We start from the raw sequence: 57671 nt of genomic DNA on the forward strand, positions 1-57671 counted from the left end.
GGATGCCGTAGGCTTTTCGACCAGGATCTCCGTAGCCGCATCGAGTATGGCACGAAGCCTGAGTTCCCTTGTTGCCGATCTGGCCGTCGCCATAATCTCTGCCTCACTTTCGATGAAATCGATAGATTCATCTATCATTTGATTCCATTATAAACCAGTACATACATAAATTCAAATAAAAAAAGCCGTGCTCCTCACGGCTGAAATCATGCTCCAGATATGGGATTTGTCCGCCTCCGCTCAGAACCGGCCTTTTTTTCAGGAGTAACAAACTAGTGAAATCGCCGCCGGGTCATGCTATGATATGAAAATGCATTATTACTAAACCATTTTGATGGACAGCGAGGTCCCGATGAATCCGTACTCCCTCTATTATGAATTCGATCGTCAGGCGTGGTCCGGACTGCCCGCTACCGCGCCGCTTCGCATTACGATGGAAGAGTTCGAGCAGCTCAAAGGCCTGAACGACAAAGTTCCGTTTCAAGAGGTCGAAGAAATTTATCTTCCCTTGACGCGGTTTCTCGATCTACTGGTGGAGAACGCCAGGACGCTTCACCGCACGTCCGCTTCGTTCCTGCAGAACGGCGCCGAACCGGTTCCGTTCATTATCGGCATCGCCGGGAGCGTGGCCGTGGGCAAAAGCACGACGGCGAGGCTGCTGCAGCTGCTGCTCTCGCGATGTTCGGAGCACCGGAACGTGGAGCTGATTACGACGGACGGCTTCTTGTTCCCGAACCGTGTGCTTGAGGAACGAGGGCTCATGAAGCGCAAAGGCTTCCCGGAAAGCTACGACATCAAGAAGCTCCTGCGGTTTATCCGCGATATTAAGGCAGGCAAGCCCGTCGTTCATGCGCCGGTCTACTCGCACTTGTCATACGATATCGTGCCGGACGAAGTGGAGACAATCCGCCAGCCCGATATTTTGATCGTGGAAGGCATCAACGTCCTGCAAGTCGGGAAACTATCCCAAGTGTTCGTCAGCGACTTTTTCGATTATTCGATTTATGTCGACGCGAAGGAAGAAGACATCGAGCAGTGGTACGTCGAACGGTTCCGGATGCTCCGCGAAACGGCGTTTCTCAATCCGAAGTCGTACTTCCACCGTTTTGCCGAGCTGCATGGCGAAGAACTCGTCGCAACCGCTTCCGGTATCTGGCGGGACATCAACGCGGTTAACCTGCATGAGAACATTTTGCCGACCAAAGGACGCGCGAAGATGATTTTGGAAAAAGGGGCGAGCCACGCCGTACAGCGGGTATTCGTGCGGAAGTGACACGCCAAAAAGCCGCTCCTTCCCTGCAGCGTCGTCGGGCTTCAATGCCGAAGCGGCATTGGCGCGGCTGCCAAGGAAACAGACGGCTGTGCGGCTTATAGGTCCGCTGCGGTTAAAACTCGCTCGCGTTTGCGAGATGTCCGCCATCCACCGTGATCGTGGAACCGGTTACGTAGCTGGCCTCGTCGGACGCGAGAAACAGGAAGACGTTCGCCACTTCGTCGATCGTGGCCGACCTTCGCATCGGTGTCCGCGCGGAAAAGGCCGGCAGCCCTTCGCGGATACGCAGCTCGCGGTCGAGCGGCGTCTCCACGAAGCCCGGCGCGACGACGTTCACGCGGATGCCGTACGGCGCCAGCTCGACGGCCATCGATTGCGACAACAGGATGACCCCCGCCTTGGAAGCGTTGTAATGCGCCAGCATCGAGCTGCCCGCGAGGCCGTTCTTGGAGCTCATGTTGACGATGCTTCCGCCCGTCCCCTGCCGGATCATCCGTTCGGCGGCCAACTGGCCCAGCCGGAACACGGCGCGCACGTTGATGTCCATCACCGCGTCCCAATGGGCCAGCGGGATGTCCAGAAACGGCTCCCGGTACGCAATCCCCGCATTGTTGATCACAATGTCGATCCCCTGCCACCGGTCGAACGCCTCCCCCGCCGCCTGCTCAAGCTGCCCCATGTCGCGCAGGTCGCACACCGTCAAAGCAAGCCTCTCCGCATGCCCGGCGAACTCCTCCCGCAATGCCTCCAGCTCGGTTTCGTTCCGGTCCAGCGCGATCACGTTGGCCCCCTCCGCCAAAAAGCGTCCGACGATGCCCTTGCCGATGCCCCGGGCGCCGCCGGTGACAAGCGCGCGCTTGCCGCCAAGCCTCATGGTGCCTCTCCTCCTTTGCTCCGGCGTCTGGTTACAGCACGCCGTATTTGTCGTACACTTCCCGCAGCGTGCGGCCCGCCTTCAGCTCGTCGCGGGTATGGTTTTCGCGGGTCACTTTGTCCGTAGCGAGCCGGACCACCTCTTCGACGACCGCGGCGGGAATGACGACAACGCCGTCCCGGTCGCCGAACACGACATCGCCTGGATGGACCAGCACGTCGCCGCACAGTACCGGCACGTCATATTCGATGACCAAGCCGCGCCCGCGGGAATCGACCGGTTTCGTGCCCGTCGCGAAGACTGGAAAATCCAGCTCCAAAATTTTTTTCGAATCGCGGATGAGGCCGTCCACGACCGCGCCGCGCGCACCGCGAGCTTGGGATGCGGTCGAGAGCAGCTCGCCCCACAGCCCGTTCTGGCGGGAACGGTTCGTGCAGCCGATCACAATCTCGCCCGGCCGGATGCTGTCCACGGCGGCAATTTCCTGCGCGTACGGATCGTCCGGCAAATGATGCACGTCGACGGACAGCATCGTTTTTGCCCGTCCCGCAATGACCCAATCGGCGGATAACGGCGTCAGGTCCTCTCTCATCACCTGATGGCGGTACCCCAATTCGTCTAACGTATCGGAAATGACCGCAGAATACAAGTTTTCGCACATGGAATCAAATAATGGCTTATCGTTGTCGTACATCGAGCTTGCTCCCCCATTCGTCCTAAAAATTTGTACAAGGTCGTTCGTGACTCCTACTCCCGCAGCTCCTTCGGGACGAGGAAGTCGAAGTCGCACCCTTTGTCCGCCTGCATGACGCGCTCAATATACAGCAGCCCGTAGCCCCGGTCGTAATGCGGCTCGGGCGCGGTCCACCGCTCCCGTCGGCGCTCCAGCTCTGCGGCATTCACCTCGAGATGCAGCCGCCGAGCGGCGATATCCAGCTCGATCATATCCCCGTCTTGCACAAGCGCCAGCGGACCGCCGACCGCCGCTTCCGGGGCCGCGTGCACGATCAGCGCACCGTAAGACGTGCCGCTGATCCGGGCGTCGGAGATGCGGACCATGTCGCGGACGCCACGCAGCAGCAGCTTTTTCGGAATCGGGATTTGCCCGATTTCCGGCATCGCCGGAGCGCCTTTGGGCCCGGCGTTCTTCAGCACCAGGACGCTGCTTTCGTCCACGTCCAGCTCAGGGTCGTCGATGCGCCGCTCAAGATCGGCCGGCGATTCGAACACGACCGCCCGACCCCGGTGCTTCTTCAGATGCGGCGAGACCGCCGTCTGCTTGATCAGCGCACCGTCCGGCGCCAGATTGCCGCGGAGCACGGCGATGCCGCCTTGCGGATCGAGCGGCTGGTCCAGCGGATAGATCACGCTGCGGTCCAGCACCTCCACGCTGCGGAGATTTTCGCTGACGGTACGTCCCGTCACGGTCAGGCAATCGCCGTGCAGTAGCCCTTCCAGCTCCTTCATCAGCGCCGGAACGCCGCCGGCCTCGAAGTATTCCTCCATCTGGTACTGGCCGGAAGGCCGCAGATTGAGCAGGAACGGTGTCGCTGCGGCTAGCTCGTCGAACTTCTCCAGCGGGAGCCGGATGCCGAGGCGGCCGGCAATCGCCACCAGATGGATGATCGCATTCGTCGATCCGCCGCTCGCCATCGTCACGCGGATCGCATTTTCCAGCGCCGCTTCCGTCATGATCTCCCGCGGCCGGATGTCCGCTTTCACGAGATTGACGATCTGCCTGCCGGTGCGCTCCGCCATATGCCGCCTGCGGCTGTCCGGCGCGGGAATGGCCGCGCAGCCCGGCAGCGCCATGCCGAGCGCTTCGGCGATGGAAGCCATCGTGCTGGCCGTCCCCATCACCATGCAGTGGCCGTCGCTGCGGCAGATCGCGTTCTCCGCCGTCGCCAGCTGCTCGTCGTTGAGATTGCCCGCCTTATGCTCCAGCGTAAATTGGTAGCAGTCCGTGCACGCGCCCAGACTGCGGCCGTTCAACCGCCCGTTCAGCATCGGCCCTCCCGTCAGCACGATGGCCGGAATGTTGGCGCTGGCGGCGGCCATCAGCTGGGCCGGTACCGTTTTGTCGCAGCCGCCGATCAGCACGACGCCGTCGATCGGGTGCGCCTTCAGCATTTCCTCCGTATCCATCGCCATCAGGTTGCGAAGCAGCATCGTCGTCGGCTTGACGTAAGGCTCACCGATGGAGATCGTCGGAAACTCCATCGGGAGTCCCCCGGCCTGCCAGACGCCCCGCTTCACGTAATCGACCAGCTCGTTGAAGTGGGAATGGCATTTGTTCAGCTCGCTGAACGTGTTGCAGATGCCGATGACCGGCTTAGCGAGATCCTCCTCTGTATATCCCATCGATTTGGTAAACGAGCGGTGGATGAACCCCCACAGCCCTTCGTCGGCAAAATAAGCTTCGCCCCTGCGTTTTCCGTTGTCCGATTGTTCCGCCATTGCGCTTCCGTCTCCTTCTGGCGTGCCCCGCACGCGTTTCGTCCTTCGTCTGACCCGCCGCAGTTTCTACGCAAGTCCCAGCAGCTCCGGCGTATTCCGATGCAAAATATCTTCAATCACCTGTTCCGGCACCCGCGGCAGCGAGGTGCCTTCGGTGAACCGGTTGATGTTCCGCAGCGCGTCGATCATCTGCTGCGTCGTGAAGAACGGGTAATCCGATCCGAACAAGATTTTATGCGTGACGCCGTACTCGCAGGCCGACACCAGCGCGTTGTAAAATTGCCACGGACGGGAGCCCAGTGCCGACAGATCCATGTACAGGTTCGGGTTTTTGCGGACGACAGCGATGCATTCGTCCACCCAAGGATGCCCCATGTGGGCGATGACCATCTTTAAATTAGGGAACGCCCGGGCGATCGGATCGAGCGCCGCCGGTCGGGAGGCGTCGAGGTATCCCTCCGGCACGAACGACGTGCCCTGGTGCCACAGAATCGGCACGCCCAGCTCGTCCGCCTTCGCATAGAGGGGAAAATGCTCCTTCGCCTCCGGATAAAAGTTTTGGTAGATCGTGCCGAGCTTCAAGCCCTGCAGCCCAAGCTCCTTTACCGCCGATTCCAGCAGGCTGGCCGCATTCAACCGGTTCGGGTCGACGCTGGCGAAGCCGAACAGCTTGCCGGGATGCTTGGCTACGTAGTCCGCGACGTACTCGTTCGGCACGTTGAGCCCGGTGGCCGGGGCGTCAAAGGCCAGCACGATCGCACCGGCGATATCCTTGAACTGCTCCCAGTGTCCTTCCGGCGTCACAAGCATTTCCTGCCCTTCTCCCCAGGCCCGTTTGGCCGCAGCCAGCGTAGCTCCGCCGAACTGTCCCGGACCGAAGACGTGCGTATGGCAATCGAAGATCATTTCTCGTCCTTCCTCCCCGCGTCGTTTTGTCCGTATGATAACCCGCTCGTTCATTTACACGCTTCACAGCCTCCTCACAGCTCGCCTTCGCCGCGCAGCTCCTTCAGCACATTTCCCTCATTCCTTGAATATTGTTTAATATGCAAAACATTATTTAATTAAAAAGTAAACGCTTCCCGTTCGTTTGTCAATACGATATTTTAAAGGTGAACCAGCCTGCTCCTTTAAGAAATTTAGCGACATAAACCGCATATTCACTATGCGTATTCGCCACAATCCCGGCACTTGCCCATGGATAATAGCAGCGCTTGACGCAAGGAACCGCCTTTTTGTATCATAAATATTGTTTAAACTAAATCAAGTAAGGCGGAACGATCATGGCTACCGATAAAAAATATAACGTCCCCGCATTGGAGAAGGCAATTGCCATCATCGAAACGCTGTCCCAGCGCGAGGAGCCTGTCGGCGTCAGCGACTTGTGCAAGCTCGTGGACATCCCGAAAACGAGCGTTTTCTTCATTCTCAATACGCTGGAGCAGCATCAATATATCATCAAGAGCCCCGACGGCAAGTACAGCCTCGGCTCCAAATTCATCAACATCGGCCTGTCCACGCTGAACCGGATCGATATCCGCACCGCAGCCCGGGTGTCCATGGAGCGGCTGCTCGGCGAAACGGGCTTCACCGTGCACCTCGCGGTACTCGACAACCTTGAGCCGATGTACGTCGAGAAGGTCGAGAGCCAGGCGTTTGTCAAGTTCGCCACCTATATCGGGCAGCGGCAGCCGCTTCACGCCTCGGGCGTCGGCAAAGCGCTGGCCGCCTTCATACCGCAGGACCTGCTGGAGCAGGCGATCCGCGAGAAAGGACTGCCGGAGAAAACGGAGAAGACGATCACGAACGTCCACGATTTCATGGCGGAAATTGAGGCGATTCGCAGGCAGGGATATGCCGTGGAGGACGAGGAAGGCGAGGCCGGAGTCCGCTGCATCGGGGCCCCGGTCTTCGATCATAACGGGCAGCTCAAGGCGGCGGTCAGCATCACCGCTTTGCGGACGGAGCTTCCGATCCACGACATCCCTGCCGTCGGGGAGAAGGTCAAGCGTGCTGCGCTGGAGATTTCGAGGCAGCTCGGGTACGTCCAGACGCCGGAGCCGGAGCCGAAATAAGCGGCAGCCGCCTCAGCTATCCGAGTCACGTTTCCCTTGCGCATAGTGAAATCCTCGGCATCCCGTGCTATGATATGGAAAGCCATGACAACGACGTGGGAACATGACCTTGAGGTGAATCCAGTGCGCCCTCCGGCCAAATCCAAATTCATAAAATTAACCCCGCCGCGCGTGCTGGCGGGGGGCTTTGCTCTCATTATTATAATCGGCTCTCTTCTGCTAACCCTGCCAGCCGCCTCTGCGGACGGGCAGTCCATGAAGTATATCGACGCTTTGTTTACGGCCACGTCGGCCACCTGCGTCACCGGGCTGATTATTGTCGATACCGGCGTTCATTTTTCATTGTTCGGGCAGATCGTTCTGCTGCTGATGGTGCAGCTGGGCGGACTCGGCTTCATGACGATGGCCACCTGGTTCACGCTGGCGTTGAAGCGCCGGGTCTCGCTGCGCGACCGTCTTTTATTGAAGGAGTCGATGAACCATGCCAACATTGACGACATCGTCCGGCTGATCATCCGGGTATTCCTGTATTCGATAACGATCGAAGGGATCGCGGCGCTCTATTTCATGCTGCGCTGGTGGCAGGAGATGCCGCTCGGGAAGGCCGCCTATTTCGGCCTGTTCCATTCCGTGTCGATCTTCAACAATGCGGGCTTCGAATTGTTCGGCGGATTCCGCAGCTTAACGCCGTATGTCAACGATCTGGGCATCAATCTCGTTTCGATGATGCTCATCTTTTTCGGCGGCATCGGGTTTGTCGTCATCTCGGAGCTGATCGAATTTCCCAAGACCCGCAAGCTGTCCTTGCACAGCAAGGTCGTCTTGTCGACGAACGGCATTCTGGTGCTGGCGGGCGCCGTGCTCATCCTGATCTTCGAATTCACCAATGCGAAGACACTGGGGGGCATGCCCTGGGAGACGAAAATCGTCGCCTCCTTCTTCCAGTCGATGACGCTGCGCTCCGCCGGCGTCAACACGCTCGACATCGCCGAGCTTCGGACCGCCACGCAGTTTCTGATGATCGTCATGATGTTCATCGGCGCGGCTCCCGGCTCTACCGGCGGAGGCATCCGCCTGACGACGTTCGCCATCCTGGTCGGGGCTTTCGTGGCGATGCTGCGCGGCAAGGAAGACGTCGTGCTGTTCCGACACCGTCTGCCCGCGAAGGACATCTACAAAGCCGTCACATTCACGCTGACCGCCGTTTTTTTCCTCGCGTTTGCGACGATGCTGCTGTCCACCCTTCAGGACCAGGATTTTCTGAAAATCCTGTTCGAGACGACCTCGGCCTTCGGTACGGTGGGTCTCAGCATGGGGCTGACCGCCGACCTGACGTTTGCCGGCAAAATTGTGATGATATGCGTCATGTTTATCGGGAGAGTGGGACTCGTGACGCTGGCATTCGCCTTGCAGCCGAATCCGAAAAAAGAGCTGTACCGGTACCCGGAAGGAAAAATTATCATCGGATAAAGACGGACGGCGCCTTTCGCTATTTTTTCAGCAGCTCGATGGCTCTCGCCAGCACCGGGTCTTTCCCGGCTTGAATATCTTCATTGCGGATCAGCACTTCTTCGTCCGGCTTCAATCCGACCCGTTCGTAAACTTTGCCGTCGGCGGCTTTATATTGCTCGGCGGAGAGCATGACGATCCATTCGTTAGGCAAAATGTTCATCAAGACATCGGAGTGAATGCCTCTCGTCGTTTCGCCGATCACCGTCACCCGGTCGATCTCCTTCAGAGACATCGTTGCAATCTCAGCGGCGCTGGCGGTGACCTCGCTGGTCAAAACGACGATCTTATCGGCCGGGATGTTCTCCCCCTGAGGCTTGATATAAATCGGCGTCGGCGCGAAAAATTGCTCATAACCGCCGCTTCTCGCCTGCTTCGAGAACGCGAGCTTCTTTTTATCGGCGAATCGGTTCGCAAAAGCCACCGCAAAGGCGTCCGACCCGCCGCCGTTAAAGCGCAAATCGATCACGATCCCGCGATTCCCGGCAAGCTCCTTGGCCGCATCAGCCAGCGCCCCGTCAATCTTCTTCATGTCGAACTCGCCGAATCCGTTCATGTCGATATAACCGATACCGTCCTTCGTTTTGCCGTAGCGAAGCAGGTCGTTCAACCGGCTTTGCAGCGGTCCGCCGAGGTAACCGAGGATATTCTTCCGCATGGTCTCTTCGTGATCGTTATAAAGCTTCTCCCGCTCGCCCTCCTCCCGGGAAGGCGTGATGGTTGTGCCCGAAAGAATCATCGTATGTCCGTCGTTCAGCTTTCCGATCATTTCCTTGAATAAAAGACGTAGCTCCTCCTCCGTCGTCTGCTGCGTTACTTTAGGCCGATACTCCTCGTACACCTTCTTCCAATCCACGTTGGTCAGTTTGAACAAACTGAAGCGTTCGTCGAAAATTTGCCAGAGCGTTTCGAAGTTTTGGACCGGATCTTTCGTAAACGCGTTGATTTTTACTTTCGGCAGCTCGTCGATTTTCTTATACTGTTTCACCGCCCCGGTTTCTTCCGTTAAAATCCCGTTCTGAAAATGACCCAACGGCGCCCTTTTCCAGAGCGTGGTATTCAACAGCGGATTACCATGAAACTTATCAACATAGATGATGCCATCCTTCTCGATTTGCCCGTAGGCAAAGGGGAGCAAGCTATCCTTCGTAAAGTTATAAACGATGACATTCTTATCATCCATTTCGAGAATGTAATTGTATCCTTCCGATTGCCACAGCTCGCGCTTCGACGCATCGATGTGCGGAGGCGTGCCCGTTTTGGCCTTCAAATAGACAAGCGCGCCTCCAACACATAGAACGACAAGGACACCCACCGAAACCGCAATTTTCTTCCACATGGTTTCTCCTCCTTTTTCTCAATCCCCAAATCCATGGAAATTGTACCATAATATTATATTTTTCCGACAACTATACCTTACCATCATTTCGCTCCGGCAAAACAAAAACTCCCAGGAACGAATCTCGATTCTCCGGGAGAGGAGATGGCAGATCTATCGGTGCAGCATTACGTCCAGCACAAGCATCGCAAAGAACAGCCGAACGTTTATCTTACAATATTCCATGACATGCAAAACTGCTACGCGCACGAACAGCGTCCCTGCGGCGTTGACGCCCATTTTTCCCAAGGCCGGCGTTACGGCGCTTGCGATAGAACGTCCAGGATGAGCAGCAGCTTCATGTACACCGCGCTTTTTGGAAACCGCAAGTTTTTTTGTTAAGATCAACGTACAGGCAACCGGTCTGCGGAGAGCACGCAATGACAGGATCGGCCAGTCATTCCATGATACGATAAGGCATGAAGGAGGCGGTTGCGGTTGGATTGGCTGATCCGGATGAAAGAAGCTCTTGATCTTATGGAAAAGCGGTTGGACGGAAGGCTGGATATCGAGGAAATTGCCGGAGCCGCTTATGTGTCCCCGTTCCATTTTCAACGCATGTTTCACATGCTGACCGGGATGACCGTGGCCGAGTATATGCGGAAGCGCAAATTGACCTTGGCCGCGCAAGAGCTGGCTACGACTTCCGCCAAAGTGCTGGACGTCGCGCTGAAATACGGCTATGACTCCCCCGAATCGTTCGCCAAGGCGTTCCGCAAAATCCACGGCATATCGCCGTCGGAAGCCCGCAATCCGGGCGTCAGCCTTAAAGCGTTTCCCCGCATCTCCTTCCATCTATCACTGAAGGGAGACAAAGATATGGATTACCGCATTGTGGAAAAAGAAGCTTTTACGGTTGTCGGCAAATCCATTCAAGCGACGTGTCAGAACGGGGAGCAATCGCATTTCATCCATCAACTGTGGCAGGAAAGTCATCGTGACGGCACGATAGCCAAGCTTGCTTCCCTGGGAGCGGACGAGAATTTGCTGGGCGTCGTCGAGATGCAGTTGGACAACGAGACCATGACGTATACGATTGCAAGCATAGCCGGCCCCGAAGCCGTGACGGAAGGGTTCTCCGTGAAAACGATCCCCGCTTCCACCTGGGCGATCTTCACCTCGGTCGGGCCGCTCCCCGGAGCGATCCAGAACGTATTTGGCCGCATTTTTCAAGAATGGTTTCCGGCGACGGGCTATGAAATTTCAGGCGCACCGGAGCTGGAAGTCTATCCGCCGGGCGATACGTCGGCAGAGGACTACCGATGCGAGGTTTGGGTACCGATTGTGAAGAATTAGTTATCGAAGAGCTTGCCAACCGGCAGGCTCTCTTTTTTTTTGGTAAAAGTAATCAAATGTATATGGAAAGTAATAAGTTGTCTATTTGAATCGAAAAACCGGCCTCTTAATATAAAAGATGAAGTTGTCTCATCAGGCTGCACATGATTAGAAGCTTCCCAAAAACGCACAAGGAGGAGAACATGAAAAGGAAAACGCTTTCTAGCTTATTGTCACTGGTGCTTCTCTCCACACTTTTCCCCGCAGGCCTGCCGCAAGCGGCCGCTGCATCGGGGCGGACAGACGACGTTTCTCCGACGCTTCCCGTTACCCGGTCCGTTTATGAAACCGTTTACGGCGGCAGAGCCATGCCCGCGAATGTTGCCAATACACCGGTCGGCGTTAATTTGGCGGTACATCAAGCGGTGTACGCTTCGGGGAACGAAGTGGACTGGCTTGGGCCGGCCAATGCCGTTGACGGCAACGGCAGCACGCGCTGGTCATCCGCCCTGCAAGACGATCAGTGGTTTTACGTAGACCTCAGCGAAGAGTTCACCATAAACCGGGTGACCATCAAATGGCAAACCCCTGCCAGCAAGTACAAGCTGTTGGTTTCCAATGATGCGCAGCATTGGACGAACGTGCTCGGCAATGACGGCGAAATTACATGCAGAGGCGGGACGGAAACGACCGATTTTGACGATATAAAAGCAAGGTACGTGAAATTTCAAGGGGTGCAGCGGGCACCGGTGGAAGGCACCTTTTACGGATATTCCTTCTACGAATTCGAGGTGTACAACGCCGGCGAATTGCCCAAAATCGTGAAGGGCATTACCCAAATCCCGCCTATTGCCAAGGGACAGACGGAGATCGTTCTGCCTAGCGTACCCGAAGGCTACAAGGTTTCCGTATACGGCAGCGACAGACTGCCCGTGATCGATCAAGCGGGGAAAATTCACACGCCCCTCGTGGACACGAAAGTGAATCTTCTGTTTCAAGTCGAACACACGAGTACCGGTCAGAAGGCCATCACCGGGAACGTCCTTGCTTCGGTACCGGGGCAGTATACGCAAACGGACGATTTGAACAAGGAGCCGAAGGTCATCCCGTCGCTGCGCGAATGGCATGGCCGGACCGGAAATTTCACCCTGAAGCCGACCTCGCGAATCGTGGTCAATCCGGCGCATAAAACGGCTTTGCAAAAGGCCGCGGAGCAAACGAAGGAAGATCTGCGGGATATTACCGGCATCAACGCGAACATCATTTACGGCGTTCCGCAAGCGGGCGACCTTTATTTGTCTATCGACGATTCCTTAGCCTGGCTCGGAAAAGAAGGTTACCTCTTCGACGTCAACGATTACGTCGCGATTACATCCGCCGAAACGACGGGCGTCTTTTTCGGGACGAGATCGGCGCTGCAAATTTTGAAGCAGGATGAAGCTCATGCCCATATCCCCAAAGGGACGGCAAGGGATTATCCGAAATATGAAACGCGCGGCCTCATGATCGACGTTGCCAGAAAGTTTTATACGATTGAGTTCCTAAGAGACTACGTCAAGCTGTTGTCCTGGTACAAAATGAACCAATTTCAGATTCATTTGAACGACGATGTAGGGACGCCGTTCCAAGACGGCACGACTGCGGCATATCGTCTGCAGAGCACGAAGTACCCCGGGCTGGCGAGCAAAAACGGCTTTTACACCAAAGAGGAGTTTCGCGATCTTCAGCGGCTTGGCATGGATTATGGCGTGAATGTCATCCCGGAGATTGATACGCCGGGTCATTCCAGAGCGTTTACCAGCTTCGATCCTTCTCTGGGAACCGGACCTCATCTAGACATTACGAAGCCGCAAACGGTCGATTTCGTCAAAAGTCTGTTCGACGAATATATCGATGGCGACAACCCAACCTTTATCGGCCCCGACGTCCATGTCGGGACGGACGAATATTGGGGCAACACCGAGGTTTTTCGCGGGTACATGGATACGCTCATCAAGCATATCCAAAGTAAAGGCAAGCATCCCCATATTTGGGGCGGCATGAGGGAATACAACGGGGTGACCCCGGTAAGCAACGAGGCTACGATGGATGTTTGGCACGTGCCTTACGGAGATGCCCGGCAAGCGATCGATCTTGGATACGATATCCTCAACACCGAAAACAGCTACATGTATCTCGTGCCAAGATTGTATAAAGACCGGATCGACCCTAAATATATGTATAAGATGTGGGAACCGAACGTATTTACTGATACGACTCTGCCCTACGGCCATCCGAAGCTGAAAGGTGCCATGCTGGCGCTGTGGAACGACATTTCGGATTCCGTCGGACTATCGATGGACGATTCTCATGACCGAATGTTTCCTGGCGTACAGGTGCTATCCGAAAAAATGTGGACGGGAAACCGAGACGACGCCGACTACAACGCTTATGCAGCCGCAGCGGAACGGATCGGCGAAGCGCCGAACGCCAACATCTCCCACAAGCTGCAAGTCCCAAATAAAGACGGCAACGTCATCAAGTATTTGTTCGAAAACGGCTTCGCCGACGCTTCCGGCAACGGCTACAATGGCATCGGCAAAAATGTAGCGGCAGCGGACGGCAAATACGGCAAAGGCGTACGGTTCGGCGGAGGCGAAAGCTACATCAAGACGCCGCTGCAGGCGTTAGGGTTCGGATGGACCGTTTCCATGTGGATCAAGCCCGATGCCGACAACCCGGACGATGCGGTGCTGCTGGAATCGCCTGTCGGCCAAGTGAAGCTCAAGGAAGGAAAGACCGGGCTGCTGGGCTTTTCCAAAGAACATTATCACAGCACGTTCCAATACAAGGTTCCGGCGGGTCAATGGACGCACTTGCTGCTGACCGGAGACAACAAAGGCGTATCCCTGTATGTCAACGGCAATGAGTACGTCGAAAAATTATGGGTAACGAACGGCGCATCGCCCCGGATCGATACCTTGGTGCTGCCGCTTGAGAAAATCGGAAGCTCCACCAATTCCTTTAAAGGCGTCATCGACAATCTGATCGTTTACAATAAGGCGGTCAGCTTCGACGGGATGAACCTGGCGTTAAACAAGCATGCGGAAGCATCGACCAGCGAGGCTCCTCATTTGTCGCCGGATCAGGCTGTCGACGGGAATACGGGCACAAGATGGTCGAGTACATTTTCAGACGATAACTGGTTCAGCGTAGATCTCGGCGAACAACAGGATATCGACAGCGTCGTGATCAAATGGGAGGGCGCTTATGCCAAGAAGTACAAAATACTTGTTTCCGGCGATGGCCAGCATTGGCAAAATGTAAAAGCAGGCGATGCGGTGATCGACGGCAAAGGCGGAGTCGAGGCGATCAAATTTGACACCACCGTCAAGGCGAGATATGTCAAGCTTCAAGGCATCGAAAGAGCTACAATATACGGTTATTCCATTCTTGAATTTGAAGTGTACGGACCGGGGGTGCTGAACCGCTATTTGGAACTGGTGAAGCAAGCGGAAGGCTTGCTGGCCTTGGGCAAAGGAGACAGCGGGCTGAGAAGCCAACTGCAGGAGATGCTCAATCATTTCCCATATGATTACGAAAGCTCGATAAGCCCGCTTCAGGAGCTGATTACCCGGTTGAAGGAATCGATCGAATGGGAAAACGATAAAACGCCGCCGGTGACGACGGCGAGCGTCTCCCCTTCCCGGCCGGACGGGCAGCATGGATGGTTTGTCCATCCGGTAACCGTAACCTTGTCCGCACAAGACGAACAGTCCGGCGTCGCCAGAACGGAATACAGCTTGGATTTAGGTAAAAATTGGAATTTTTATGTGGACCCGATCCAACTCAGCACGGACGGAACGTACGGGCTGCGGTACCGTTCTACAGACAAAGCTGGCAATGTGGAAAAGGCGAAGCCCCTCCTCCTGAAAGTCGATACAACGGCTCCGACCCTGGCTGTAACGGCGAACGGCGTCCCCTTGGCGGACGGGACCGAATTTACGGACAGCGAGACGCTTGTGCTGGATGTGCAGGCCTCTGATCCTGTGTCGGGCATTGCCGGGACAACGATCACGGTAGACGGCAAGCCGTATGCCCCCGGCACGCCGCTGCGTTTGGCCGGCCAATTGGGAACCCACGCGGTCCAAATCACGGCGACGGATCGGGCGGGCAACGTATCGCAGGTGGCGATTTCGATTGTCGTTAAAACCAATATCGCTTCCATGCAGCGGCTGCTGGAATCTTATCATGCTGCCGGAGAGTTAAGCGGACCGCTCAAGAATAAGCTATCTGCAAGCTTGAAGACCACCCAGAAGCATGAAACGAAAGGCAAGCTGAAACAAGCCGCCAAAGCGATGAACGATTTTAAGAAGAAAATCAGCAAAACGAGTGGGAAAGATGTTATTTCCGAAGCGGCAAAAGCGGCGCTGATCGGCGATGCCAACGCGCTAATCCAAGCCTGGACCGGGAGCACCTACGATCTGGAGTCAACGGATAGCACCGACGATCAGCTCGAAATCGGCGACGATTCTCCGGACAGTGAGGACGCGGCGGCGTAAGAAAAGCCTAAGCGTCGAGAAAATATTTTTCCCGCTACTAAGCTGCTTCAAATAAAAATTTCCTGCAGACCCGGAGGCCCCGCAAGAAAAAAAATAACTCCTGAACCCTAGAGCTCAGGAGTTATTTTCGTTTATTCGCCCACACCATAATAAATAAAGAGCTGCTTAGAACTGATGTAATAATCGACTGTATTGAGGTTGTTGATACTTTCTTTAAAGCGTAAGAATAATTCGTCAACATTCAGATTTTTTTGGTTCGCTGCTTGGATCGCAGACAGCATAACCGGGAGGGTACGAGGGGGTACTCCTCCAAATATTCCACTAAAGCGGATAGTACATCTATATTCCCGTTTCGAGTTCTAGTAAAAGCATATTTGCTTTTGCAATGGCCTTAAACTTATCGACCTCCTTTTCCCGTCATCGTCCAGAAACTTGAACCATCCGAGATTGGTGTTGCGTCGCATCGAATTTGCGAAAAAATCTCATCTTTATTTAAAAAAACAAAAGAGCCCCTGACCACTGGCCGGGACTCTTATTATTTTATTAGCCGCCCCATCCATGATCGTCGAGAGCTGCCATATTTGTCGGCTGTTCCGGTTGTGTTGGTTGAGTAGGAATAATACCACTTAATAAAATCAACCCCATCATTAAGGATAAAAATACCTTTTTCATAAGTCGAACACTCCTTCTACGATATGTTTGTACCCCAACTTTTGTTGTTCCGTCGCGTAATCACCATGTTTTCGGAACAAAGTTGTACACTTTTCGAAACCCAAGTAATACTTCATCACTTGCGCGAGATATAATGCATATAGAAGTTCGTCGATCCCAACAATAATTCGATTTTTTTTGAAGCTGTGTAATGCTTTCTCATACCAAAATTGAAATAATTGCGTACCGTCCAAGTAACTTACATCAGAATTTACAGGAGGGAGTTTTTTTACAAGTGTTTCCAAAAAGTCGTCAACTTCAAAATCGAACCGATTTGCTGCCTCAATGATGGTCTTGGCACCACCCAAAAATTCAGCAGGATGATTTTGCAGAAAATCGACATACTCACGGACTACTTTTCCGTTTCCAGTTTTCAGTTCAAGAGCGTACATGTTACCCTGGCTCCAAACTCGAAATTTTTCAACCTCCTTTTTCCCCGTTTCGTCAAGGAACTCGAACCATCCAAGGTCTGAATACGCTGCCACGTATTTTTTTGCTTCTTCGTATCGCCCTTGCATAGTGAGTACGAAGCCCTTGATACGTAATCCATGACCTAAATATACCACTAAATGCCGCTCAGTATGTAGCTTTTTAACAAATTTTTCTTTTTTTAATTTATCATACACATTTTGGGCTAAGGCATAGAGTTCATCCCCATAACGTTCTACTCTTTTCCAATCGCCTAATGAGTAAGAAACATTCGCTGTCAGTAACAAAGCATCAAGCTGAATATCCTCCGGTAAGCGATAATAAAACGGCTCAAACCGTTCTAACGCTTCCCTGTTATTTTCTGAACTCACACCGACCAAGCATTGAAATAACCGAAATTGACAGAAGATGAAAGTTTGATCGCTACGCTCTGTTTCCCGATCAATGATATAGCGGTACAAGGGTGCCGCCTCTGCTTTTTTCTCCTCCTTGAAAAGATGCTCCGCTGCATAAAAGAAATGATCTTTGATTTCTGCCCCAAGCCCTCCGCCTACATTTGCCATTTGTCCCAAACACTCCCTTCGATTAATACCATAATATTACATCTAGGTTTGTTAGGTAGCAATATAGAACATTTGGAGGATTTAAGCGATTATCAGCAAAAAAATAGTAAAAAACGAGAGTAAGACAACGTAACTTGACATCAATCTACAAATATTTACATATTTTTTCATAAATTTTTGATTACTCCTTAGTAACATATCTCGATATAGTACTACTAATTACTCAGAAAAAAGTAGTTTTGTCCCATATAAAATATATTGGAATTCATGGTATTTTTTAGGTGAACGATATGTCGGCCGACCATTGTTCAAAATTACTCAATTTTTGGAGGGATCAATTTGGCAGTAAATATCAAGAAAAGCATTTTGTCCATCTCCCTAGCTTTTTCAGTTCTGATTTCAGGATTTGGAGGTTCAGCGTTTGCAGAAGCTCCTCAAATGAATGGACAAAACGACTCGAATCTGACAAGTAGCGTAGACTTGTTGGCCTCGAAAACACTAGTCAAGAGAACTGTAACTCCGACGGCAGAAGGGGATATCATTAGGGAAGTTCATGAGGTCCCCGTAACTCTCTTAGCTCCATCAATGGCTTCAAACAGGGTTAAAATCACGGTGCTTTCCACTTACCAGTTCGATTTCTCAAAAAATATGTACAAATATAGCTTCAATCTTGACTCTCCGTCTTGGATCAATCCATCAGTCGATGCAGTATTTCGCGTCGAACGATCTGATCAACAGTACGGATACTATAACGAAGTTGCAAGTCTTGCTGTCAATGATGCTAGTTACATTTGGGATCATGTTGTTTATGTAGGGCCAAACACAGGCCATTACAGAACTCGCGTCGACCTTAAAGCCAGAAAATTAGATGAGATTATTGAAGACCCGACTATTTATAGTCAAAGTGATTTAATTAACAGGACAGGTAGGGTGTGGGTGTTCAACTTTGTTGATTACACTTCTCAAAAAGTACTAAATAAACCACCTGCAAACTGGGCCAGAGAAACCCGTCACTCCCGTCCTTGGGATTTGCGTGGAGACTACAAAAAATGGTATGATAATGCTTTCAATACAACTTTAAATTTGGATGGTTATGACGTTCATCATATTCGGCCGCTCTTTCTTGGCGGCGACAATGGAATGGACAACCTCATTCACTTACCAGTCTCGACTCATTCAGGAGTTACAGGGTGGTTTAGTGGGTACTAAAGCTACCGACAAGAGGTGATCTTAAATGGAGGATATGGGAGGAGAATACTTTAAGCCTTTAACAATGGAAAGATTAGTTGAAGGTTTAAAGGTGATAAGCCAAAAGGAAACAGAAGCATATCACTTAGGATCAATAGTAACTTACTCCATGCGCTTAAATCCGCCCGCAACCCCGATTGCTATTTCTCTAATGGAAGAAGAATTGAATATCAAATTTCCAAAAGACTATTCTCATTTTCTATCTTTGGTTAATGGGATGGAATTTGGCAATCAGGACACCCGTGTATGCTCTTTGGAAAGGATTCGAGATTTTCACGTCAACTTTGATGCGTATTACGACAACATGATTGTCATTGCAACCGCGTTAGGTGCTTCCGTACATATCGTCATGGAAGTCAAGGATGATGGAAGCTACCGACTGTATGTCACAGACGCTCTTGGAGAAGCTGAAATGTGGTACCTCGGGGATAACCTTTTGAAGTTTTTGGACGCTCTTGTTTCCTCGTATGGCTATCCATTTTGGGAATGGAACAAAAAATCCTCGGAATATCTAATCAAACAATACTATTAAATTCGAGGTAAGAAGGGGCAGCTATTCCTGCCCCTTCTGTATTTTACCCGGATTGCCTATTTAACGTTATGTGATCGGCTGCCCCGATAGCCTTTCGAAATTTATTCGCCAACCAGTGAATACGATCAGCGATGTGAAATGGGCGACCAGAATTCCGCTCCCGCATCCCAACAAAAAAGCGCCTCCGGCTTTGCGGAATGGGCAGTTCATCCTCATTCCGGGACCGGAGGCGCTCTTCTTTATGCAATTAGGCTCGATTCCCGCTGCCGAACAGGCGGATTTTGGCTTTGACCGCCTCTTTAATCGTTTCGCGGGCAGGCACCAAATAATTTCGCGGATCGTACGCTTCGGGGTGGTCGTTCAGGAAGCTTCGAATCGTGGCCGTGAAGGCCATTTGATTGTCCGTATTCACATTGATTTTGGCCGTGCCGAGCGAGATCGCCCTCCGAATCTCGTCCTCGGGCAGGCCGCTTCCTCCATGCAGAACCAGAGGCAGCCCGGTCAGCTGCTGAATTTCCGCCATGCGGTCAAACCCAAGCTGCGGCTGGCCGCGATACGGACCGTGCACAGAGCCGAGCGCCGGCGCCAGACAGTCGATGCCGGTTTCTCGGACCAACCGCAAGCATTCTTCGGGCACGGCATACATCGCTTCTGCCTCGTCGACCACCAGATCGTCCTCCCGCCCCGTAATCCGGCCCAGCTCGGCTTCCACGCTGACGCCGAGAGCATGTGCGGCATGCGTCACGCTGCGGGTGATCTCGATGTTGTGCTCCAGCGAATGATGCGACGCATCGATCATGACGGAAGTAAACCCGGCGTGCATCGCCCGAATGCACACCTCATAGGTGGAGCCGTGATCCAAATGCAGCGCGACCGGCACCGTAATGCCGTATTCCGCGACGAGCGCTTTGACCATCCCCGCGATGAACGGCAGTCCACCCATATAAGGGATATACGCTTCGCTCACGCCTAGAATGACCGGCGACCGCTCCTCTTGCGCCGCCTGCAGAATCGCCTGCGTGAACTCCAGATTGTTTAAATTAAATTGTCCGACTGCATACCGTCCGTCGAGCGCCCGTTCCAGCATGTGTTTCATGGAAACAATCGTCATTTCTAGCGGCTCCTTTGTTCCTCACTTATTCCGGTATTCGCCAGGCCGGGACACGGAAGAACGGATAACCAACTCGGGCAGCATCACGATGCGCTGCTTGGTGGAATTTTTATCGTTGATGATGCGGATAATCAGATCGACGACCGTTTGCCCCATTTCTTGAATGGGCTGCGCAACCGTCGTTAACGGAGGATCGATGATCGTCGCCAGCAGCGTGTTGTCGAATCCGACGACGGATAAATCGCCGGGGACGGACAAGCCTCTTTCGCGCACGGCTTGAATCACACCGGTAGCCAGCAGATCGTTGCAAGCAAAGATAGCCGTCGGCGGCTGAGAGGAGTCCAGCATTTCCCCTGCGACCTGCTTCGCGTCCGTTACTTTAAAATCACTGATCCGCACCAGCTCCGGATTATAGGCAATGCCCGCTTCCTCCAGCGCGAACCGGTACCCCCTTATCCGTTCCTTGCTGCTCATCACCAACGTGTCCTCGGCGATGACAGCAATTTGCCGGTGCCCCTGCTCAATAAGATGCGAGGCCGCCATATGCCCGCCGATGAAGTCGTCCACCAGCACGGTATCGATCGCCAGGGAAGGCATATCGCGGGCAATGAGCGCGACCGGAAAGTTTTGTTTTTTCAAGTCCTTCAATATCGCATCGTTGCGTACGCCGGTGGCGATGATAATGCCGTCCACGCTTTTTTGCTTCAGCAACGAAATATTGCGTTCTTCTCTCAAAAGGTTGTTGTCCGTGCTGCAAATCATGACGCTGAAGCCGAGCTCGTGCGCACGATCCTCCACACTTCTCGCGATTTCCGCAAAGAACGGGTTGGCCAAATCGGGCAACAACAAGCCGAGCGTATAGGTTTGCTTTCCCGTCAGAGCCGAAGCCACGACGCTTGGCTGGTAATTCAACTCCTGCATGATCCGATTGACCTTGGCCCGCGTTTCCTCGCTGATGCGCCCCGTTTGATTGATCACTTTGGAAACGGTGGCAATGGATACGCCTGCCTGCTTGGCAACGTCATAAATTGTAGCCTTCATAGCTTCCACTTCTTTCAACGAAATGACATATCAACAATTATACACTAATATGCCATTGCGTTAATACTTCTTCCACCTTGACCGGACGCTTTTCCTGCAGGGATAATCTGGCTGCATGCGCGATCAATTCGGCCTGGTAGCCGTCGTTCGCGCTGACCGGCACCGGCTTATCGTGAACGATAGCGTCGATAAACGCCTTGACTTCCTTCACATAAGCTTCGTTGTACCGTTCTAGGAAGAAATAAAGCGGCTTATCCCGGTAGACGCCGTCCGCAGTATAAAGCTCCGTGCTGCTCGGATAATCGTTCTGGATCGTCAAGCAGCCCTTCGAGCCGAACACCTCGACCCGCTGATCGTAGAAGTGCGCCTGACGGCTGTTATCGATGACGCCCAGAGCGCCGTTCTTGAACTTGAGCGAAATGATGGCCGTATCGATATCGCCGCACTCGGCGAACACCGGGTCGACGAGAACCGCGCCCTGTACGAACACCTCTTCCACATCGCTGCCGACCATAAATCGGGCGATATCGAAATCGTGAATGGTCATGTCGATGAACATCCCCCCGGAGGCAGGGATATACTCCTTATGCGGCGGCGCCGGGTCGCGGGAAGTGATCTTCAGAATATGCGTGTCGCCGATTTTGCCCTCCCGGACCAGTTCCTGAATCCGGCTCATGTTATGGTCAAACCTGCGGTTGAAGCCGGTTTGGAACTTGACGCCCGATTTCTTGACCAGCTCCAGCGCTTGAACCGTCTTATCCAAGGCGAAACTGATCGGCTTCTCGCAGAAAATATGCTTGCCGGCCTTGGCTGCTTCTTCGATCATGGCAATATGCGTGTCCGTCGGCGAGCAGATGAAGACGGCTGCGATTTCCGGGTCCTGCATAATGTCCTGATAGTTGGCCGTGACATTGGCAATGCCGGTCTGTGCCGCCCAATCGCGGATGTTGTCGGCGAAGATATCGGAAATCGTCTTGATTTCCACCTGCGGAAGCTGCTTCAAGTTTTCCGCATGAAGCTTGCCGATGCGGCCGGCGCCGATAATGCCTATTTTTATTCTCTCCATATCCATGTTCCTCTCTATAATGAAATGCCTCTTACTTCGTCAAGCTTTTCAAGAAATCGAGCTTCTTCTGCGCGTTTTCTTTGTTGATGACTTCCACGCCGCTGTCGATCCGCTTCTCCACATTCTCGCCTTTGATCGCTTTGACGGCATTTTCTACGCCTTTGTAGCCCATTTCATACGGGTTCTGTGCGACCGTGCCGCCCAATTTGTCGGCCAGAATCGATTCGATGGATTCCACCGTGCCGTCCGTGCCGAGAATCGGAATTTTCAGGCCTTTCGCTTCCGCCGCACGCAATGCACCGATCGCCATGTCGTCGTTGGCTGCAAAGACGCCCTTCAGATCCGGATGGTTCTGCAAAATATTTTCCATGACGGACATCGCCTTCGCTTTATCGCTGTCGGCCGGCTGGTTGGCGGCGATTTTCATCCCTTTCGCCTCCAGCGCTTCCTTCGCGCCCTTGATCCGCTCGTCGGTCGCCGGGTTGCCGAGCGCGCCCGCGATGAGCGCTACTTTATCGCCGGATTTCAGCAGCGAAGCCAAGTATTCTCCGCCCTTTTTCCCCGCTGTCGCGTTATCCGTGCCGATAAAGGCCGTTTTATCCGCCCAATCGGCCGTATCCGTATCGACGAGCAGCACCGGGATGTTTTTGTCTTTATATTTTTTCAGCACGGGAATCGCCGTGGAAGGCTGCGTCGGCGCCACGACCAAAGCGGCCGGCTTCTTGTTCAGCGCGTCCTCCAGCATGTTGACCTGCTCCAAAATTTGCGATTCCGAAGCCGGCCCGGTGACGGTCCCGTCTACGTTCAAATCCTGGAACGCTTTTTTCGCGCCCGCTTCGACGTATTTCCAGTAAGGACTGCTGAGCGTTTTCAGCACGACCTGCACCTTCGGCTTTTGGCCGGAGCTTCCGCCTTTATCCCCTTTGTCCGACGCCGCCGGAGCCGGGCTGCCTCCGCCTTGACTGGCGCATCCCGCCACCACCGCAAGAGACAGAGCCAATACCACAGACACCAATGCGCTTTTTTTCATGAAAAGACCTCCCATTTTTTCTTATATCAAGCTTTTGGCGTTACAACTGTACCCGGCTGCCGGTTTCAAAGGCTTTCTTGGCCGCTACGGCGATCTCCAGCGCCTTTTTCCCGTCCTCTGCCGTGACTGACGGTTTCTGGCTGTTCAGCAAGCAATCGACAAAATGCTGCATTTCAAGCACATAAGCGCTTTCGAACCGGGTCGGAAAATCCGGCACAATGTCTTGGGAGCTGCCTTTAAACGTAAGTACAGAAATGTCGCGGTGCCTAAGCGAACCGATCAGCAGCGTTCCCTCGGTGCCGATCACTTCTCCGCGAATATCGTAGCCGTAGTAAGCGTTCCGGCTGCATTCGATATCGGCGGCCGCTCCGGAGTCGAACGTGGCGTAAGCGATCCCTTGATCCACGTCGCCGAATTCCTCCATAAAGCCGTGAACCAGCACGCTGCCGTGCGCTGCGACGGAGGTCACTTCGGCTTCCAGCAAAAATCTCGCCAAATCGTAATCGTGGATGCCCAAGTCGAGAAAGATGCCTCCGCTGTTTTTGATAAACTCGGCCGGCGGCGAGCCGGGGTCGCGCGATACGCCCTTGTAATAGATCGGCTTGCCGATATCGCCGCGCGCGATTCTTTTCTTCGCCTCGGCGTAGGCGGGGTCAAACCTTCTCATGAAACCGACCTGGCAAACGACCTTCGTTTCTTCGAGGACGCGGAGAACGTCCGACGCTTCCTGCAGATCGACCGTCAAAGGCTTTTCGACAAAAATGTGCTTGCCGTTGCGCGCCGCCTGCGTAATCATGTCGGCATGCGTGCTCGTCGGAGACGCGATAACGACCGCATCGATCGAGTCGTCCTCGAATACCTCGTTCAAGTTCCCCGTGTACCGGTCGACGCCCAGCTCTCCGGCCACCTTGGCCGCATGAGCGGTTTGCGGATCGGCCACGCATACCAGCTTGGCTCCCTTCACCTTCGAGGCTACATTTTCAGCGTGCCAGTAGCCCAGTCTTCCAAGCCCCAGTACCGCGCAGCGAATCGGTTTTTCCATTGTGTTCTCTCCTTGTATGGGTTTCGGTGATATTCGAAAATAGGCCACCAGTCGTCTATTTCTTGAAGGAGCGCTGGCGCAGCACGTCTACATAAACCGCCGCTACGATAACGAGACCGATGATCGCCATCTGAAAATCGGCGGAAACGTTCAGCAGATTCAAGCCGTTGCGGAGCACCGCGATAATCGTGGCGCCGATCAACGTGCCCCAGACCGTGCCGACGCCGCCGAAGAAGCTTGCGCCGCCGATGATCACCGCAGCGATCGCGTCCAGCTCGTAGCCCATTCCGGCCAGCGGAAACGCCGAGTTGACGCGTCCGACCATGACCAGCCCGGCCAAACCGGCCATCAGGCCGCTCAAGGTGTAGACGATGACGAGAATTTTATTCACGTTAATCCCGGACAGACGGGCCGTTTCCTTGTTCCCGCCGATCGCGTAGATGTACCGTCCTGTCGAGGTACGATTCAAGAAAATATCGAAAAGAATATAAACGACGATAACGAGAATAAAGCTGAACGGCACGGGACCGACAAACTCGTTGCCTGCGAATTGAATCGGTGCAGCGAAGCCGGCAATCGGGGCCGCTCCGGTAATAATCAAGGCAATCCCGCGGGCAATATTCATCGTCCCCAGCGTGGAGATGAACGGGTGCGGCAGCTTCAGCTTCGTTAGCATGATGCCGTTCGTCCAGCCGAGCAGCGCGCCGACACCGAGACATACGACAATGCCGAGATACGGATTAAGCCCGTGATTGACGGAGACGATCCCCATCATCATGATGGACAGCGCCAAAATCGAGCCGACGGACAAATCGATCCCTGCCGTCAAAATCGGCAGCAGCATCCCGATTGCCAGCAGCGCGTTAATGGAAGATTGCCGCGCAATGTTCATCACGTTGTCCACGGTCAAGAAATTATCGCTTAGGATGGTTAAGACCGTACATAAAATAATCAAGCCGATCAAGGCGCCGAATTTGCTTATAAAACCGTTCGATTTTACTTTCCTTACCTCGTTTTTTTCAACGATGACAGCAGACATCTTAATTCCCCCTTGTCGCGGACTTCATGATTTTTTCCTGATCCGCCTGTTCCCTGAGCATGTCGTCGACGATCTGCCCTTCGTTCATGACCAGGATGCGGTCGCAAATGCCCAATATCTCGGGCAGCTCCGACGAAATAATGATCACCACCGCACCGTCCTGCACCAATGAATTGATCAGCCGGTATACCTCCACCTTCGCGCCGACGTCAATCCCTCTTGTCGGTTCGTCGAAGATGAATACTTTAGCGTTCGTGCAGAGCCATTTGGCGATAACGACCTTCTGCTGGTTGCCGCCGCTAAGCTTGCGCGCCTGTGCGGCAATATCTCCGGGACGCACTTGCAGCTCCTTCAAATAATCGGTAGCAAGCGCTTTCATCTTGTCTTTGTGCAAAAACTTGTTTTTCTTCAACTTCTTCAGGCTGGCGACGGTGATATTGAATTCGAGTGTCTGATCGAGGATCAAGCCTTCGCCTTTGCGGTCCTCGGTAATAAAAGCGAGTCCCGCTTTGATCGCGTCCTCCGGGCATTTGATCTTGACCTCTTTGCCGAACACGTACACCTTGCCCTGATCGACCGGATCGACCCCGAAGATGCCCCGGGCCAGTTCCGTCCTCCCGGCGCCGACAAGACCGGAAATTCCGAGGATTTGCCCTTGGTATGCCGTGAAGCTGACCTCCTTGCTCGAATTCTTCAGCCGCAACCCTTCGACCCGCAAGCCTTCTTCGCCGAGCTGGAAGTTCATTTTCGGATATTTCTCGTCCAGACTCCGGCCGACCATCAGTTGGATCATCTTCTCGGTATCTGTCTCCGCCATGCTCAACGTTTCGATTTTCCGGCCGTCCCGCAAGATCGAGATCCGGTCGCCGATCCGCTTGTTTTCTTCCAGCTTGTGCGAAATGTAAACGATCGCAATTCCTTGCTTGCGCAGCTCCATCACCGTCGTCAGCAGCTGTTCGATTTCCGATTCGCTTAGGCTGGAGGACGGTTCGTCCATAATGATCAGCTTCGCATTGATGGTTAACGCTTTCGCAATTTCGACCAGCTGTTGCTGTCCGATGCCAAGCGAGGAAACTTTGGCGTCCGGGGAAATATCCTGCCCGAGCTGCTTCAAATATTCCATGGCCTTGAGCCGCATCGTCTTGCGGTCCAGCAGCGAATATTTGCCGTTCTTCTTCAGCTCCCGGCCTAAAAAGATGTTCTCGTATACCGTCAGCTCGGGAATGAGGTTAAGCTCCTGGTAGATCGTCGCGATCCCGAGATTCATGGCGTCGACCGGACCGTTGATTTCCACCTTGTTCGACTCCCAGAAGATGTCGCCGGAATCTTTCGTATACGCGCCGGTCATAATTTTGATCAGCGTCGATTTGCCCGCTCCGTTCTCCCCCAGCAGGACATGCACCTCGCCCGGCCGGATGTCCAGATGAATCTCCTTCAGCACCTGGTTGCCCGAGAAGCCTTTGTTGATTCCCCTCAGTTCCAATAAAGCATCGCGTTCTCCCATGTCGTAACCCCTTTCAAAAAGCAAAGCCTTTCTCCGTGTGTACCGTGAGGAATGAAAGTAAGCGCTTAATCAAAATCCAAAAAAAATAATCCGTTTTCCGCCGTATAAGCCGCTTTACCATGACCTTGATAACGATCGTTTTTCCATGACTTTCCTTTATTTATCGGCATTTTCAGCTGGAAGATCTACCCCAATCGAGATAAATAAAGCGCTTTCCTTAATGCGATTATATCTAGGGTTTTGAGAAATTGCAATATGCTTCTGTGATTTTCTTTACACGCTTTTTTTGTAACGGAGCGGCTCCGCTGTTGCCAAAAAAAGCGAAGCCGCTTCCGCCTTAATAACGGGCGGTGACCATTTTTTTGCGCGTGTAGAACTCGACGCCGTCTTTACCGTTGGCGTGCAGATCCCCGTAGAACGACTTTTTGTAGCCGGAGAATGGGAAGAAGGACATCGGCGCGGGTACTCCTACGTTAATGCCGAGCATGCCGGCGTCGATCGTTTCCCGGAACTGGCGCACGGCTTTGGCGCTGTCCGTGTACAAGCAGGCGCCATTGGCGAATTCGGACTGATTGGCGATGTCGATCGCTTCGGTCAAGCTGTCGGCGCGCACGATCTGCAGCACAGGCGCAAAAATTTCGTCGTTCCAGATCGTCATGCCCGGCTTCGCGTGGTCGAAGATCGTCGGCCCGACGAAATAGCCGTCTCCCGAAGCCGCTTCGCATTCGCGTCCGTCCAGCAGGAGCGCTGCTCCCTCTTCGCTTCCTTTTTCGATATAACCGACTGTTCTTTCTTTATGCGATTGGCGGATGACCGGGCCAAGGAAATTGCCTTTCTCGATGCCGTTGCCGATCGTCAATTGCTTGGCAGCCGCAACCAGACGCTCGGCCAGCGTATCGGCGGTATCGCCTACAGCCACAACAACGGAGCAAGCCATGCACCGTTCGCCCGCCGAGCCGAAAGCCGCATTAATAATTTCTTTGACGGCCAGATCCATATCCGCATCCGGCAGCACGATAGAGTGGTTTTTGGCGCCGCCGAGCGCCTGCACCCGCTTACCGTGAGCGGCCGCCATCTTGTAGACATATTCCGCCACCGGCTGCGAGCCGACGAAGGAAATCGCCGCTACGTCCTGATGCTCCAGCAGGCCGTTGACGACATCGTGCGCCCCGTGGACGATATTGAACACGCCGTCCGGCAGGCCCGCTTCCTGCAGCAACTCCGCCAAGCGGCACGCCAGAATCGGCGTTCTCTCCGACGGCTTCAGGACGAAGGTGTTGCCGCAAGCAATCGCCAGCGGGAACATCCAGCAAGGTACCATCATCGGGAAGTTGAACGGGGTAATGCCGCCGACCACGCCGATCGGATAACGGTACATGTTCGATTCCAGACCGGTCGCGATATCCGGCAGCACGCTGCCCATCATCAAGGTCGGCACGCCTGCTGCGAATTCGACGCATTCGATGCCCCGCTGCACTTCGCCGTATGCTTCGGCGTAGTTTTTGCCGTTCTCCAGCGTTACCAGGCGGGCCAGCTCATCCCAATGCTCCACGAGCAGTTGCTGGTATTTGAACATGATGCGCGCTCTTCTCGGCACCGGCACGCGGCTCCACTGCTTGAACGCTTCCTTCGCCGTCTGAACGGCTTGATCGAGATCATCCCGCGAAGACAGCGGCACTCTCGCCAGCACTTCGCCGGTTGCCGGATTCGTCACGATATCTTCTTTGCCCGAAGTGGCATCCACCCATTGCCCGCCAATGTAATTTTGCAGAAGCTTTTCGTTAGACATGCTAGTTGTTCCCCTTTTCTTTGTGGTTGTGTGGTTAAAAGTACGGTGAATATGAGGCCGCTGCGCGTGCGGATCGTCCTTCCGATCGCTCTTGCCCCCGGATTCTTGGATTCTATAACTTCTTTATCGGTTAAAATCCGGGGACAAAGGCGACCGCTTTCGCTAAGCGTACGCTTCCGATGTGACTTTGCTTTGCAAAGTCTGGACAGAACGATTCCGCCCGCTCCGCTGGGATCCACCGTACTTTTAAACGATGTTATTTTCCCGGTGCTCCTTGATCAAATTCTCGATCTGCTCGACCGTAGGCATCGCATCGGAGCAGCTGTGGCTGGAAACGACGATGGATGCCGACGCGCTGCCGAATTCCTGGCATTTCTCGACAGGCCAGCCCTGAAGCAAGCCGTAAATGAATGCGCCCGCGAACGAATCCCCCGCACCGAACGTTTTGATCACCTGCTTCGCCGGGAAAATGCCGCCCCGGCTGCTTCCCCCGTCCTTCGTAAACACGGTGGAGCCGTCTCCGCCATGCTTGACGACGACGATTTTCGCTTGACGCTCGAACCAGCGCTGCGCCGTGGCTAGATCGTCCTTGACTTCCGGCCCGGTGACGATTTCCATCACATCGAACTCTTCCCTGCCGGCAATAATAACATCGCACTGCTCCGCGACCAGATTGCAGTAAATGGCCGTCTCTTCCTTCGACTTCCACGTCCAGCGGCGGTAATCGACATCGAAAATAATGACCACTTGGTGTTTGCGCGCATATTCGATCGCTTGGAATACGGCTTCTCTGGACGGGCTTGACGCCAGCGCCGTGCCGGAGATCAAAATCGCCTTCGCCTGCTTGATGAAATCCTCCTGCACCTCGCTCGCTTCCAGCTTCAGATCGGCGACGTTGTCACGGTACATCAGGATGCTGCAATCGCTCGGCGACTTGATTTCGGTAAAAGCAAGTCCCGTCACCGCGCCGGTATGATCGGTCACCACATTGCGCGTATCGATGTTCAGCTTGTGCAGGTAGCTCTTGATGAAACGACCGAATTGATCGTCCGATACTTTGCCGATAAATCCCGTGCGCGCGCCTAATTTGGCTAACGCAATCGTAATGTTGGCGGGCGATCCGCCCACATATTTCGTAAAAGTAAGCGTTTCCTCCATCGGACGGTTAATCTCGTTGGCGTTCAAGTCGATGCACAGCCGGCCAAGCCCGATAAAATCCAGCTCCCGGTCCTGCTGAAACGTGATATGGTTCATCTCTCGGCGCACCTCCATCTAATGCGATTGGAAAAATTATTTTTTGGCGTTCGACATCAGCCATTCGTGATCCGGATCGTTATAAAAGCGCCAGGTGCGCACTGGACCCGCCATCACGTTCAAATAGTAAACATCATATCCCGGCGGCGCGGAAACGGGATGGAAGCCTTTAGGCACCAGCACGGCGTCCCCATTTTTCACGATCATCGTTTCATCCAGCTCGCCGTCGAGTGTGTACACCCTTTGCACGGCAAAGCCTTCAGCCGGGTTGATTTTATGGTAATACGTTTCTTCCAGGTACGATTCGTCCGGTAAATTGTCCTGATCATGCTTATGCGGCGGGTAGCTGGACCAATGCCCGTTCGGCGTAAATACCTCGACCACCAACAAGCTGTCCGCAGGCGACTGCTCCGGCAAAATGTTATGGATATGCCGCTCAATATTCCCATAGCCTCTCGTTTCCACTCCGACCTGATCGGGAGCGATCAGTCTCGCCGGATGACTTCCGTAGCCCGGCGCCGCACATACGGCCAGCTCCAGCTCCGTCGTCGCCGTCACTTCGAAGAAGTCGCCATTCGGGACATAGACGCTGTACGGAGGGATTTGTTCAAAGACACTCATGCGCTGCCCGATATTGTCCAGCTTAAGCTCGGAGGTCGCCACATTCGCCTTGCCCGACAGCAGCACGAGGCACACCTCTTGATCGCCCGTTTCCTTCTTCATGCGCTGTCCCGGGCTCAGCCGGTACACTTCGAAGCCGACATACGTCCAGCCCGCCGATTCCGGCGTAATCGTGAGTACGTTCCCTTGCTCGTCCGCCGTCTTACGGCTCGGCACAATAAGGTCCGCCATCTGAAACCATTCCCCTTTCTCGTTATCCGGATATATTGGTCGTTAAATCGCTGACGATGGCAGCAATGTATTCTTTCGACTTCCGCGCGTATTCGACCGGATTGGCCACGGACGGGTCCTGCTCCGCTTCGATGATCATCCAGCCATCGTACCCGCGGGCGAACAACTCCCGGAAAATCGGCGCAAAATCGATGCAGCCGTCCCCCGGCACCGTGTAGACGCCTTGGATCACCGCCGACTGGAACGGTATTTTGTCCCGCCTTACCCGGTCTAGCACGTCCTGACGCACATCTTTCAAATGCACATACGCGATCCGGTCGGCGTACCGCTGCAGCAGCGCAAGCGGGTCGGCTCCGCCGTAGTAAGCGTGGCCCGTATCGTACAGCATATGAACCAGCTCCGGGTCGGTCGTAGCCATCAAACGGTCGATTTCCTCCGGGCGTTCGACATTCGTGCCGATGTGGTAATGGTACACCAGCTTCATGTCATGCTCGCGGCAAATTTCACCGGCTTGATGCAAGCCGTCCACCATATGATTCCATTCCTCGTCGGTAAAAGGAATCACGTTCCGGTCCGCAGGAGACCGCCTCGGGTCGCCGATGATCGATCCGCCGAGCTCACACGTGACGACATGCTTGCTGCCCATTTTTTGTAGAAATTGCACATGCTTGCGGTAAGCCTCCAGCTCCGCTTCCCGATAGCTCGGGTCCGAAAAAAGCACGCCTTTCCACTGCGAAGTGAGCAGGATTCCATTCTCCGCCAAAGCTTCCCGCAGCACGTCTGGATCTTTCGGGAATTTACGGCAATTCTCCGTAGCGGCGAAGCCGAGAGCCGAGAAATCGGTCAACAGATCTTCAAACGTATAGTGATCCCCTAACTCCAGCACATCTTCATTCACCCAGTTAATCGGGGAAATTCCCAGCTTCAAGCGATCGATGTTCATATGCAGGCCCCTTCTTTAATGAAAATTAAATTTCCTTCACGACTTCGAGCTTTTGCCGCATCGTATCGTAGGCTTGATGCACCTTCCCGCTCTCCGATACTTCCGCCACGCCGACGCGCCACCACGATTCATAACCGTCCGTGTTCGTGCCCGGGAGCACCTTGATTTCGATCAAGGTGGAGACGGTCTGCTCCTTCGCGCTCTTCAAAGCTTCCTTCAGCTCGTCAATCGTACGCACCGTGTACGTCTTAACGCCAAGAGCCCGTGCATAGAGCGAGAAGTCGACCGGCACATAGTCGCCTGTCAGCCTGTTCGTATCGGCGGAGCGGTAACGGAATTCATTGCCGAAGCCTTGGCTGCCGTGTCCGCGCTGGAGGTTATGAATGCACTGATAGCCGTGGTTATCCAGGAGCAGCACGTTGATTTTCCGCCCTTCCTGGATGCTGGTCAGCAGCTCGGAATGGAGCATCAGGAAGCTGCCGTCGCCGACGAACGCATGAACCTCGCGCCCGGGATCGGCCAGCTTCGCGCCAAGCGCCCCCGACACCTCGTAGCCCATGCAAGAAAAGCCGTATTCCATATGGTACGTATTCGGATGGTCGCATCTCCACAGCCGGTGAAGGTCGCCGGGCAAGCTGCCCGCCGCGCATACGATCACGTCGCTTGGATCGAGCGACGCATTGATCTCGCCGATGACTCTCGTCTGCGACAGACCGTCCGGCAGATCCATGGAGTACAAGCGGTCGACCTCTTGGTCCCAAGCCTGCTTCTCCGCCTTCAGCTCGTCAGCCAGGTAGGCGCTTTCGTAACCGGCCTGCCCCAAGGCAACCTGCAAGGCGGTAAGCGCTTCCTTCGCATCGGCGATGACCATGAGCGCGTTCAGCTTCATCGCGTCGAAGGAGCTGACGTTAATGTTCAGGAACGATACGTCCGGATGCTGGAACGCGCTCTTGGATGCGGTCGGAAAGTCGGCCAGACGCGTTCCCACGGAAATGATCAGATCGGCTTCCTTCGCCAGCCGGTTCGCGGCAAGCGATCCGGTTACGCCGATGGCGCCCATATACAGCGGGTGATTCCAAGGCATCGCGCTCTTGCCGGCTTGCGTCTCCGTGACCGGAATCTGGAACGTTTCCGCGAAGGCGATCAGTTCCTTCACCGCGAGCGAGTAGTGAACGCCGCCTCCGGCGATGATCAGCGGTCTTTTCTTGCCGCGAATGGCTTGAACCGCCCGGTCCAATGCGCCCTGCGACAAGGTGCGCCGCTCGATGTAATGGACCCGTTTCGCGAAAAATTCGGCCGGGTAATCGTACGCCTCGCACTGCACGTCCTGTGGAAGCGACAGCGTCACCGCGCCCGTATCGACGGGATCGGTCAGTACGCGCATCGCGTTCAAGGCCGCCGTGATCAACTGCTCGGGACGGGAGATGCGGTCCCAATATTTACTGACCGGCTTGAATGCGTCGTTGGCCGAAATCGTGTAATCCGTCGGATCTTCAATTTGCTGAAGCACAGGGTCCGGCTGTCGGCAAGCGAAAATGTCTCCGGGCAGGAACAGCACCGGAATGCGGTTCACCGTCGCGGTCCCCGCCGCCGTCACCATGTTCAAGGCGCCCGGACCGATGGAAGAGGTGCACGCGAATATTTCAAGCCGGTTTTTCTGCTTCGCGTAAGCCATCGCCGCATGCGCCATGCCCTGCTCGTTTTTGCCTTGAATGAACTGGAGCGCGCCTTTGTCCTGCTCTAGCGCCTCGCCGAGACCCGTGACGTTCCCGTGCCCGAAAATCCCCATGATGCCTTTGACGAATTTACGTTCTTCCCCGTCGATCTGGATGTATTGGTTATCCAAAAATTTCAGCAGTGCCTGCGCCATCGTTAAACGAATCGTTTTCATACAGGGCCTCCCTTTTATGAGTATGCGCTTACCCATTATTCATGAATAAAGAGCTTCACTTCGCAAAAAAACGTTTTCATTTTACTGTTGCCTTTTGCGAATAACTTCCTTTATCCAGCGAATTTAGGATTTACATTGTCTTCCTATGACCGTTTAGATAATAAAACCGCTTACATTTCAACTAAAAGCTTCGAGCAGACCGCTTAAAACCAAGACTGTTCATTTTGAATTTAGAGTAAGCGCTTTACCTTTCATGTGTGATCATTATAACTCAAGCTTTCCTGCGTTTGCAATAATCAATTTAAAATGTGTGACGAAAGTCCCTATAATTTGAACCTTTGTACCGTCCCCTGAAGCTCTTCGGCCATCGTCGTCAATACCGAGGTATTCGCCGACAATTCCTGCACCGAAGCCAATTGCTGCTCGGTCGCCGCCGACACATGCTGGGTCCCTGCCGCCATCGTCTCGGATAAGGAGGCGATCGATTCCATCGATCGGACGATCTCGACAGCCCCGGCAGACAACCGGCTGGCATCGACGGATACGGCTTCCACCTGCTGCGTCGCCTCGTCGACCAACTGCTTGATCCCCTCGAATATGCGCCCCGCAGCGCCGGCCACCCGGATTCCGTCCGCCACCTCCTGCGACGCCGCAGCAACCGAGCCGACCACGCGCTCCGTCTCCGCTTGAATATTATGCACCAGCGCCGCGACTTGTTTGGCGGACTGCCCGGTCTGTTCGGCCAGCTTGCGGACTTCCGCCGCAACGACCGCAAAACCCAGCCCATGCGCGCCTGCTCTCGCCGCTTCAACGGCCGCATTCAATGCCAGTAAATTGGTCTGGGTGGCGATATCCGATATCACTTTGTTCAACTGTCCGATTTCGGCGGAACGCCGGCTCATTTTCCCAATGACCTGATCCAAATTGTTCATCGTCGCCTGGATCGAATCCATCTGACGGATAACGATCCCGATCTCCTTGTCGCCGGCCGATGCCTTGTCCAACGCAAGCCCGGACAACGAACCGGCCTGACTGCCGTTATCGGCAATGCGCCGAATCCCTTCCAGCATGTCGCCGATCGACTGCCTGCTTCGCTCCACGGATTGCACCTGCTTCTCCGAGCCGTCCGCAAGCTGCTGCATAATTTCCGTAATATGCTCGGCGGCAGTCCCCGTTTGTTCCGAGCTCGACCGCAGCTCCCGGGAAATTCCTACGACCTGGCCCGAGCTGTCGTCGATTTGCCGGACCAGCCGGCGCAAGCTTTCGGACATTCGGTGAAAGGAATTGGCCAAATCCCCGATTTCATCCTGCCGCCGGACACGCACGTCCTTGACGCCGAGATTTCCTTCGGCGATCAAATTGGCCGCCTTGCTGAGGGCTACGAGCGGTCTTGACAAGTATCGCGCAAAAGCAAAGCCGATGACGACGGCCAAAGCAAAGCTTCCCAGACTTACCCATAAGGTGAACATCGTTATGTTGTCGACGAGACTCCGATTCGCTTCCATCTCTGCGGCCATAGTCCGGTCCTGCCGGTCGGACAAATCCTGCGCAAATTTCGTAATGACCGCCCCCAACGGAACAATTCCGGTTCTCGCTTCCTGGCGCGCATTTTCGGCATCCTTGCCGGCCAGCCCGAAGATCTGTTCCGCTTTCGTGCGATACTGCCGGTTCAGCTCCATGATATAACCGAGCTTCTCTTCCTCGCCCGAATCCGCAAGCAGCGCCTTGGATTGCGTCAGCAGCTTCTCAATCAGTTCGTTCGTCTGGTTCAGCTCTGCGATGTAAGCGGAATCCTGCGTTAGAAGATACGTATTCAGGCTGCCGTTCTGCACGGCCGTATGAAACTTGATCTGGCCCGCGATCGTCTTCAGTTCCCCCTGCCTTTCGATCAAGTCGGCGTACGACCGGTTCATTTGCTGCAGCGAGCTGTAAAACAAAGTGCTGGAAATGCCGGAAATGACCGCCAAAGCCAAAAAACCGCCGGCCAACTTTTTACCGATGCTCATTCTCACCCGGATGACCCCCATTTTGTCGTTGTACTGGAACTTCTTTTTTTGAAAGCGTTTACCGTTTTTTCGTTGCTTTTCTGAAGCCAACTGGATATAATTAAGCTTACTAAGTGGTTAAGCGCTTTATTAATTTTAAAATAACGGATTCCTCCGCACTTTTCAATGCTTTTGTGCAAGTCTTATTGCGATCTGAACATTCCCACTTGAAGAAGGAGCGACCTGTTATGACGACGAATGAACCGGCTCAATTCGAAATGTTCCGCGATCCGTACAAAATGCTGATCGTTCTGCTGAACCTTGTCGCCGAGCAGCAAGGCATGGAACTGGACTACGAGAAGGTGCCCTCGTTTGAGAACGAGACGTTTTTGATCCGCCATGCGAATGACGGCGACATCTCCGACGTGCGTATCCCTAATTTTATTTACAAAAAGGACTGGACGGAAATTACCTGGTACCAATACTTGGGCCGGGATATTTACTGCAGTAAAGACTTGTCCCGCGAAGAGTACAACAAAATGTTCGTCGACTGTATGGCTTCGCTGTATCAGTTGAACGGGTAACCTTGCATTCCATCGGCTGGCGCCCGTATTTTAACGACTTATTATTGTATAAAAAATCCCCGCCAATTCCAGCGAGGATTTTTTATGTTATTTAGATGCAGGTGTGTATTCATTCACTTCATAAGCAACAATCTTATTGAAGATGACATAATCTTTTCTGCTTTTGAAAGGTCCTTTATTATTATCATGTTTATCGATCGCATAGGAGGCCGGACCGGTTCCAGCAGCCTTTCCTTCGTACCAGGCGATGAATGCATTTACTTCTGTTATAGACAGGTCGAACTCTTTTTCAAGGCCAGTATCTAATGTAACGACTAAAATTGCTCTTCCGGATGGAGGCGTTACTGGTGCTTGCGGTGTTGCAGAAGCTTCGTTAGAATTTGCACTTTCTACTGGGCCATTGACTGCCGTAACAACGTAGTAGTAAGTAGTTCCATTGGTAACTGCAGCATCTGTATAGGTTATACCGTATACATTACTAGCAACAGTAGTATAGGGTCCTCCTGGAGTCGTTGATCTTTTAATGTTGTAATTGGTTGCCCCTGAAACTGCTGTCCACGAAAGAGCAACTTTCGAGTCTCCTCCAACTGCTACCAAATTTGTTGGTGCATCAATTGAAGAACGATTAGCAAGCTCCATCATTTCTACTTCAGCAATAGCAACCCGAGATTGGATTGTACCGTTTATTGAAGAAATATTTACTCTATAATGTCTATAAGCCGTATTATTGGAAAAAGTGTATTCTCTGGTTTCTGCTCTTTTCCAATTAACTTGTTCTTCTCTTTTATCAAGAACAACCCAATCTTGCCCATTGGAACTACCTTCAAAAGTCCAACTTTTTGGCGCATAATTGTTAGGGTCTGGATAGTCGTAACTTGTAATTGTATATTTCGCAATTGTTTTTAGATTGTCTGCACCAAAGTCAAGACTTACCCAGCCTGTTATTACACCGGGTTTTACAACCCATGCGTCAGCTTGTCCACCGTTTTTTATGCCATTAAAGACTTTAAAAGACATATACTGATTCTCAGCAAAAAAGCTTGATGAACCGGCTACTTGGGGTGAAGGTGAATTATTGCTTGTCATCGGTTTGATAACATTTTCAGTGTAAACTTCCTGTGCATAACCACTAGAAGACAAGCCACAAACTGATAAGAACAACGCTAATAAAAATGACACAGGAAGTAATTTCATTTCTTTTTTCAAATTACTAGTCATATGATCCTCCTGATATTATGATTTTTGTGGACAAAAGGTATTGTATAACTTAATAGTAAAAAACGTCCAAACATATATCCCCTAAATTTATATTAAATGTATCAATATAGAATAAAATTCATTATATTAGTAATTTGGATACTTTCCATAACTAAATCATCACTTTCCGCAGCTGAATCGCTACGCCTCTTCCTTTCCCCCGCCCGTGGATTTCATCCTTTACATTCCGTTTATTTTCGGTTTAAAAACCTCCCTTATGCTAAGCAGCAAGCCTCGACAAACTGAACTGAAGCTAAAGGAGAAATCACCATGACGAACGAAAAAACGAATGTGACTCTGGTCATCGTCGGCCTGCTGCTTGGCATGCTGATCAGCGCTCTCGACCAGACGATTATGGCGACGGCGATGCCTAGCGTTGTGCAAGAATTAGGCGGGCTGTCTTTGTACAGCTGGATCTTCTCGATCTACATGCTGACGTCGACCGCCAGCATGCCCATTTACGGCAAGCTTGCCGACTTGTACGGCAGAAAAAAGCTCTATATCGCCGGTATGACGCTGTTCATGCTAGGCTCGGTGCTCTGCAGCTTATCGGGGGGCATGATGGAATTGATCGTTTTCCGCGGATTACAAGGCCTTGGGGCCGGGGCGCTGATGCCGCTCGCTGTGACGATCATCGGCGATCTTGTGCCGCTGGAGAAGCGGGGCAGAATGCAGGGAATGTTCGCGGGCGTCATGACGCTGGCCAGCGTCATCGGCCCTGCCATCGGCGGAATGTTCGTGGAATATTTGAGCTGGCAGTGGGTGTTTTATATTAACCTCCCCATCGGCCTTGCCGCGATCCTCATTCTCATTCCGGCTTTGCAGGAAACCAAAAACCACGGCAAGCCGTCCATCGACTGGTTCGGTGCGCTAACGATGTGCGGGTCGGTCGTCGCACTCCTGCTTGCTCTCGTCTTGGGCGGAGGGGAATCCGGCCTCGGCTCCGGGCAGCACAATTCCTGGAGCTCGCCGCAGGTAGTAGGCCTGTTCGTGCTCGGGGTCGTACTGCTCGTTTTGTTCCTGTGGATCGAAACGAAAGCGAAAGAACCGATCATCCCTTTGCCGCTTTTTCGCAATCGCGTCATTTCCGTCACCTCTATCGTCGCTTTCCTGATGAGTGCGGGCATGTTCGGCGCGGTGACCTATATTCCGCTGTACGTCCAGGGCGTCATCGGGGTAAGCCCTTTACTCGCCGGCTATATTTTGACTCCGTTGATGCTGGCGATCGCCGCTGCCGTGACGCTCGGCGGACGTCTGATGCACCGATTCGCTTACCGCACGTTCAACGTGCTCGGCATGGTATTGATGGGACTCGGCTTCAGCCTGTTCGCCACGATGGATGCGGACACCACGAAGCTGCAGGTCATCGTCTATATGATCGTCGCCGGACTCGGGATCGGCTTGATTATCCCGACGCTCAACACTTCGGTCATCGGTGCGATCGGCAGAGAACGGCGCGGTACCGCCACGTCGCTGGTGCAGTTTTTCCGGTCGATCGGCGGAACGATCGGAGTCAGCGTCTTGGGCGTCCTGATTACCGACCGGATGACTTCCGGCATGTCGGGCTTGGGCGAGCGTTTCGCCTCCCTCCCTGCGGATAAGCTCGACAAGTTCGCCAATCCGCAGGCGCTGCTCGATCCGGCAGTCCGCACGCTGCTTCCGGCCGATCTGCTCGCCGAGCTGCAGAACGTGTTCACCCATGCGATCGACGGCGTTTTCCTTGCAGGAACGGTCATCGCAGCCATCGGGCTCGTTGCCGCGCTCTTGATGGGCAATGCGAGAATGATCCAACCGGCGGCTCCCCCCGCAGCCCCGACAGCCGCCGACGCGAAACAAACGTAAGCGCGCTTGAACGAAACCGTGCAGCCCGTCGCCGCATCTGCTGTATAATAGAGGCAAGATTCAAAAGGAGGCTGCCGTTCCCATGGCTAAAATTCTCGTCGTGGACGACGATCCGCATATCCGCAGGCTGGTCAAGATGATCATGCGGGGCGAAGGCTTCGAGGTGCTCGAAGCCGCCGACGGCGCCAAAGCGATGCGAACGCTCGAAGCGGCAAAAGCGGACCTGGTCATTCTGGACATCATGATGCCGGGGATGGACGGCTGGGAGCTGTGCCGCGAGCTGCGGGAGCATTACGACCTTCCCCTGCTCATGCTTACCGCTTTGGGCGATACGGAGCAAAAAGTGAAGGGCTTCGACCTCGGCATCGACGACTATCTCGTCAAGCCGTTTGAGTCCCGCGAGCTCGTCGCCCGGGTGAAGGCGCTGCTCAAGCGGTACCGGATCGCCGCTTCCCAGATCGTGCAGGTCGGACGGGTGCAGTTGAACCAAAAAGCGTATGAAGTGACAGAGGACGGCATCGGGCAGACCTTGCCGCTCAAGGAGTTCGAGCTGTTGTTCCGGCTGGCGAGCTATCCGGGACAGACGTTCTCGCGGGAGCAGCTCATCGAGCTCATCTGGGGCTGCAATTTCGAAGGCAACGAACGGACGGTCGACGTGCATGTGAACCGGCTGCGGGATCGTTTTCCCCCGGAGCGCTGCGGATTCCGCATCCGTACGCTCCGCGGGCTCGGCTATCGGCTGGAGGTGCTGTCATGATGCTCTGGCCGAAAGCGTGGCGGGTCGCCGCATTCGCGCTCTCCGTCGTATTTTTCTGGAGCATCGGCTTTGCGGTCGCGTCGGGGCTGGAGAGCAGCTATGCCAAGCGGCATACCTGGGAACGAATGCTCGATAGCGGCGCAGCGACCATGGCGCTTATGGCGAAGGACCCGGCTCGGGCGGACGATGTGCTGCGCCAGCTCGCTCTGCTTCTTCCGGCGCGCGTCGTGCTGGTGGAGGCGGACGGGCGGCATTTGGCCTTCGGCGAGCAGGCAGAGCCGTTCTCCAGAGAGGTCGGCTGGGAGGTTGCGTCAAACGTGCTCAACGGCGGTACGCTCCGTTCGTTCGAACGGTCGGGCCTGTTCGGTCCCGGCGAAGCGACGACGGGGCAATTGTTTGTGGTGAATGGACAGGAGGCAGCCTTGTTCATCCGCACCGAAACGCCTTCGCCGCTCCGTCATTACAGCTGGCAGCTCTTCGCGCTGCTCGTCGGCGGTCTGCTGCAAATGGCGGCTTTGCTCGCCTTTATCCGCTTCGGCCGGAAGTCCCGCAGTGAATTTTTCCGCCTCATGGTCGGCACTCTGAACCGGATGGCCAAAGGGGATTTCAATATCAAGCTGGACGCGGACCCGAAACGAATCGGTCCGTACGAGCCGCTGGCGTCCAGCATTAACCGGATGGCCGGCGAGCTCGGTCAGATGGAGCGGATGCGGCAGGAATTTATCGCCAACGTCTCTCACGAAATCCAGTCGCCGCTGACGTCGATCAGCGGTTTCTCGCGCGAGCTTCAGAACGATAAGGTCAGTAAGGAAGAGCGGATAGAAATACTGGGGATTATCGAGACGGAAAGTAGGCGGCTATCCAAGCTGAGCGATAACTTGCTCAAGCTGACGTCGCTCGAATCCGACCATCATCCGTTCGAACCGAAGCGCTACCGGCTGGACAATCAGCTGCGGAAGATCGTTCTCGCCTGCGAGCCGCAGTGGGTCGCGAAAAATCTGGAGATGGACGTCGAATTGGACCACGTCACCGTAACAGCCGACGAAGACACCATGAGCCAGGTGTGGCTCAACTTGCTGAACAACGGCATTAAATTTGCCCCGGAAGACGGCGTGATTGCCATCCGGCTGCAGCAGTTGGATGGACGCGCCGTAGTTACCGTCCGGGACAACGGCTGCGGCATCGCCGAGGAGGATCTTCCTTTCGTCTTCGACCGGTTTTTCAAAGCCGATAAATCACGCAGCCGCTTGAGCAGTGGCAGCGGACTCGGATTATCCATCGTCAAAAAGATCGTCGATATGCATCAAGGCACGATAACCGTACACAGCCAGCCAGGCAAAGGCGCGACCTTCACCGTCTCGCTACCACTCTAGCCGGGTCTGCAAAAAAACAAAGGAGACTTCTGCTTTTCGTAAGCAAAAGTCCCCTTCCAATGACAGCAATATCCTAAGATCCGCAAAAGCTCGCGGAAGTCCGCTATTTGAAATAAATCTGGAGATTGGTAACCGACAAACGAGGTCCTGCCAGGGATACGGTATACGTGCCGCTTGGCAAGTTAGGTACGGACGCATGAATACTTCCCGCGCCGCCCCATCCGATAAAGTTTTGTGAATATACCGTTTGCCCGTTCTGGTTCACAACATAGACATCGCATTCTGCCGAGACACCTTCATTCGGAATCCCTGCCGTAAATGAACCGGAAACAATAAGTTCTCCTTGTCCCGTGATCTGTGATGAATAGGCGGCAGAGGCAGTAGCTAATGGAATAACGGCTAGCATGGCCATACAGAGAAAAAGAATGAGAAGTGCTCTTCGCTTCACTTAAAATCATCCTTTCCATCGTTTTTGGCTTTCACTATGAATGTAGCATACAATCTCTTAACAGTAAATATATGGTTCTAAATAATTTTTGTGTAAATTAATAGTTTGCCATTCCTGTGTTAAGGTTCATCCGATTTCAAAAAAGGAATGATGTGACCGGCAAGATGGGTAAGGGTATGCCCGGCGTCCGGGAGAATGTGAATTTGGGCATGCGGCAGCAGGCTAGCCAGACGCTTGGCCGTACCGGCTTCCGTTGACTTTATGATACAATTTATCCTTTCCCCACTCCCCTAGCATCATATGAAAGGCAGCGGTGAAAAGAAACTTTCTGCGGGCCGATGCCGGAAGGACAAAGCAGCGCTAGCTTATCCACCTTGTCCGGAAAGTTACGCTGAATTGGACCGCCAGCCACACCCCCAATGAGATGCCGATCATGCTCGCTTGGCGGATATTCAAGGCTTGGAAAACATCGCAGTGCCAATCGGCATAAGCGCTGCCCTTTGGGCCGAGCGGTCTTGTCGCCGCCGGCTATCACAAGGGCTCCATTTCGTCAAAAGCTTAAAAGCCACTCTTCCGCTTCCCCGGTACTGCCGAATACCCTGAAATCATTTCCTTTGTTGGCTTCGGACAGCAGCTCTTTAAATCTCCCTTTCACAACCTGTTCGTTTGTTAGAATAAGGGCTGCTTTCACACGATAGTTCATGAATTTTTGCAGCATCTCTCCTGCCAGACCCGTTCTAAGGTTGAAGAAGTCGTCGGAAAGCGTCTCCGCGTGAAGCACTAATAGATTGGTGTCATTTTCAAAGCATGCCGCGATAAGATCCAATGCATCTTGTCCTGTGCGCAGCGCCGTTTCGGTAGAAGCGCATTCCACGTATTTTTTCGTACCTCTTTCGATAACTTGAACTTTCATTTGATTTTCCTCCTTCTCCATGGGAACACGCAATTCGCTGCGCAGCTTTTGAATCCATTCCCATTCGCGCTTGTAGAAATCGATTAAATTGTCGTAGATCATATCCCATAAGTAGATTTCCCTGGCGGTTCTGCCGGGAGAAAACGGGCCTCTGAGCTTTTGTTCCTGCTGCAATAAGATCTGCGTCCGGACTTCCTCTTCATATTTTGTGAACAGGGCGTTCAATTCGGCTGCGCTGAGCTGGTCCGCCCATGCAAGCTGAATCAAAAACGAGTTCTTCAAGTCGGGAGGCTCGGGCGTGGAAACCACCCAATCCTTCAGCTCGGACAGCCCTTCTTCCGTGATCGTATAAATCTTCTTCGAGGGCAAGCTTTCCTGATGCTGGATTTCGCAGGTCACGAAACCTTCGTCCAGCAGCTGAACCAGCGATTTGTAGATCTGATTGTTGTTGGCCGACCAGTACATAAAGGGGGATTCTTGGATGATTTTTTTCAAATCGTAGCCTGTGACAGATTTCCAGCTTAAAATTCCCAGAATGGCGTGCGTAATGGACATGGCAGTTTCTCCTTGATCGATATCATATGTTAACAATAACATATGATGCTTGATATTTCAATATTCGGTGTGGCATGAAACTCTACGGCATCAGGCATAACAAAAAGCCCTTCATTTAGAGGGCTTCCGGAACATATCTGTATTCGTTTGTTGTCTTGGACCAGCCGTTTCCTTAAAATAGTTCCCGCAAATAGTCTCTTCGGCTGTGCAAAATCCGATAGATGATCACTTCGTTATTTATAATTCTGTAGAAAACCAGATATGGCGAAACGACAATAAAACGATACCCGCGCTGTATTAACGTATAGTCATCCTCTGACAATAGATCCCATATGGGAAAAATCAGCAAGTCCCCCGATTTCACGGTTCAACTTTTCCAGCATCTTTTCGGCGTTCTGCCAGTTATCTTGGGTTATATACGAGAAAATTTCATCCAGATCATCTACCGCTGCCGGTATATATCTCACTCTACTCTTTGGAGGCATTCACTTTCCTCCGCAGGTTTGCCATGACTTGATCATGATCCAGTAGTTCAGCACCTTCGGCAACTTATTTGATACGGGCTTCCATACGGCGGAAAGCTTCATGGCTCATAACCACCAAATCGGCTTCTCCATTGCGTGTTAGCACAACGGGTTTATCAATCTCATGGCAAAACTTCGAAAACCCGTTGTAATCCTGACGAATGCTCGTAGAAGGCTTTATATGCACCGTTTCACGCCCTTTCCCATACCATTAATCTGACTATATTGTATCATTATTATTGTGTATCCAAGTCAATCCCGTTTTAGTGCGTAGTGCGCTCTCCGAGTGACGACTTATCGGTTCATTAAGTCAAGTATAATAATCAATTTTTTGATCATTTTCATTAACTTTGATATCATGAAGACAAAGGGAGGGAGAAAGGTTTGATCATCAATAAATTAAGCGAAATCATGGGGCGTAAACGTCTGAAGATATCCGACGTCGTGGAAGGTACGGGGCTGGCTCGTAATACAGTGACCGAACTTTATCACGGCCGGGCTAAAAGAATTGACCTTGAGACATTGGACAAGCTCTGCTCATATTTGGATGTTAGTGTCGGCGAGATATTTGAGCATGAAGGCGAAAGAAAAGAGTCCTTGCCAGCGGATTAAGCGGGCAGGGACTCTTCATAACAATACATGGAAAATCATCTGGAAGTCAGGCACTTTTTTAAGGTTCCATCTTCCGGATCACAAATGTAACTATTCCTTAGCTATTCAATTGGTTATTGTTGGACAGTAGTATACTCATTTACTTGATAGGTTAGTATTTTATCAAAAATCATATAGTCTTTCCTATTTTTAAACGGCCCTTTATTGTTATCGTGTTTATCAATTGCGTAGGAAGTCGGACCGGTTCCAGCCGCTTTTCCTTCATACCATGCAATGAAGGCATTTACTTCTGATATGGAGAGATCAAATTCTTTTTCAAGCCCAGTATTAAGGGTAACGACTAAAATGGCTCTTCCGGAAGGAGGCGGTGTTACCGGTGTTGCGGATGCTTCATTAGAATTATTGCTTTCTCCAGTTGTACCAATAGCAGTTACTACATAATAATAAGTAGTTCCGTTAGAAACAGTGGTGTCTATGTAAGGCGAGCCATAAACGTTATTTGCCACAGTTGTATAAGGACCACCTGGTGTTGTGGATCTTTTTATATTATATCCTGTAGCCCCTTCTACAGAGTTCCATGTAAGAGTAACAGTGGAATCTTATTAATACCAGTCAAGGTTTTGGCAATATAAGAGCCATCTTTAGCAAGAGGAGTGCTTGTATACACTACTTTATCACTTGCATCCAAAAATCTGACTGTTACGGCGCCATCTGCTTTTAGTCGAATCCCAGCAATATTTGCATTATTTAATGTAAAAACTACTGCGTTACCATTACTTTCTCCAGGCCCATACAATATATCACTTGTTTTTTCATCATTATCAGTAATTTTAGTATAATAGTTAATGAAAGTACTTCCAGACTGGTGTGAACCTTTGACTCCGTCTAGCAGGCCACCCGTATATACCGTTGCTGCGGAAGCTGAGATTGGAATCATAAAAACCAAAATAAACGCAAAAAACATGGCAAAAGATAAGATTTTTTTCACTGATGTATTCCTCCTAGTTTGTTTTGCCTCAAGTCCATTTTATGTAAAATAAGCCATGTTGTCTAAACATAAATAACCAAATTTTTATTTAAATGTAATTTATTAGAAAAAAAATAATATCGAGTCACCAAAATACGATTGACAATTTATACTTCGTTATCTTCGGATTTATTTCCGCAATCATCGGCCCCCCCACTTTCATTCGACTCAAAAGCATAGTTTTTCCGAAGTACCGTATGTAAAGCTATTGCTGCATACTTGAAGCCATGACTCATTCCGTCTGCGTACATCTTTCCACTTTCATCCTCCCGCAATTTCGACTCGGTACTCCAGTAAGTTTGAAGATCGTGTAAATCTTCGAGCAACCGGTTCAGTTCATCGACCATAGCATCCTCCTCATGTTTAAGGCCTGTCGGCCGAACGATATGATTGAGAACATTTTGTTCCCAATTTATGCGCAGGAGTGCGGAATTTTCCGCAGCCTGCTCAATGTTCAATCCATTCGTAAAGATCTTCCATTTTGCAACCCAACAACTTAGATGCGGTATATAAATCTTCCGGCAGCATAACGCGTGTATCGTTGCAAAAATGGGAAATAACTCGTTTGGATCGACCGGAACGGCGGGAATACTCGGCTTGGGACAATCCCAATTTTCCCAGCCAGTCCGGGAGCAAGCATCTCCCTCGGGAGTATGCCACTGAAACCCGGATCTCCTTCCATCAAGAATGAACGCTACTAAAATTATAGCATTAACATGGTAATTAGTAATGTATGAGTTGTAGAGTTTTAGACTTTAAGATCTTTAGATTCCTTCGGTTCTCATTTGAGCGAATGCCTCGCTTAGGGTTTGGACTAACGTTAATGAGATGAAACTCCTGTACATTAAGGAAATTTTTTATATATAATACAATTATCATATAAATTCCTATTGTTCTACAGCAAATGGTTTAGAGCACCCTTTAGGTAAACTTGTTTGGTATTTTATAACGTTCAGTCTGACAAAGAAACGATATTAGAAAAATACATCCTCTCTGCGTGTAAGGGGGCAGGGACTCTTTTCGCCACAATGGAAAATCCGGAAGTCAGACACTTTTTTCAAAGTTCCATCTCCCGGATCACATCAACTATTCAACTTTTGGTTATTGTTGAACATTAGAATACTCGTTTACTTGATAGGTTAGTATTTTATCAAAAATCATATAGTCTTTTCTATTTGTAAATGGTCCGATGTTATTTTTGTGCTTATCAATAGGATAAGATGCCGGACCGATGCCTGCCGCTTTTTTCTCATACCAATCAATAAAATTTCTAACCTCCGAAAGACTTAGGTCAAATTCTTTCTCAAGACCGGTATCTAAGGTAACGACAAGAATAGCTCGTTCACCTTGTGGTGATTCGGGTTCTTGGGTGGTTATGTTGTATTTTTCGATGGATGTTTCGTAACCTGTATTATTAGCTCCGCCGAAAACGTATATTGTACCGTTCAAAAGAACAACGCCGAAACCGTACCTAGAATTATTTAGACTTTCAATAGTCTCCCATTTATTTTGTCCGGGGTCGTACACTTGAACTACATTTGTTGAAATAGCAGCAGAACCACTAGTGATTCCACCAATAGCATATATTTTTCCTTTATATGTTATTGTCTCCAGGGCATCCCTTGCGGTAGGCATGTCAGCCTTCAATACCCATGTATCCGTTTGAGGATCATATTCTTGAGTTGTGTTTTTAACGCTGTTATTATTTCCTCCTCCGATTATATAGATTTTCCCATTGTATTCTGCTAATCCTACAGCATGAAGTCCTGATAACATATTACTTTTTGTCACCCATTTATCCGTAGCTGGATCATACATCTCCACAGTATTTAGTTCTAAAGAAGAATTATTAACTCCGCCAAAAACGTATATTTTATTGTTAACTGAAACAGCATTTGTCCAGGCGCGACTGGTAGGCATGTTTGTTTTTGTTTCCCACTTATTTGTAACGGGATCAAAAACCTCCACTTTACTAATGGCCGTAGTATGAGATTGTGCATACGGTTCCCCAATACTACCTCCAATAATATAAACTTTACCTTGAACAACTGCCAAGCCAAAAGCATTCCTTGCAGTCGGCATATTAGCTTTTGGAGTCCAAGTTTTTGTTTTTGGATCATACTCTTCCACCGTATTTAACGGGGCATCCTTATATCCACCGAACACATAAATCTTGCCATTAACCTCAACCGTCTCTTGTCCGTATTTTGGTGTTGGCATTTGACCTTCGACTATCCACGCATTGGTTGTTGCGGCTTTTGCTATGTTATGGAAGCCAAAGATAGAGAACAACATAAACATTGCTAAGATCATTACATTAAAGCTACGAATATTCACAAAATCTCTCCTATTATTTATATTTTATAATAAATATTACAAATTAAATAATTATTTGTCTAAACATGTTCTTCCTAAACTGGTTCATTATTCTTCTTATATAAAACAAAATAAAAAAACTCTCCATAAAAAATAAAGAGAGCCTTCTTACACATCTCCACTCCAATCGAAAACCATCGGCGGTCCTTTCTCTTTTGGATTCCATCCTTGTTCGATGGCTTGAGAAATAATCGTCGCCACGTCCTTCGGCGTTACAATCTTCAAGTTCAAGCTGTCCACATATGGAAACTCCACCCAATAATCATTAATGTCCGATTCGATATATACTTGAAGTCTCCCCCCTTTTTCCTGCCCGTGTTCCGCTATGAGTACAAGATATCCTTTGGAAGCTGCGGAAATGACCCAGCGGTATGGCTCGTTCCCTACAACGATTTTCCGGGACCCTTTGTTTCTTAACGTCACCTGATCACCTCCGCTCACCTGAAACCTAATTCATCGATAAGAAAATCGCCTTGTTCGATTTTCATCGTTTGCTTCTCTTGGCTAAAGTCCCATCCCTGCTCAATGGCATATTGAATCAAGCTGACGCACGTATGCGGCCGATGCAGGTTGATGTACCAGTTGCCTTTCCACGAAAACCGCACTTCAAAAAAGGAAGTTTTCGAAGAATATACTCTAAAGCCGACATCCTCATTACGGGGAAATTGATTTATCACACAATGGAACAAACAACCGTTTACCGTTATCTTTTTCGTGTCTTTACCGAACGTTTTCATGAACCCCTTACCCCTATCACACAAAAAGGCCGCTCTCCCGGCAGCCTTTTCATGCACGCAATTCTCTAAATTAATACAACCGCTTCGTGTAGCTCTCCTGCAGCATTTGATCTACTTGATCCGCTGTAAGCTCTATCTTGCCCTTGACATGGGCAGCGAGGATCTGCGCAGGGGACGGCCGGTCGCCCTCCGGCAGCCAGGAGTCCGGCTTCCACAGCCCGGACCGCTTGAACGCTTTGGCACAGTGCATGTAGCACTCCTCCACCTCGACGCCGATGCCGATCAGCGGCTCCCGTCCGTTAACGGCGGTCAGCTTCAGCAGCTCCGGGTCGCGGGTGACACAGGCTTTCCCGTTGACCCGGAACGTTTCTTCAAGGCCGGGGATGATGAAAATCAGACCGATGTGCGGATTGGCGATAATGTTATGAATGGTGTCCATCCGGCGGTTGCCGGGGCGCTCCGGGATGAACAAATGCCGGTCGTCCAGCACATGCACGAACCCCGGAGCATCGCCGCGCGGCGAGACATCGCAATATCCCTCGGCGTCAGCCGTCGCGACGGCGACAAACGGCGCTTTGGCGATAAACGCTTTGCCGTGAGCGTCAAGCGCGTGGATGACTTTGTCTATCACCAGCTTGCTCGGTGCTCCTCCCAAGACCGGAAGCAAGGCTTCCAGCTGCTCTTCCGTTGTGATCCGTTCCCGAAATACATACTCCATACCGATCGCCCTCGTTTCCAGAAATGTAAGTTCATTTTAACACGTTCCGGCAAGCGAGGGCGAACCTTCCGGTGATACTCAGCCGGTCGTAAATCCGACCCGGGACGATTTTTGATCGGAATGCCACAGCTGGGTGCGGCCTTTGCCAAGCTCCGCGTTCATCTCGCGCACAAGCTGCTCCACATCGACGGTATGCTCATAGTGCTTGCGCAGCGCCGCCGACACATACAGCTCACCGAGCTGCGCGAAGGTGAACCCTTCCGTCGCTCTCGCCGCCACCGCGACCGCTTCGTCGTCGAGAAACTCGTGCAGCCGCTTCAGCAGCAGGTAACTGCGGCGCTGCTCTTCGTCCGGCAGCTTGATTTCGTAGGCCCGGTCGAAACGGCCCGCACGGTTCATCAGCGCCGGGTCGATTTTCTCCGGATAGTTCGTCGTCCCGATCAGGAAAATGCCTTCCTTCGAAGTCGCCCCGTCGAGCGTGTTCAGAAAATACGACCGCGCCGACTCCGGCATGGAATCGATATCTTCGATCACGAGCACCATCGGGGCCATGCGGACGGCCGCTTCGAACACCTCCTGGATCGAGTCGCTGGTCGTGTACTCGGTAATGTGCCAATAAGCAACCGGCGCGTCCACGCTGCCCGCGATCGATTTGACCAAGGTCGTTTTACCGTTGCCCGGTTTGCCGTACAGCAGAATGCCCCGTTTGTACGGGAGGCCGTACGTTTGGAAAAAGTGCCGGTCCTGCGCGAAAAACTCGTCGATGGAACGATAAATTTCCGTTTTCACGCCTTCGTTCATCACCACTTCGTCACGCCTTACCCCACGTGTCAACGATTCGCGCTCGCGGTCCAGCCCGTCGCGAGTATCCTTGAATACGGTCACCTGCTCCCGATCGTACTGCCGCTGCCGGCGGGACATGTCGGTCAGGAACTCGGCCAAGCCCGCGTCGGATTCGGCCCATATAAAATCCTCGTTGAAAATGCCATGCTGCCGGAACATCGGTACCCTCGCCATGGCTACCCGAAAACGCGGGTAGACGAACACATTGTTGCGCAGCGACGGGAACATGCGCGGTCCTTCCCCTTCCATCGCGTCTCCGAACGTGAAAGTACGCGCCTCCACCGTATCGAAGACGGCGCAAAGCCGTTCAACCTCGGGATTCGACGCCTGTACGTCGCGCTCCAACTGATCCCAAATATCCTGCCCGTAATCTTCTTGGACATACAGCTGAAAACGGGCCCGGTACTGCCCCTCCAATCGGGCTTGGATCGACTGAATGACGAAGGCGTAATCGCCGTATTCGACAATATCGAGACCCGGCAGTCCGTCGCCGGAAGCGGTAATGATCGGCTGCGGATGATTTGCTTTTTCATTTATTTTAATAACAGAACTCATAGTAGAACTATTTCCTCGTTTCATTTTTTTGTACTAATTCGATTTAAACGCCCTTGATGCTCGCCAGCGGCTTGCATTTGGCGACGACGGACGCAAGTCCCGCCCCGACCACGCTCTCGATGATCTGATCGACGTCCTTGTACGCTTGCGGCGATTCGTCGATGATCGACTCCAGCATGCGCTGGTTGACGACGATTTCGTCCGCCGTTCCGACGCGCAGCGACGATTCGAATTGATCGACGGTCACAAGCCGCTTCGTCGCGCTGCGCGAGCGAATCCGGCCGGCTCCGTGGCAGATCGAGTAATAATTGCGCTCCCCGCCGGGCTGACCGACCATCAAATACGACGAGGTGCCCATGGACCCGGGGATCAAGGTCGGGTGGCCGGTCGCCAGATACGGCTCCGGATTGTCCGGATGCTGCGCCGGCAGCGCCCGCGTCGCCCCCTTGCGGTGCACGAATAAAGGCGTGCCGCCATGCGTTTCTTCCCAGGCGTAATTGTGCATCAGATCGTACAGCGTCGTCATTTCGAACTTCGAGCCGCAGACGTCCCGGAACGCTTCCCGGATGGCGTAAGCGATCAGGTGCCGGTTCGTGACGGCATAATTGAGCGCGGAATACATCAGATGGACGTAAGCCTCAGCCGCTTCGCTGTCCAGCGGGGCGAAAATCAGTCGCGGATCGGCCGTTCCCGTCCCCGTGCGGCGCATCCATTTGCCGATCTCGGAGCCGCCGTACTGGCTGACCGCACCGCCCCAAGCCCGCGAGCCGGAGTGGATCATCACGATGATTTGACCGTCGCGCAGTCCCCATTTTTCGGCAATGGCCCGGTTGTCCTCGTGGATCTCAATCGCCTGGATTTCGGCAAAATGGTTCCCGCTCCCCAGCGTCCCCAGCTGCCGGTGGGACCGGTGCCAGTACATCTCGGGCAGACGATCCAAGTGCGACTCGTCAAAAGCGAACTTGCTGTGCTCCACATGCGTGAGCGATGTGGCTTTTTTCGGCGTGTAGCCGTCCGGGATGTACTTTTTGGGGAGACCATGCAGCCCTTTGCGCAGCACGTGCTCCAGCCGGATGTCCGAGAAGTGCCCGCGGGCATGCTCTTCGGCCGGAAGCAGCTTTTCGATCGCCTTGACCAGCTTGCGCCGCAGCTTCACCTCCTGCAGATCGTCCCGGTGCAGATTCGTCAGGTGAACGCGCATCCCGCAGCCGATATCGCTGCCGACAATCGACGGGGAGACGTAGCCGTTCTCGGCTTCCCACACCGCCGTCGTGCCGATGCACGTACCGACGCCCACGTGCACGTCCGGTGTATAGCTCATGTAGAGCCGGTTCGGAATTTGCAGATTGTTATTGGCCATGTCGAACACTTTGTAATCCAGCGCTTCGAACAGCTGGTCTCCTGCGAAAACGTGCAGATCGCCCGCCGGCAGTTGCACCTTGCGGTAATATTTTTCATTGGGTTGTTCGTTGTAAGTAAACATAAATGACGACAAACTTCCTTCCTATTTCTCTGATTCCGGTAAAAATGAATGCAAAAAGACCGTAAGCCATAAGCCTACGGTCGTCATGTCACGCGTCTATGCGTACGATAGCATGGAGCACAAGCCCAGCTCACTGCGCCGCTCTTCATGCCGTTTGTGTCGATGCAAACGAAGGACCCTGCCGGAACGTACATGAAACGAACGTGCCGGGGGTTGCTCTCGCTTACGTCGGGCCCGTAGAGGCCGATGGAACGAATTCCGGTATGCGATTGTCGCTCAAACGGTCGGACAACAAAACACCATGGCGGATCATGTGGATCGGCCTCCTTTCTCCATTCAAGATACGGTTATCATAAACGCGGAAGGGAAACTTTGTCAACCATAATATAAAAACTATTTATTAGTTATATTTATTTTTTCTATTGCACTGGCATATGGGACTGGGGGTTATACGGTTACAAAAGGGAGCTTTGGTGGCTGTTTGGAACTGCTTGGGGCTGTTTGCTCCCGTTCCCGGCTCTCCAGCCCATGGCGAAAGTAGCTTAAAAATCCACCTCTCCCAATCGTCTCTGTAATAGAGGAACTCTGATGCGTTAAGAAGGACGGGAGAGCTGGCAGCATGGATATAGAGGAACGCACGTTCGTTATCCATGTCGAATTTTATCACCTTTGCCCGGTTTGGCAAACATAGCGCATCGCAGTTCCTTTATCCTGCTGGCTCCAGCCGGTACAGCCAAATAAGGCATCCACGTTCCTCTATCGCGGCGAACAATATGAGAGGTTGGTGCCGTGCGCTAACGCAGAAAAAAAGCGCCACTGCAACGGATATCCGTTACAAAAGCGCGTCCCCAGCACGGATCGTATACGGGCAGCAGTTTGTTCTCGTCCGATCATACATCGCATACAGACAGCAGCTTGTTCCCTTTCCATCATCCATCGGATACGGGCGGCAGATGCTCCCACCGATCATACATCGGATATGGGCAGCAGTTTGCTTCCATCCGATCATACATCGGATATGGGCAACGCCTGACTTGTCCTGCCGCCAGGAATCCCACTTCGCGCGGGCCGCTGCATCAGATACGGATACAGTAAAATCAAGCCACCGACATACAGCAGGAAGGCGAAGTACGCGGGAAGCAGATGCATGAAATCGGTGTAGCCGATTTGAAAATGCACGCTGAGGCCCGCCAGAAAGCCGGGAAAGCCGCCTAGCAGCAGCGTCCACCATACCCAGCGCTGGCCTTGGCCGATGCCCCACAAAGCGATGATCAGCACGGCGAGGGCGTTGGAGAACAAAGCGCCGCCGAAGCCCGCCCGGTCGTGCGCGATCAGCGGGATCAAGCGCTCGTTGATGTCCGCGAGCATCTCCTCCGAAGCGCATAAATAAGCAAGGTCCGTCGGGACGAAGACGAAGGTGATTCCGACGCCTGCGATTACGACACCGCCGACGGCAAGCGCGAAGCCGAACGCGACGAACAGAAGCTGGCCCCATTGGGCGCGCCGCCAGATCCGGTCGTTCGTCAGATTCGGCGGATCGTACGAAGGCCGGTCGGCCCGCGCCCGCATGGACAGAATGAACATCGGCAGCAGCACCGCCGCCGCCAGCGCATGCAGCGGGTCAAAGTACCCGTACCCGAGGTACAGGAAAAAGCTGCTGAAGCCGACCAGACCGGAGGTCATCAAGGCCGTTTTCGTCCAGTGCAGCCCCTTTCTCAGGCCGTGCCGGGCCAATTGGTAATACAAGATGCCGATGGAGATCATCGTCCCCGCCAGCGTGACCCGGTCGTGCGACATAAAGCCGAGCAGCCAGCGGTTCGCCTGTCCGAGCATCGTCTGATCCATGCCGAGAAACAGCACATCGTACGGCAGCATGACCGTCGTCGCCGCGATCATCCAGGCCAAAATGCCGCCGATAACCATGCCGATGCCGAGCAGGCACATCCAGCCCCAATCCCGCCAAAAGGACGCTTCCGGCGGGCTCTCCGTCTCCCGCACCTTCTCGTAGATCAGCGCCTCGTTAATCCGCTTCGGCAGCCCCGGCCCGGAGTAGACGAGCCCGCTGTAAAGCTGCACGCAATCCGCTCCCGCTTCCACCGCCAGCAGCGCATCCCGGGGCTCGTGGATGCCCCCGGCCAAAACGATCGTCAGCTCCGGCCCGGCAAGCTGCCGAAGCTGCTGCACCCGTTCCACGCCCGGCGCAAGAGCCTCCCGCCCGATGACGAAGCCCTCGGGCGTCCGCACGGCATCGCCCACGACGATGCCTTCCCATGCCGCCGCGTCGATCCGGCCGAGAAGCGCTTGCAGACGTTCCGCCGGATCGTCCGGCGCCACGTACAGCAGCAGCGGCTTCCCCGGGGCTACCTCCCGGGACGCCTGCCGGACCTCGCCCAAATACGCTGCCGTCGCTTCCGGCGGCCAGCCCGTATCGACGCTGTCGATGTAGAACGCGGCGGCCCATGGGGCGAGCCGCTCCATCATCAGCCGCAGCTCCGCCTGCGCCTGTTCCGGCGATGCGCCGGGCATCGGCCGCAGCCGGAACATCAGCGGCAGCCGGTGCCCCTGCTTGCGCTGCATGCGCCTGGCGAGCTTTTCCAGCCCTTCGTTCACGCCGACGTTCGGATAGAGCAGCGCTTCGCCGGACACCTCTCTCCGAATCGCGCGGTCGTCCGTTACTTCCCGGACCGTCACCGGGCCGATCTCGATAAATCCGAACCCGAATTGAGCCAGCGCCCGATGCGCCGTGCCGTGAACATCCAGTCCGCCGCTGAGGCCGACGGGATATTTCAGGCGCAGCCCCCCGCACGCTTCGCTTTCCAGAATCGGATGCGACTCCATATGCCCGAGCGTCTTGATGACCAGCGTCCCCCCGGGCAGTCTGCTAAGCAGGCCCATGGCTCCCAACGTGAAATCCCTCGCCGTCTCGGCGGGAAGTCCGAACAACAACGGGCGAAACAACGTCTGATACGACCAATCCGGCATCCTCTCACTCCCGTACTCCGTCATCCATATGCTGCCATTGTATCACGCGCCGGGGTTGTTTTGTCCATAGCGACCAAGAGCTTCCTTCCATTTGCTTCCTCGCCATTTATATCGTAATATAAGATATAATCTAAATATACGATATAAGGAGCGTTCATTCTGCAATGATCAATGAAATCGCCCAGTTGAATCAATTATGGACGGATATCTACTATCGCTTGCGCTATAACCATAAAGAAAAGATCACGCACCAAAGCATTCGCATTATGCAGGTCATCCAAAAAGAAAACGAAGCCGGCATCAAAGACATTGCCGAAGCGATGGAACTATCACATAACACAGCCTCCGAACATATCAAACGCCTGTTGGAAAAACAATACGTGTGTAAAGCGCGCAGCAAAGCCGATGAGCGCAAAGTCATTCTGAAACTAACCGAGACGGGAAATGAAGTGCTGCACCGACATTCCAGTCTCGATGAAGAGAAGCTCGAGCTTCTGTTTGCAGAAATGACGGAGGAAGAGCGGCAATCCGTTATCGATGCATTTACGTTATTGAAGGAGAAAGCGGAACATGTACGCCATCGTTAAAGTGCTCGTATCGGCCGTCATTATCGGGATCATTTCGGAAGTAGCGCGCAGATTTCCCGCTCAGGGCGGAATCATTGCGGCATTGCCCATCGTTAGCCTTTTGAGCATCGTGTGGCTCTATACGCAGGGCGAACAGACGGATACGTTAAGCAAATTTGTTTTTGGCGTCGTATCCGGACTTCCCGCAACCGTGGTTATGCTTGTCATTGTTGGCATCTCTTTGCAGCATTCTCTTCATCTGTTTGTCTCGTTAGCTTTAGGGGTGGGCGGCTGGCTTCTCACTTTATATGCCCAAGACATGATCGTCAAATATTGGGCTTAATTGCCGTCAGGCGCGCCCCTCTCCCACCGACAAACGCTGCCGGAACTCGGTCGGCGTCTGCATGAATTTTTTCCGGAACACCTGCGTAAAATGCCGCATGTCCTGGTAGCCGATCCGCTCGGCCACGTCGGCGAGCTTAAGCTGCGGGTCCTGCAGCAATTCTTTGGCCCGTTCCATCCGCAAGTGGATCACGTATTCCTTGTACCCCTGTCCGGTCTTTTGCTTGAAAAGCTGGCTGAAATAGACCGGATTCAAATACACGACGGACGCCACCTTCTCCAAGGACAGGTCGCTATGGAAATGCATGCGGATATATTGCAGCGCCACCTCGACGGGGCTGCCCCCGCAGGGCTCGCGCTCGGCCGCAGCCGTCGGCGCCGCCGTCCGGGAGCGCAGCCGCCTTACCTGCTCCGGCACCGAACGGATATCCGTCACCAGCCCGCTGTGAACGATCTGGAACGGCACCTTCACATAGCGCTTCAAGTGGGTATGAAGCTCCTCATGGAACGCTTCGATTGCCGTGCCCGGACGCAGCGCCGCAAGCCCGAGCAAATGATGGCTGTCCAAACTGGCGGCGAATCCGTCGCCCCGCATCTCGATCAGCTCGGAAAGCACGTTGTCGATGATAAAATGCTCCAGATGCGCTTTTCCCGGACTACCCAGTGCAACCAAAACCAGATGAAATTCGGGGTAGCTCCGTTCGAGAGCCGACATGTCGAAGCGGCCGATATCGAGTCCCGCCGCCCAGCGCTGGAATACCGCCTCGCGCAAATATTTCAGATTTTGCTTCAAAAGCTGGCTTTCCGCCGAAACGGCATGCTCTTGGTGCAGCTCTTCTTGCAGCGTATGAATCAGCTCGATCAGCCGCTCTTTGCCGATCGGCTTCAGCAGGTAATCGCGGGCTCCGAGACGGACCGCTTCCTGCGCATAAGCAAATTCGGAGTGCGCGGAGATGACGACCCATTTCACCTGCGAATGCCTGCGCCGGGTAAGCCGCATCAACTCCAGTCCGGTCATCCCCGGCATCAAAATATCCGTCAGCACGACGTCGATCCGGCAGGAGGCCAGCGTCTCCACCGCTTCCTCCGGCGAAGCGGCCAAATGTACCTTTGCGCCCGGAAACGCGCCCCGGACCGTGCGTTTGACCCCTTCGCGGATCACCTTTTCGTCATCCACAATGAGCAAATTCATGCTTGCGTTCCCCCTTCCCCAGGCAGCGGCATCGAGATCGTCACCGTCGTTCCGGCTCCCGGCGAGCTATCGATCCGCAGTCCATACGCTTCTCCGAACATCAGCCCCAGCCGGCGGTGCACGTTCTGCAGACCGATCCCGCCCCGCCGCGTTTCCCCGTCCTTCACCGCCATAGCCCGCCCGGCTTCCTCTTCTCCCATCGGCACGGCATTCGTTCCGAGCGAACGCCGCAGCCGGTCGAGCACATGCGGCTCCATGCCGCTGCCGTTATCTTCCACATATAGCCGGAGCTGACGGTCATCCGCCTTCGCGTAGACCCGCAGCACGCCGGGACGGTCCAACCGCTCGAGTCCGTGTTTGACCGCGTTCTCGATCGCCGGCTGCAGCGTCATCTTCGGCAGCCGGATGTGCTCCCACGCGGGATCGACGTCCATTTCGACGGAGACCCTGCCTTCGAGCCGCGCTTCAATGATCGTCAGATAGTCCCGGATCTGCTCCAACTCGTCGCGCAGCCAAACCTCGGAAGAGCCTTCCCAATGGCTGCTGTAGCGGAACATATGTGAAAGCGATAAC

54 protein-coding genes (2 of these 54 running past the window's edge) are annotated in these 57671 nt (G+C 53.2%); 14 read left to right on the top strand and 40 right to left on the bottom strand.

Annotated elements, in window-relative coordinates:
- On the bottom strand, positions 1-93 hold the beginning of the coding sequence (locus NI000_RS20240) for a TetR/AcrR family transcriptional regulator (RefSeq protein WP_253413253.1). The gene continues 483 nt to the left of window position 1, outside the view; 93 of the gene's 576 nt are visible here — the first part of the coding sequence; its start codon is at positions 91-93; the stop codon falls past the left edge of the window.
- 259 nt (positions 94-352) lie between these two features.
- On the opposite strand from NI000_RS20240, the gene coaA reads away from it, so the two are divergent.
- Positions 353-1273, top strand: a complete 921-nt coding sequence (gene coaA, locus NI000_RS20245; protein WP_253413330.1) for a type I pantothenate kinase — start codon at positions 353-355, stop codon at positions 1271-1273.
- 112 nt (positions 1274-1385) lie between these two features.
- Here coaA and NI000_RS20250 read toward each other — a convergent pair whose 3' ends face one another.
- From NI000_RS20250 to NI000_RS20265, 4 genes are all read right to left on the bottom strand, one after another.
- A complete protein-coding gene (locus NI000_RS20250) occupies positions 1386-2147 on the bottom strand; it encodes an SDR family NAD(P)-dependent oxidoreductase (protein ID WP_253413254.1) in 762 nt (253 codons plus the stop codon).
- A gap of 31 nt (positions 2148-2178) precedes the next feature.
- Positions 2179-2841 (bottom strand): RraA family protein, encoded by a 663-nt coding sequence (locus NI000_RS20255; RefSeq protein WP_253413255.1) that lies wholly within the window; start codon positions 2839-2841, stop codon positions 2179-2181.
- 53 nt (positions 2842-2894) lie between these two features.
- Entirely contained in the window at positions 2895-4604 is a 1710-nt protein-coding gene (locus NI000_RS20260; RefSeq protein ID WP_253413256.1) for an IlvD/Edd family dehydratase, read from the bottom strand.
- Between the two features lie 66 nt (positions 4605-4670).
- Positions 4671-5510: an amidohydrolase family protein gene (locus NI000_RS20265; protein WP_253413257.1), complete on the bottom strand. Its 840-nt coding sequence runs from the start codon at positions 5508-5510 to the stop codon at positions 4671-4673.
- 377 nt (positions 5511-5887) lie between these two features.
- On the opposite strand from NI000_RS20265, the gene NI000_RS20270 reads away from it, so the two are divergent.
- Positions 5888-6679 (top strand): IclR family transcriptional regulator, encoded by a 792-nt coding sequence (locus NI000_RS20270; RefSeq protein ID WP_253413258.1) that lies wholly within the window; start codon positions 5888-5890, stop codon positions 6677-6679.
- A gap of 123 nt (positions 6680-6802) precedes the next feature.
- On the top strand, positions 6803-8149 hold the full coding sequence (locus NI000_RS20275) for a TrkH family potassium uptake protein (RefSeq protein WP_253413331.1): 1347 nt from the start codon (positions 6803-6805) through the stop codon (positions 8147-8149).
- A 19-nt stretch (positions 8150-8168) separates the two neighbouring features.
- Here NI000_RS20275 and NI000_RS20280 read toward each other — a convergent pair whose 3' ends face one another.
- Positions 8169-9527 carry a S41 family peptidase gene (locus NI000_RS20280; protein WP_253413259.1) on the bottom strand — a complete coding sequence of 453 codons (1359 nt, stop codon included), beginning with the start codon at positions 9525-9527 and terminating at the stop codon, positions 8169-8171.
- A 153-nt stretch (positions 9528-9680) separates the two neighbouring features.
- Positions 9681-9914, bottom strand: coding sequence for a hypothetical protein (locus NI000_RS20285; protein ID WP_253413260.1), 234 nt, complete (start codon positions 9912-9914; stop codon positions 9681-9683).
- A 90-nt stretch (positions 9915-10004) separates the two neighbouring features.
- On the opposite strand from NI000_RS20285, the gene NI000_RS20290 reads away from it, so the two are divergent.
- Entirely contained in the window at positions 10005-10862 is an 858-nt protein-coding gene (locus tag NI000_RS20290; protein ID WP_253413261.1) for an AraC family transcriptional regulator, read from the top strand.
- 182 nt (positions 10863-11044) lie between these two features.
- Positions 11045-15382: a discoidin domain-containing protein gene (locus NI000_RS20295; protein WP_253413262.1), complete on the top strand. Its 4338-nt coding sequence runs from the start codon at positions 11045-11047 to the stop codon at positions 15380-15382.
- Positions 15383-15925: 543 nt separating this feature from the next.
- Here the strand turns inward: NI000_RS20295 and NI000_RS36775 are convergent.
- Both NI000_RS36775 and NI000_RS20300 read right to left on the bottom strand, forming a co-directional pair.
- The gene (locus NI000_RS36775; RefSeq protein ID WP_010494197.1) at positions 15926-16054 is read right to left on the bottom strand and encodes a hypothetical protein; all 129 of its coding nucleotides are present in this window, start codon (positions 16052-16054) and stop codon (positions 15926-15928) included.
- Positions 16051-17085 (bottom strand): DNA-binding protein, encoded by a 1035-nt coding sequence (locus NI000_RS20300; protein ID WP_253413263.1) that lies wholly within the window; start codon positions 17083-17085, stop codon positions 16051-16053. Before NI000_RS20300 ends, NI000_RS36775 begins: the two co-directional genes overlap by 4 nt.
- Positions 17086-17424: 339 nt before the next feature.
- Between NI000_RS20300 and NI000_RS20305 the strand changes: the two genes are divergently transcribed.
- Positions 17425-18294, top strand: coding sequence for an HNH endonuclease signature motif containing protein (locus NI000_RS20305; protein ID WP_253413264.1), 870 nt, complete (start codon positions 17425-17427; stop codon positions 18292-18294).
- A gap of 25 nt (positions 18295-18319) precedes the next feature.
- Positions 18320-18865 carry an SMI1/KNR4 family protein gene (locus NI000_RS20310; RefSeq protein WP_253413265.1) on the top strand — a complete coding sequence of 182 codons (546 nt, stop codon included), beginning with the start codon at positions 18320-18322 and terminating at the stop codon, positions 18863-18865.
- A gap of 247 nt (positions 18866-19112) precedes the next feature.
- Here the strand turns inward: NI000_RS20310 and fba are convergent, their stop codons facing one another.
- The 13 genes from fba to NI000_RS20375 all read right to left on the bottom strand — a co-directional run bounded on the left by fba (position 19113) and on the right by NI000_RS20375 (position 35433).
- Complete coding sequence (gene fba / locus NI000_RS20315) at positions 19113-19976, bottom strand: class II fructose-1,6-bisphosphate aldolase (RefSeq protein WP_253413266.1); 864 nt, start codon at positions 19974-19976, stop codon at positions 19113-19115.
- Positions 19977-19997: 21 nt separating this feature from the next.
- Positions 19998-21017, bottom strand: coding sequence for a LacI family DNA-binding transcriptional regulator (locus tag NI000_RS20320; protein WP_253413267.1), 1020 nt, complete (start codon positions 21015-21017; stop codon positions 19998-20000).
- Between the two features lie 37 nt (positions 21018-21054).
- Positions 21055-22083 (bottom strand): inositol 2-dehydrogenase, encoded by a 1029-nt coding sequence (iolG, locus tag NI000_RS20325; protein ID WP_253413268.1) that lies wholly within the window; start codon positions 22081-22083, stop codon positions 21055-21057.
- Positions 22084-22114: 31 nt separating this feature from the next.
- Positions 22115-23113, bottom strand: a complete 999-nt coding sequence (locus tag NI000_RS20330) for a sugar ABC transporter substrate-binding protein (protein WP_253413269.1) — start codon at positions 23111-23113, stop codon at positions 22115-22117.
- Between the two features lie 40 nt (positions 23114-23153).
- Positions 23154-24155 (bottom strand): inositol 2-dehydrogenase, encoded by a 1002-nt coding sequence (gene iolG / locus NI000_RS20335; protein ID WP_253413270.1) that lies wholly within the window; start codon positions 24153-24155, stop codon positions 23154-23156.
- 55 nt (positions 24156-24210) lie between these two features.
- Entirely contained in the window at positions 24211-25194 is a 984-nt protein-coding gene (locus NI000_RS20340) for an ABC transporter permease (RefSeq protein WP_253413271.1), read from the bottom strand.
- Between the two features lies 1 nt (position 25195).
- Entirely contained in the window at positions 25196-26698 is a 1503-nt protein-coding gene (locus NI000_RS20345) for a sugar ABC transporter ATP-binding protein (protein WP_253413272.1), read from the bottom strand.
- Between the two features lie 337 nt (positions 26699-27035).
- Positions 27036-28487, bottom strand: a complete 1452-nt coding sequence (locus NI000_RS20350) for a CoA-acylating methylmalonate-semialdehyde dehydrogenase (protein WP_253413273.1) — start codon at positions 28485-28487, stop codon at positions 27036-27038.
- 246 nt (positions 28488-28733) lie between these two features.
- Entirely contained in the window at positions 28734-29741 is a 1008-nt protein-coding gene (gene iolC / locus NI000_RS20355) for a 5-dehydro-2-deoxygluconokinase (RefSeq protein WP_253413274.1), read from the bottom strand.
- A gap of 36 nt (positions 29742-29777) precedes the next feature.
- A complete protein-coding gene (gene iolB, locus NI000_RS20360; RefSeq protein WP_253413275.1) occupies positions 29778-30593 on the bottom strand; it encodes a 5-deoxy-glucuronate isomerase in 816 nt (271 codons plus the stop codon).
- 22 nt (positions 30594-30615) lie between these two features.
- Positions 30616-31536: a myo-inosose-2 dehydratase gene (iolE, locus tag NI000_RS20365; protein WP_253413276.1), complete on the bottom strand. Its 921-nt coding sequence runs from the start codon at positions 31534-31536 to the stop codon at positions 30616-30618.
- Positions 31537-31561: 25 nt separating this feature from the next.
- On the bottom strand, positions 31562-33427 hold the full coding sequence (gene iolD, locus NI000_RS20370; protein WP_253413277.1) for a 3D-(3,5/4)-trihydroxycyclohexane-1,2-dione acylhydrolase (decyclizing): 1866 nt from the start codon (positions 33425-33427) through the stop codon (positions 31562-31564).
- Between the two features lie 323 nt (positions 33428-33750).
- Positions 33751-35433, bottom strand: coding sequence for a methyl-accepting chemotaxis protein (locus tag NI000_RS20375; RefSeq protein ID WP_253413332.1), 1683 nt, complete (start codon positions 35431-35433; stop codon positions 33751-33753).
- 227 nt (positions 35434-35660) lie between these two features.
- Between NI000_RS20375 and NI000_RS20380 the strand changes: the two genes are divergently transcribed.
- Positions 35661-35996 (top strand): hypothetical protein, encoded by a 336-nt coding sequence (locus NI000_RS20380; protein ID WP_253413278.1) that lies wholly within the window; start codon positions 35661-35663, stop codon positions 35994-35996.
- A gap of 87 nt (positions 35997-36083) precedes the next feature.
- Here the strand turns inward: NI000_RS20380 and NI000_RS20385 are convergent, their stop codons facing one another.
- Entirely contained in the window at positions 36084-37214 is a 1131-nt protein-coding gene (locus NI000_RS20385) for a hypothetical protein (protein WP_253413279.1), read from the bottom strand.
- A gap of 309 nt (positions 37215-37523) precedes the next feature.
- Between NI000_RS20385 and NI000_RS20390 the strand changes: the two genes are divergently transcribed.
- The 3 genes from NI000_RS20390 to NI000_RS20400 all read left to right on the top strand — a co-directional run bounded on the left by NI000_RS20390 (position 37524) and on the right by NI000_RS20400 (position 41225).
- Positions 37524-39095 (top strand): MDR family MFS transporter, encoded by a 1572-nt coding sequence (locus NI000_RS20390; protein WP_253413280.1) that lies wholly within the window; start codon positions 37524-37526, stop codon positions 39093-39095.
- 82 nt (positions 39096-39177) lie between these two features.
- Entirely contained in the window at positions 39178-39852 is a 675-nt protein-coding gene (locus NI000_RS20395; protein ID WP_253413281.1) for a response regulator transcription factor, read from the top strand.
- Entirely contained in the window at positions 39849-41225 is a 1377-nt protein-coding gene (locus tag NI000_RS20400; RefSeq protein ID WP_253413282.1) for a sensor histidine kinase, read from the top strand. The genes NI000_RS20395 and NI000_RS20400 overlap by 4 nt, the downstream gene beginning before the upstream one ends.
- Positions 41226-41328: 103 nt before the next feature.
- Here the strand turns inward: NI000_RS20400 and NI000_RS20405 are convergent, their stop codons facing one another.
- The 4 genes from NI000_RS20405 to NI000_RS37160 form a co-directional block, all read right to left on the bottom strand.
- Positions 41329-41673, bottom strand: coding sequence for a hypothetical protein (locus tag NI000_RS20405; RefSeq protein ID WP_253413283.1), 345 nt, complete (start codon positions 41671-41673; stop codon positions 41329-41331).
- A 550-nt stretch (positions 41674-42223) separates the two neighbouring features.
- Positions 42224-43141: a DUF4180 domain-containing protein gene (locus NI000_RS20410; protein ID WP_253413284.1), complete on the bottom strand. Its 918-nt coding sequence runs from the start codon at positions 43139-43141 to the stop codon at positions 42224-42226.
- Between the two features lie 172 nt (positions 43142-43313).
- Positions 43314-43505, bottom strand: a complete 192-nt coding sequence (locus tag NI000_RS37155; protein ID WP_375540986.1) for a type II toxin-antitoxin system RelE/ParE family toxin — start codon at positions 43503-43505, stop codon at positions 43314-43316.
- Complete coding sequence (locus NI000_RS37160) at positions 43450-43626, bottom strand: type II toxin-antitoxin system RelE/ParE family toxin (protein WP_375540987.1); 177 nt, start codon at positions 43624-43626, stop codon at positions 43450-43452. The genes NI000_RS37155 and NI000_RS37160 overlap by 56 nt, the downstream gene beginning before the upstream one ends.
- A gap of 423 nt (positions 43627-44049) precedes the next feature.
- Here NI000_RS37160 and NI000_RS20415 point away from each other — a divergent pair, with 423 nt between their 5' ends.
- Positions 44050-44277, top strand: coding sequence for a helix-turn-helix domain-containing protein (locus NI000_RS20415; RefSeq protein ID WP_253413285.1), 228 nt, complete (start codon positions 44050-44052; stop codon positions 44275-44277).
- Between the two features lie 113 nt (positions 44278-44390).
- Here the strand turns inward: NI000_RS20415 and NI000_RS20420 are convergent, their stop codons facing one another.
- The 11 genes from NI000_RS20420 to NI000_RS20465 all read right to left on the bottom strand — a co-directional run bounded on the left by NI000_RS20420 (position 44391) and on the right by NI000_RS20465 (position 54998).
- A complete protein-coding gene (locus NI000_RS20420) occupies positions 44391-44783 on the bottom strand; it encodes a hypothetical protein (protein WP_253413286.1) in 393 nt (130 codons plus the stop codon).
- A 59-nt stretch (positions 44784-44842) separates the two neighbouring features.
- Positions 44843-45265: a hypothetical protein gene (locus tag NI000_RS20425; RefSeq protein WP_253413287.1), complete on the bottom strand. Its 423-nt coding sequence runs from the start codon at positions 45263-45265 to the stop codon at positions 44843-44845.
- 146 nt (positions 45266-45411) lie between these two features.
- The gene (locus NI000_RS20430; protein WP_253413288.1) at positions 45412-45762 is read right to left on the bottom strand and encodes a hypothetical protein; all 351 of its coding nucleotides are present in this window, start codon (positions 45760-45762) and stop codon (positions 45412-45414) included.
- On the bottom strand, positions 45752-45964 hold the full coding sequence (locus tag NI000_RS37165; RefSeq protein ID WP_375540988.1) for a helix-turn-helix domain-containing protein: 213 nt from the start codon (positions 45962-45964) through the stop codon (positions 45752-45754). Before NI000_RS37165 ends, NI000_RS20430 begins: the two co-directional genes overlap by 11 nt.
- Before the next feature lie 441 nt (positions 45965-46405).
- Entirely contained in the window at positions 46406-47641 is a 1236-nt protein-coding gene (locus NI000_RS20435; RefSeq protein WP_253413289.1) for a Kelch repeat-containing protein, read from the bottom strand.
- A gap of 147 nt (positions 47642-47788) precedes the next feature.
- The gene (locus NI000_RS20440; RefSeq protein WP_253413290.1) at positions 47789-48103 is read right to left on the bottom strand and encodes a hypothetical protein; all 315 of its coding nucleotides are present in this window, start codon (positions 48101-48103) and stop codon (positions 47789-47791) included.
- A gap of 14 nt (positions 48104-48117) precedes the next feature.
- The gene (locus NI000_RS20445; RefSeq protein ID WP_253413291.1) at positions 48118-48417 is read right to left on the bottom strand and encodes a hypothetical protein; all 300 of its coding nucleotides are present in this window, start codon (positions 48415-48417) and stop codon (positions 48118-48120) included.
- A gap of 70 nt (positions 48418-48487) precedes the next feature.
- Positions 48488-49135: a pyridoxamine 5'-phosphate oxidase family protein gene (locus NI000_RS20450; protein WP_253413292.1), complete on the bottom strand. Its 648-nt coding sequence runs from the start codon at positions 49133-49135 to the stop codon at positions 48488-48490.
- 78 nt (positions 49136-49213) lie between these two features.
- Complete coding sequence (locus tag NI000_RS20455) at positions 49214-50533, bottom strand: AAA family ATPase (RefSeq protein ID WP_253413293.1); 1320 nt, start codon at positions 50531-50533, stop codon at positions 49214-49216.
- A 43-nt stretch (positions 50534-50576) separates the two neighbouring features.
- A complete protein-coding gene (locus tag NI000_RS20460) occupies positions 50577-52016 on the bottom strand; it encodes an RtcB family protein (RefSeq protein WP_253413294.1) in 1440 nt (479 codons plus the stop codon).
- Positions 52017-53021: 1005 nt separating this feature from the next.
- Positions 53022-54998 (bottom strand): hypothetical protein, encoded by a 1977-nt coding sequence (locus tag NI000_RS20465; protein WP_253413295.1) that lies wholly within the window; start codon positions 54996-54998, stop codon positions 53022-53024.
- Between the two features lie 164 nt (positions 54999-55162).
- Here NI000_RS20465 and NI000_RS20470 point away from each other — a divergent pair, with 164 nt between their 5' ends.
- The gene (locus tag NI000_RS20470; RefSeq protein ID WP_253413296.1) at positions 55163-55585 is read left to right on the top strand and encodes a MarR family winged helix-turn-helix transcriptional regulator; all 423 of its coding nucleotides are present in this window, start codon (positions 55163-55165) and stop codon (positions 55583-55585) included.
- On the top strand, positions 55569-55907 hold the full coding sequence (locus tag NI000_RS20475; RefSeq protein ID WP_253413297.1) for a DUF3147 family protein: 339 nt from the start codon (positions 55569-55571) through the stop codon (positions 55905-55907). The genes NI000_RS20470 and NI000_RS20475 overlap by 17 nt, the downstream gene beginning before the upstream one ends.
- 6 nt (positions 55908-55913) lie before the next feature.
- Here the strand turns inward: NI000_RS20475 and NI000_RS20480 are convergent, their stop codons facing one another.
- Together NI000_RS20480 and NI000_RS20485 are read right to left on the bottom strand one after the other, a co-directional pair.
- Positions 55914-57098: a response regulator gene (locus tag NI000_RS20480; protein WP_253413298.1), complete on the bottom strand. Its 1185-nt coding sequence runs from the start codon at positions 57096-57098 to the stop codon at positions 55914-55916.
- Positions 57095-57671, bottom strand: partial view of a cache domain-containing sensor histidine kinase gene (locus tag NI000_RS20485; protein WP_253413299.1) — the final stretch only. It continues 1247 nt past the right edge of the window; the window shows 577 of its 1824 coding nt (coding positions 1248-1824); the start codon falls outside the window, past its right edge; its stop codon occupies positions 57095-57097. The genes NI000_RS20480 and NI000_RS20485 overlap by 4 nt, the downstream gene beginning before the upstream one ends.

The sequence above is a fragment of the Paenibacillus tyrphae genome (assembly GCF_024158745.1).
Classification (GTDB): Bacteria; Bacillota; Bacilli; order Paenibacillales; family NBRC-103111; genus Paenibacillus_G; species Paenibacillus_G tyrfis_A.

Coding starts and splice junctions, on each gene's coding strand:
- coaA (WP_253413330.1), top strand. CDS start 353: ATGAATCCGTACTCCCTCTATTATGAATTCGATCGTCAGGCGTGGTCC.
- NI000_RS20250 (WP_253413254.1), bottom strand. CDS start 2,147: ATGAGGCTTGGCGGCAAGCGCGCGCTTGTCACCGGCGGCGCCCGGGGC.
- NI000_RS20255 (WP_253413255.1), bottom strand. CDS start 2,841: ATGTACGACAACGATAAGCCATTATTTGATTCCATGTGCGAAAACTTG.
- NI000_RS20260 (WP_253413256.1), bottom strand. CDS start 4,604: ATGGCGGAACAATCGGACAACGGAAAACGCAGGGGCGAAGCTTATTTT.
- NI000_RS20265 (WP_253413257.1), bottom strand. CDS start 5,510: ATGATCTTCGATTGCCATACGCACGTCTTCGGTCCGGGACAGTTCGGC.
- NI000_RS20270 (WP_253413258.1), top strand. CDS start 5,888: ATGGCTACCGATAAAAAATATAACGTCCCCGCATTGGAGAAGGCAATT.
- NI000_RS20280 (WP_253413259.1), bottom strand. CDS start 9,527: ATGTGGAAGAAAATTGCGGTTTCGGTGGGTGTCCTTGTCGTTCTATGT.
- NI000_RS20295 (WP_253413262.1), top strand. CDS start 11,045: ATGAAAAGGAAAACGCTTTCTAGCTTATTGTCACTGGTGCTTCTCTCC.
- NI000_RS36775 (WP_010494197.1), bottom strand. CDS start 16,054: ATGAAAAAGGTATTTTTATCCTTAATGATGGGGTTGATTTTATTAAGT.
- NI000_RS20300 (WP_253413263.1), bottom strand. CDS start 17,085: ATGGCAAATGTAGGCGGAGGGCTTGGGGCAGAAATCAAAGATCATTTC.
- NI000_RS20310 (WP_253413265.1), top strand. CDS start 18,320: ATGGAGGATATGGGAGGAGAATACTTTAAGCCTTTAACAATGGAAAGA.
- fba (WP_253413266.1), bottom strand. CDS start 19,976: ATGACGATTGTTTCCATGAAACACATGCTGGAACGGGCGCTCGACGGA.
- NI000_RS20320 (WP_253413267.1), bottom strand. CDS start 21,017: ATGAAGGCTACAATTTATGACGTTGCCAAGCAGGCAGGCGTATCCATT.
- iolG (WP_253413268.1), bottom strand. CDS start 22,083: ATGGAGAGAATAAAAATAGGCATTATCGGCGCCGGCCGCATCGGCAAG.
- NI000_RS20330 (WP_253413269.1), bottom strand. CDS start 23,113: ATGAAAAAAAGCGCATTGGTGTCTGTGGTATTGGCTCTGTCTCTTGCG.
- iolG (WP_253413270.1), bottom strand. CDS start 24,155: ATGGAAAAACCGATTCGCTGCGCGGTACTGGGGCTTGGAAGACTGGGC.
- NI000_RS20340 (WP_253413271.1), bottom strand. CDS start 25,194: ATGTCTGCTGTCATCGTTGAAAAAAACGAGGTAAGGAAAGTAAAATCG.
- NI000_RS20345 (WP_253413272.1), bottom strand. CDS start 26,698: ATGGGAGAACGCGATGCTTTATTGGAACTGAGGGGAATCAACAAAGGC.
- NI000_RS20350 (WP_253413273.1), bottom strand. CDS start 28,487: ATGTCTAACGAAAAGCTTCTGCAAAATTACATTGGCGGGCAATGGGTG.
- iolC (WP_253413274.1), bottom strand. CDS start 29,741: ATGAACCATATCACGTTTCAGCAGGACCGGGAGCTGGATTTTATCGGG.
- iolB (WP_253413275.1), bottom strand. CDS start 30,593: ATGGCGGACCTTATTGTGCCGAGCCGTAAGACGGCGGACGAGCAAGGG.
- iolE (WP_253413276.1), bottom strand. CDS start 31,536: ATGAACATCGATCGCTTGAAGCTGGGAATTTCCCCGATTAACTGGGTG.
- iolD (WP_253413277.1), bottom strand. CDS start 33,427: ATGAAAACGATTCGTTTAACGATGGCGCAGGCACTGCTGAAATTTTTG.
- NI000_RS20375 (WP_253413332.1), bottom strand. CDS start 35,433: ATGAGCATCGGTAAAAAGTTGGCCGGCGGTTTTTTGGCTTTGGCGGTC.
- NI000_RS20380 (WP_253413278.1), top strand. CDS start 35,661: ATGACGACGAATGAACCGGCTCAATTCGAAATGTTCCGCGATCCGTAC.
- NI000_RS20385 (WP_253413279.1), bottom strand. CDS start 37,214: ATGACTAGTAATTTGAAAAAAGAAATGAAATTACTTCCTGTGTCATTT.
- NI000_RS20390 (WP_253413280.1), top strand. CDS start 37,524: ATGACGAACGAAAAAACGAATGTGACTCTGGTCATCGTCGGCCTGCTG.
- NI000_RS20395 (WP_253413281.1), top strand. CDS start 39,178: ATGGCTAAAATTCTCGTCGTGGACGACGATCCGCATATCCGCAGGCTG.
- NI000_RS20400 (WP_253413282.1), top strand. CDS start 39,849: ATGATGCTCTGGCCGAAAGCGTGGCGGGTCGCCGCATTCGCGCTCTCC.
- NI000_RS20410 (WP_253413284.1), bottom strand. CDS start 43,141: ATGTCCATTACGCACGCCATTCTGGGAATTTTAAGCTGGAAATCTGTC.
- NI000_RS37160 (WP_375540987.1), bottom strand. CDS start 43,626: ATGCCTCCAAAGAGTAGAGTGAGATATATACCGGCAGCGGTAGATGAT.
- NI000_RS20445 (WP_253413291.1), bottom strand. CDS start 48,417: ATGAAAACGTTCGGTAAAGACACGAAAAAGATAACGGTAAACGGTTGT.
- NI000_RS20450 (WP_253413292.1), bottom strand. CDS start 49,135: ATGGAGTATGTATTTCGGGAACGGATCACAACGGAAGAGCAGCTGGAA.
- NI000_RS20455 (WP_253413293.1), bottom strand. CDS start 50,533: ATGAGTTCTGTTATTAAAATAAATGAAAAAGCAAATCATCCGCAGCCG.
- NI000_RS20460 (WP_253413294.1), bottom strand. CDS start 52,016: ATGTTTACTTACAACGAACAACCCAATGAAAAATATTACCGCAAGGTG.
- NI000_RS20465 (WP_253413295.1), bottom strand. CDS start 54,998: ATGCCGGATTGGTCGTATCAGACGTTGTTTCGCCCGTTGTTGTTCGGA.
- NI000_RS20470 (WP_253413296.1), top strand. CDS start 55,163: ATGATCAATGAAATCGCCCAGTTGAATCAATTATGGACGGATATCTAC.
- NI000_RS20475 (WP_253413297.1), top strand. CDS start 55,569: ATGTACGCCATCGTTAAAGTGCTCGTATCGGCCGTCATTATCGGGATC.
- NI000_RS20480 (WP_253413298.1), bottom strand. CDS start 57,098: ATGAATTTGCTCATTGTGGATGACGAAAAGGTGATCCGCGAAGGGGTC.